Genomic DNA, 55851 nt, shown 5'->3' with positions numbered 1-55851 from the left:
CAGCGACGCGCCTTCGACCCGGCCGGCAAGCGGATCCTTGCGGCCGAACAGCGCGTCGTAACCGGCGAGCGGTTGCGCGACCGGCAGCGTGCCTTGCGTCATGCGTGCCTGGCGCATCCACGTATTGCCAGGCTGCGAGGCGCCCGGGGCGCCGAAGCTGCTGAAGCCGCTGCCGCCGCCAAGGCCGCCGCGGCTTCCCGCGCCGAAGCCCGCGCCGCTCGAAAGACCGGCGCCCGCGCCAATGCCGTCGGCTACGCCGCTCGTGACACCCGGCGGCGTCGAACCAGATGAAGCCGGTCCACCGGCCGACGGTTCCAGGTGCGCCGCATGCCCGCCCGCCGTCGTTTCAGGCGACGCGCCCGCGTGCCGGGCGAGCGCGCGCTGCACCGCATGGAACACGAACTGGTGGATCGAGCGCGAATCGCGGAAACGCACCTCGATTTTCGACGGATGTACGTTCACGTCGACGCCTTCGGGCGGCAAATCGAGGAACAGCACGTACGACGGATAACGCTCACCGTGCAGCACGTCTTCATACGCGGCGCGCACCGCGTGCGTGAGCAGCTTGTCACGCACGAAGCGGCCGTTGACGAAGAAATACTGTTGATCGGCGCGACCGCGGCTCGCGGTCGGCAGACCGGCGCAGCCGTAGATCGCAAGCGGACCGGCGGATTCGCCGAGCGGCAGATGGGCGGTCGCGAACGTCTCGCCGAGAATCTTCGCAACCCGCGCGGGCGGCTCGCTCGCGTTCCAGTGCTCGACGGCCTTGCCGTTGTGCAGCACCGAGATCGCGACGTCCGGCCGCGCGAGCGCGGCGCGGCGGATCTGTTCAAGACAGTGGCCGAGTTCGGTCTGTTCGCTTTTCAGGAATTTGCGGCGTGCCGGGGTGTTGAAGTACAGCTCGCGGACTTCGATCGTCGTGCCCTGGGTGCCGGCGGCGGGACTCAGCACGCCGGTTTCCGCGTCGATGCGCACCGCGTGCGGCACATCTGCGGTGCGGCTCGTGATGCTCATCTGCGCGACCGACGCAATCGACGCCAGCGCTTCGCCGCGGAACCCGAGCGTCGCGACCGCTTCGAGCTCGGCAAGCGAGCGGATCTTGCTGGTCGCATGGCGCGTCAGGGCGAGCACGAGTTCGTTCTCGGGGATGCCGCAGCCGTCGTCGGTGATCGAGATGCGTTTGACGCCGCCTTCGTCGAGCAGGATGCGCAGCGTCTGCGCGCCCGCGTCGAGCGCATTCTCGAGCAGCTCCTTGACTACCGACGCCGGCCGCTCGACCACTTCGCCGGCGGCGATCTGGCTGATCAATTGATCGGGGAGCGGCCGGATGGTGCGCAACGGACGCGGCACGGGCGCTGCGCGGGAGGCGTCGGAAGGTGCGGCCGCGGCCGCGGTGCCCGCAGGCGTTTCGGAGAATTCGGACATGGCGAAATTATAGCGACTCGGCGCACGCCGCCCGCGCAGACGCCCAACCAGCAGATTTTCATTCGACCCGAGGCACTTTCGGTATCATGTCGCGGTCAATTCGCAGCGGTCGGCCCGCCGCTTGCTGCGCCTGTTGCAGGGTCGCGCGGCGGCCGTTTTCCCTCTACGCATACACTGGTTTAAAAGGACGTTCCTTGGATACGCTGCTACATTTCGCCAATCTTGTCCTGCACATCGACAAGTTTCTCGGAGACTTCATTCAGGTGTACGGTGCCTGGGTCTACGCGGTGCTGTTCGCGATCGTGTTCGCCGAAACCGGGCTCGTGGTGCTGCCGTTTCTGCCGGGCGATTCGCTGCTGTTCATCGGCGGCGCGTTCTGCGCGAGCGGGCAGATGCATCTCGGACTGCTGATCCTGTTGCTGCTGGTGGCGGCGGTCTCGGGCAATACGACCAATTATCTGATCGGCCGCGCGATCGGACCGCGCGTGTTCAATACGCACATTCCGGTGCTCGAGCGCTTTCTCGATCGCGCCGCGCTGCAGAAGACGCACAACTTCTATGAGAAACACGGCGGCAAGACGATCGTGCTCGCGCGTTTCATCCCGGTCGTGCGGACGTTTGCGCCATTCGTCGCGGGCGCGTCGTCGATGACGTGGAGCCGCTTCCAGATGTTCAACGTCGTCGGCGCGCTGTTGTGGGTGCTGCTGCTGACACTGCTCGGTTATTTCTTCGGCAACATCCCGTTCATCCGTCAGTATCTGAACGTGATCGTGCTGGTCGGTATCGGCGCGGCGATCGTACCGATCGTGCTCGGCGCGCTGTGGAAGATGCTGCGCAAGAATGGCGCGAACGCGAGTACGCGTTGATGACGAGTTGTTTGCTGTATTTCGGGCCTTGAAAACACGAAAGGCGTCGTGAATCTCGCGACGCCTTTTTTCATGCCGCCATGCCGACGACCCGTGTCGGGTGCGCGCGGAGGTTCGATCAGATCAATCGCGCGTGATCGCGCGCGGTGCGAGTGGCGTTTCCGGCGTCGGATAGCCGGCTTCCTTGAAGGTCTGAACGATCGCGCGATTGGTGTCGAAGTAGACCTGCCAGTAGTTCTGGTTGGACGAGTAAGGGCGCACGCACAGCAGCGGTCCTTCTGGCGTGAAGCTCAAGACCTCGATATCCGGCGCGGGGTTTTCGGCCACGTTCGGAATCTTCGCGACGGCGGCTTTCAAGCGCGCGATCGCATCGGTCGGATCGACGCCATTGGCGATCTTCGCGGTCAGCTCGACGCGCCGGAACGGCAGCACGCTGTAGTTCGAGATCGTGTCGGAGAAGATCTTGTTGTTGCCGATGATGGTCGTCACGTTGTCCGGCGTCACGATCGTGGTGCCGAACAGGCCCAACTCCGTGACGGTGCCGGTGACGCCCGCGGCCATGACGAAATCGCCGACCTTGAACGGCCGCAGCACCTGCATGAACACGCCGGCCGCGAAATGCGCGAGCAGGCCGCCCCATGCAGTACCGATCGCGAGGCCGAGGCCGGCGAGCAACGCGGCGAACGACGTCGTCTGCACACCGAAGATTTCCAGGATCGCGAGGACGAGCAGCAGGTTCAGCAACCCGGCGAGAATCGACGCGAGGTAGTGGGCGAGTGTCGGGTCGACCCGGCCGTTGCGTGCGAGCAGCTTGCGCGACAGGTTGGAGATCAGCCCGATGATCCAGCGGCCGACGAGCCACAGCACGATTGCGCCGATGACCTTGGTGCCGATGTCGATGCCACGGGTCATGATGAATGCACGTACGGTTTCGATATCCAAGATGTTTCCTCGTTATAGGTTGCCATCAACGGATTGAACGACGGTGGTGCCATGACCCACAACGCGCGGTCTTCGGGAGTTATAGCCGACGGCGCCCGCATGCGCAAGGACCGTTCCTGCCCTGCTCGCGGCGGCAATATAGCGATGAAACATGGCGGGGCGTACGTGAAAAGCCGGTCGGGGCGTGCCGGGCTCACATGCGCAGCCGCGATTCGGAGTACGGTGACGTCTGGATGACAACCGCGTTGTCCGGGTCGCTTTTCACGCCGCGCCGGCGCCTCGATATCCGATGCCACGTGAACGCGATCACGATCGTGAGCGCATACGCGCCAGCACGCTGAAGAAACGACGTCGGCAGGGCGAATTGTCCATAGCGGTTCTGCGCGTCGGCGAACACGACAAACGTCAACAAGCCGTCGAGCACGCACGCGGCCAGCGCGATCACGACGAAAATCGCAGGGCCGCTCAGCGCGGCACCCGACCCGAACCGGTTATACAGTCGACAGGCCATCGATACGATGGCGAACAAGGCGAGGTTCGACAGCAGATCGAACAGAAAGGTGGTCATTATCGGTTCAATGAAAAAGCAATGGGCCGTGGGGTTGCCGGAACGTATGCTGGCGCAAGGTTCAGACATGCTCCGCTGATTCGGCGGCGATCATTGCATATCTTTTCATCTCGATAAATAACCAGAAAAAGCGAAGGTCGTATCGCGCTTTCTTTCGTTTGTTTTTTGGTTCATCCGACTTTCGTGTGGGTCACGACAGGCGGATATAGATCGAGGCCGCCGCAGTGGAAATAGACGGCGATCTTGAAATGGTCGGGATTGCGATAGCCGCAGGCGCGCTTTTGGACGGTAGCGATCTTGGAGTTCAGGCCTTCTGCGACGGCATTGGTGATGCGATGGGCGAAGTAGGTCAATACGTTGGGCAGGTGGCGAGCGATCAGCCTGGCAGCCGCGATCATCGGTGCCAGGCGGCTGTGTGTTGCCCAGAAGTACCAGCGCTTCCAGAACTTCGTTGCCCATGTGGCAGAAGTGTAGTTCCACAGCGCCCGCAGCGCCTCCTTGAGCGCCCAGGCCCGGCCCGTCTTCAGTTCCGCGTTCCTGAGAGCGTCAAAGCGTTGTCTGGCCTTGTCCGTCATATTCTCTGGATTGGTCAGCCACAGGTACTTGCTCTGGACCAGTGTTGCGTTGCCCGCCTTCATCAGCGCCTTGTGTTCCTGCTTGCGGACCTTGTCCACCGCGTCGAGCACATGGCGCATGATGTGAAAGCGATCGAAGACCATCTTCGCGTCTGCGTCCGGAAGCTTCTCGCGGCAGGCATTGATGAACGGCGGCCACATGTCCAGGCTGATCGCGTCCACGTTCTCACGGTACGACGGCGGGAAGGCGTCGAAGTAGGCGCCAAGGCTCGCCTCCTTGCGCTCGTCACCAATATATTCGACCGTCGATTCCTTCAGGTCGCAGACCAGTGTCATGTAACGGTGCCCCTTGGCAATCGCCTTCTCGTCGACACCCAGCAGCGTCGGCATGGTTATGCCCCTGGTTGCCCGGCCGCGCACGACCGCACGTGTCATCACGCCCCAGGCTTCATCCCAGGTGATGCGCAAAATCTCGGCTGCACGCTTGATATTGGCCGCGAGCAGCACGTCGATAGCCAGCGCCTCGAACAGATTCGTAAAGCGGCTGCCCGGCTGCGACCAGGGAAGCGTCACTTGCCGCACGCCATGCTCGGGGCACGACACGCGCGGCGGCCGTGCATGCAGGTAGGTCAGGAACTGACAGCTGTCCAGGTGGCGCCATCCCCGCTCGGCAAGGTGATCATAGACGCCCAGTTCGCGCCCGCATTCCGGGCACGCAAACCGCTCCCCCAGCCCGTGTCCGACATGGACCTCAACGTGTTGATGCGCCATGTCCAATTCGACCCGCTCCACCGTCCAGGGCGCCGTCAACCCAAGCAATTGTCGGTACAACTCCACGCTGTCCATCGCATCCTCTGCTGCCAGACCATGCGCGACAGCGTACTACCGACCCACAGAAGTGTCTGAAGAACCTGTTTTTTTATGCAATCGGAATGTGAAAAGTCCTTCGCAATTTATAGTACTGCGACGGTTTCCGTGCGCTGCGCCTCAGAAGCGATAAGAAATGCCGAGCTGCAACGTCGGATACCATCGATAAGGCGAGGCCTTATCGCGCAGTTGCTGCAATCCGGTGTCGATGATCTGCTGACTCATCTCCGGTCCCGCGGCCTGCGACAGCGCCGGCGACAGTGTGTACGAGGATTTCGGAATGCCGTAGGCGACACCGAGATCCACCACGAGCCCCCAGCCTTTGGCTCTCGGGTGCAAGCCATAGCCGATGCCAAGGTAGGGCATCGCAGTCGGGTATCGGGCGGTCGCCGTCGCGTACTCGCCAGGAAAGGCCGGTGAGGCTTTGCCCTCGAATACGTACATGCCGTTGGTCGGAACCGAGTTGCCGCTGACTTCGTTGTCGGTCAGACGCAGGCCCGCTGTCACGCGAAAGCCGGTGCCGGCCCACGGAAAGAAATCGCCGTAGAGACCGCCCTGACGCAGCCGTATGCCGTCTTCGTAGCGATTGCCGCCAACCTCGAAGTTGTGCGACAAATTGATCGCGTTGAAGTCCGCGTGCACGCCGAACCGCGACGTGACGCTCCACGCCGCGCCAACCCCGATGCCCAGCGTGCCGCCTTGCAGATAGACCTCCTGCGCATGCGACGTTTCGATCAGACACGGCAAGGCCACTACCCAGATTACCTTTCCAGCTTTCATGGGTACCCCTGAGCGGCGGGCAGCCCGATCGTTGCGGGACGCGCTCGCCGTTTTGTCGTTTCTTCTTTGTTGCTCTCTTTGTCGCGAACGCTCTAAGGCGTCGTGAAGCGATCATGCGAGCAGAGGGCGTAGACGGTCTGTGAGGTGGCGAACCATACGGTCAAATGAATGGGGTCGGAGTGCGCGACGATGTCGCCGCGTCGCCATCCAGTTCGAGCGACGGCAGATGTCAATCGCGGGGCCTTGGCGAGGAGCGCCGCCTCGCTTTGGGTGTGGCCGGTCGGTAAGGAAGCTTAGGGAACTGCGCATCGCCGATGACGCTTGCCCACGCCTTCATCCAGCAGGTGGCGAGTGTCTTTTCAGCTTCTGTCTCAGCGCGCATAAGGCGGTTCGTGGCAAGACGCAAACGAGCCAACGCATATTCCTTGCGTGTGGATTCCCGCCGCAAAAGCGAATGATTCTTCTGCATGCCGGCCACCGAAAAGTCAGCGAGAAGCGTGGCAAATTAAATCGGGCCGCATTGCATCGTACCCGACGAACGGCCGCGCGGCGCAAGCGACGGACTGCTGTCGAGTAAGGATTCGCTGGGGCGTCGCGTCGCAACACCTGCCACTGTGGTGAAAACGACAAATCAACCTTGTTTAATTTTGACAAGTCGCGCCGTGCGTTTATCCGTGCGACGATGAAATCGTCAATGTTTCTGACATGAAGATCCAGTTACGGGGGCTCCATGAGTAGCATTCCGCTTATCTGGGCAGCGGTGCCGCACAACAGCGACGGTGTTGTCTTTCAGATCCGGCTTGGCCGCGGACTTCAGCGTTTTCACGTGTCGCGGCGCGTGCTCGAGGATGTGTTCGAGCTCCAACGAAAAGCGTCCGACGCGCGCCAACTCGAATTCTTCTATGTGCACGAGCAGCGCATCCTCGCGCGCGCCAGCGCAAAGCGTGCGACGGCCTGCTCGGCCACCGTTTCACTACGGGCCGCCGATTTCGGCGTGTCGAACGACAGCGAGCGCTGGGCGGCGCCGAGCGGCGTCGCGCACGGCCTCATCTAGGCGAACCGATGTTTGACGCGCCGCCGCGATCAACGGGCGGCCGTGCGTCGATGCCACGCGTCAGCGTGCCTTGAGCTGTGCCTCGAGCACTTCGAACGTACCGGGGATGACCGTCGCGCGCGGATGAGAATTGGCAGCCGTGGCCGGGTCGGCCGCGCCGAACTTCGACGACACCAGATAGATCCGGTGCTGCTGTTCATCGAGCGCCATCGTTTTCGCGCCTTCCAGCGTTGGCATGTTCTGCGCGACCGTGTAATGGTCCGCATCGTCTTCATGCACGATCGTCAGCGTGCCGTCCGCGCCGTTCGAACTGAACGCGAGCTTCAAAACCGGATCGAAAGCCGCCGCGTCGGGGTGACCCCCTATCAGCACCTCGGCCACGCGACGGCCCGACGTCGTATCGACGATCATCATGCGGTGATTGGCGCAAACCGAAAACAGGCGCTCGCTCGCCGGATCGATCGCGAGTCCGGTCGGCGACTCGCACCGTGCGAGTGGCCAATGCGCCAGCACTGTCGCGGACCGACCGTCCATCTCGACGATCTCGGCGCGATCTTCCACATTGACGAACACGTGCCCGTGGCTGTCCGCCGCGAGCGCCTCCGGCTTGCCGCCCACGCTCATCGTGGCGACCACCTTGCGCGTCGCGACGTCGATTGCGCTGACGCTGCCGTCGTGGCCATTGCTCACGAAGACGCGCCGCAAGGCCGGCACGTAGAGGATGCCGTCCGGGTCGGGGCCCGCGGCCTTGATGCTGTCGACGACCTTGAGTGTGTCGAGATCGACGACGCTCACCGTATTGGCGCGGCCGTTGGTGACGAAGCCGAGCTTGAGGTCCTCCACGAACGCGAAGCCGTGCACGCCGTCGGTGTTGGCGATCTCGCCGACCGGTTTGCCGGTGCGCGTATCGATCACCTGCACGTGCGTGTCGCGGCTGATGAAGAGGTGCTGGCGAACAGCGTCGTACGCCACGTAATCCCAACGCTCGCCGCCTTCGAGGCCATAGCGTTTCGCGATTTCGAATTGATCGGCGTTGGCGCCCGTCGCCGCATGGACGTTCGACAGCGCGAGCAGGGAAGCGACGCCGCCGGCGATCAAGGCGGACAGGATATTTTTCAGTTTCACGTTGAGTAGATTCTTATTGGTACTGCGGATGGATTGGGAAGAGGGACGCCATTCCGGTGGGCGGATGACGTCCCTCGTGCGGTTGGGCGTTAGCGGATCATCATTCGTGGTCGTCGAGTTTGAAGTCGACCCACACTTGCTCCGAGAGCGTTTTGCCCACGAATGCGGACTCGGGTTTCGGATAAGCGGCGTCGCGCACGGCTGCGAGCGCTGCGCGGTCCAGCAGTCCGATACCGCTCGACACCACGACGCTGAGGTCGGACACGACGCCGTCGCGATACCGGAACGCGACGCGTGTGCGGCCCGTCATGCCAGCCATGCGGGCCGATTCGGGATAGCGCAGCGCGGCCTGAATCGCCGCGCGCAGCGCACCCTCGAAGCTTGGCGTAGGCGCGGCTGCAACCGGCGCCGCAGCGGTTGCGGGCGGTTGCCGCGCGGGCTGAGCTGGCGGTTGCGGCGCGGGCGCGGATGGCGGCTCGGTCGGTGTCGCCGCGGGCTGCACCGGCACCGGAGTCGGCACGCGCTTCGGCACCGCGGCCGTCACGGGCTTCGCGGGCGTGTGCGCAGCATGGCGCACGGGTACGACCGGCCGCGCGGGAGGCGGCACGGGCTTCGCAGGCGGCTGCGGCGGTTGCGGCGCGGGAGCCGGCGCCGCCAGCGTCAGCAGCGTTGGCGGCGCTTCATGCGATACGGAAGACACCCGGGTCGTATGCGTGAGCAGCGCAATCGTCGCGCCGAGCACCAGCGCTTCCGCGACGAGCGCGATGGCGGCGGCCGGCAATAGGCGCGTTCGTTCCTGCACGATCCCGGAGGCGGGTACGGTTGCCATATCAGTTCGCCACGGGCTGCGCGGCGAGCGCGATTTGCGATACACCCGCGGCGCGGCACGCGTCCATCACCGAGACGAGGTGCTGGATCTGCGCCTGCTTCGAGCCGGCAATCGTCACGACCGTATGCGCGACGTCCGTGCGGGCGGCGAGCAGGGTGGTCAATTGCGCAAGGCTCAGCGTGCGGCCGTCGACCGACAGACTGCCGTCGGTCGCGAGCGTTACCGTGACCTGCGGCGGCGGCAGCGCTTGCGCCGTGGCGCTCGACGGCAGCTGCGAGCGCAGCCCCGCGTTCGGGATCATGTGCAGCGTGATCATGATGAAGAACACCAGTAGGAAGAACATGATGTCGATCATCGGGATGATCTCGATGCGCGCCTTTCGCGCCTCGAAATACTTCATCGTCAGACTCCCTGCGAGGCGAATTTGCCGACCACCGGGCGCGGCACTTCATGCACCGGCTTGAGCGACTCATGCGTTCTGGCCGCAAGCCGGTTCACGAGCGCCGCCTTCACGGTTTCGAGCTGATGGACGACGCCTCTTACGCGGTTGTGCAGGCCGTTGAAGAACACGAGGCCGATCATCGCGACGAACAGACCCGACGCCGTAGCGATGAGTGCCTCGGCCACGCCGCCCGTGACCTGGGTCGGTGCGTTGCCCGGATTCGACAGCACCTGGAACGCGTTGAACATACCGACGATCGTGCCGAACAGACCGAGCAACGGCGCGAGCGTGACGATCGTGTCGAGCACCCACAGGAAGCGGTCGATGTTCGGTGCTTCGCGCATGATCGCTTCGTCGAGACACGCATCGAGCTCATCGCGCGACGTCTGACCGGCAAGCCGGCCGGCGACCTTCAGCAGGCTCGCCATCGGCAGCGCCTGAAACTGTTCGGCGCATGCCGTCAGCGAGGCGGCGTTCAGTTGTTCGAGGCGGTCGATCTGGTCGAGCACCGCGCGGCTGCCGCTCGATGCGCGCTGCAGGAACCACGAGCGCTCGATGATGATCGTCAGGGCAACGAACAGCATGGCGGCAATCACATACAACACGCCACCGGAATTGTTCGCGAGGTGCAGCAGGTTATCGACAGTCATGAAAGAAGCTCCGTTCAGAAATCGGTGGACAGCGTCGCGACGAACGCGCGGCCCGGGATGGTCCAGTAAAGCGGTGTGTTGTCCGCGACGGTGTAGCCGGCCAGCGCATTGATGCTGGTGCGGTTGAAAAGGTTGTCGATCTGGAAGCCGAGGCGCGTGTCATGCGTCCACGGTGCGAGTCGGGCAAACGTGTACGAGCTGGCGAAGTTGGTGATCGCATAGCCGCCGATCGGCTGGGTGTTGCCGGTATCGCCATACTGATGGCCGACGAACTTCATCAGCAACGAACCGTTGAGCGGCCCGCGTTCGTAGAGCACGCCGGCGGCGGCCGTCGATTGCGGCGCGTTCGGCATCCACGTATTGGTGCTCTTCTGTTTGGCCGAATTGAAGGTCAGATTGCCGTACAGGCTGAAGCCGTCGCCGACCGACAAGGTCGCTTCGGTTTCGACGCCCTTGTAGGTCGCACCACCCGCATTCGAGAAGATCACGTTGTTGCCGACCGTGCGGCTCGTCACCGCGTTGCGGAAGTTGATGTAGTACAGATCGGCGGCGACGGTCAGACGCCCCGTTTTGTACGTCGTGCCGATCTGGTAGTTGTCGGTCTGTTCCGGATCGGGTTGTCCCGAGACGGTCGGATCGTTGACATAGAACACGTTCAGGTTCGGCGCGAGAAAGCCCTGCGCGTACTGCGCATACGCGCTCCATTGCGGTGTGATCTGCTGGTGCAGCGTCAACGACGGCAGCACCTTGTCCCACGTGTGGCTGAAATCGAGCGGCTCACCGGTCTTCTGGTTCATCGGCGTATCGATGCTGCGGTTGAACGACACGTACTTGAGTCCCGGCGTAATCGTCAAACCGTTCTGCAGTTGCCAGGCGTATTGCAGATACGGCTGAAACGTCAGCATCGTGTCGTTCATCGTGAAGTTCTGCGAGATGAACGCGAAGTTCAGCGACGAATCGACATTGAAGTTGTCGCGGAAGTTGGACTGGTGTGCGATCCACATGCCGGTCTGCAGCTTGCCGGGACCGAGCTGCCGCTCGAGCGCGAGGACGTCGCCAAACGCGCGGTAGTTGTTGTTCATTTCCTGGCCCGGCACGTTGTTCGGGCCGAAGATCGTGCCGTTTGGCGTTTCACCGTTCGGGTCCAGACCGTTGAAGCCGTTGTGGTAGTAACCGTACGTATAGAGCTTGTTGTCGATCACCCACTCGGCGACCTTCGTTTTCACGCCGATGTATTCGAAGTCCGTGTTGATCTTGTCGAAGTTGTAGCCGGCATAGGCCTGACTCGTCGGGTCGGCGCTAAGACCGAAGTTGGGACCGAACTGCTGGATCTGCGCGGCCGTCGCGCCGAGCGGCACGTTCTGGTGGATGTTGTTGTAAGTCGCGAACAGCGTGAGCAGCGTGTTGTCGCCGATCGGCTTGTCGAGCTTGAAGTAGACGTTCTGACGGCGCTGGTCCGCGTTGGTCAGATAACCGTCGCTGCTGCTCTGCGCATAGCCGACCATTGCGCGCGCATCGCCCCATTGCTGCAGATAGCCGGTATTGAACTCGGCGCCGGCCTGCCATGTGTCGAAGCTGCCGTACGAGCCGAGCACCGAGAATGCCGGCGATGCCGACGGATCCCTCGACTGCAGGCTGATCGTTCCGCCGAAGGTGGCGAAGCCGATCTGCGAAGCGTCGCCGGGACCGCGGTCGACGACGATATTGCCGAGCACCCGGTTCGAGAAAAACGACGTCGAATGATGGGTGAAGTCGTTGGTATCGCCAAACGGGATGCCGTCGAATGTCACGTTGTACTGACCGTCCTGAAAGCCGCGAATGGACAGGCTCTGCGATTCCATCAGGCCGGAGCCGTTCGGAGAAACATTCGACACGCTCGGCGCGATCTGCACGATCTCGCTGTAGTTCGCGGTCGGAGCGGTACTGTTTTCGATGTAGTGCCGGCTGATCACCGACTGCGGTTGGCTTGCGGTGAGCGAGCCTTGCGACGGCGCCTGTGCCGGTGCCGACTGCACGTTGGTGCTGGTGGCCGTGCCGCTGTTCGATGATGAGACGGCCGTGCTTTGCACGGAGCCGAGATCGCCCGAGGTCTGGGCATGCGAGATCTGTGCGCCGGTCGCGCACAGTGTGGCAAGAACGAATTGCGTCAGCGGCTTCTTTCTAAGGGGAAAACTAACCCGTTGCATGGTGCAGCATCCTTTCGCGAGTGGGGCGATGAACTGGGAGTCGAACGAGGCGGGATGCTATCAACCGTCCGTTAATGCGAAGTGATCGGTATCTTACGAATCTAATGTTGCTATTACGGATGCCCCACAACAGCGCGATTCGCACTAACGCTACGCGACGCGCTCAGGTTTGTAAGTTTGTGGACACCGCGCATTCATACGTGCGCACTAGCATCGGCAGCACCGTTCAGGCGGTGAATCACGCCTTTTCTCCTGGCGGCGATAGCGCCGTGCCACTTCGTTGCAATCTCTCTTCATTTCTCGTACACGATGAAACGCTTTACCTCCTTGCCGCTCGCGGCTTCCCTCTTCGTCGCTGCAAGTGCGGCGAGTTACGCCGCACCGTCCGCGCAGGCAAGCTATCTCGACGCCCGTCAAATTCCGCTTGGCGTGCTGCTCGCGCCACCTGCCGCCGATGGCTCCGAGCGTCAGCAAGCCGATCTCGATGCCGTGCTGAACGCGCAGCGCAGCCGCACGCCGGAGCAGGTGGCGCGCGCGAAGGCGGACGCGACCAAGTCCGTGTTCCGTTTCGCGGATGTGCTCGGACCGGACTTCAACGAAGCCGGTCTGCCGAAAACCGCTGCGCTGTTCGAAGCCGTCGATCACGATGCCGAGCGGGTCGCAAAAGGCGGCAAGCATTTCTTTAGCCGCGCGCGGCCCTTCATCGCGAGCCGCGACGTGCAACCGATCGTGCCGAAGCGGCCCGGCGACGACTACAACTCGTACCCGAGCGGTCACGCGACCTTCGGCTATCTGTGCGCGATCCTGCTCGCGCAGATGGTCCCCGAAAAGCGCGATGCGCTATTCGCGCGTGGGCGCGAATTCGGCAAGAACCGCGTCGTCGACGGCGTCCACTATCCGAGCGATGTCGAAGCGGGTCGCATCGACGGAACGCTCGTCGCAGCGGCGCTGATGGCCAATCCGGATTTTCAGCGCGACTTTGCCGATGCGAAGGCGGAAGTGCGCGCGGCACTGAAGCTCGACTAGTTGCACGTGTGAACGGTTTTCGGCTCCGCCCGGGACGCGTCATGAAGCAGCAACATGGCCATGTCATACTCCGCGCCCGCATAGGCGGCCCCCGCTATTGACGTCGCCGTTCATGCGGCGACGCACGACCACAGGAAACGACGTCCTCTTGAAAAACAGAGCAGCGATCAACTACCCCGCGGGGCGCAGACCCCGCATTCTCGTCGTCGAAGATGACGAGCGTGTGAGGCTCGAAGTCTCCACTGCGCTCGAGGACTACGAATTCGCCGTGGAAAGCGTGCCGAGCGGCCATGCCGGCCTGCTGCGCGCGCTCAACGGCGATTTCGACGCCGTCGTGCTCGACCGGATGCTGCCCGACGTGGATGGCTTGTCGATTCTGTCCACGTTGCGCAACGTCGGCAAAGAGACCCCGGTGCTGATATTGAGCGCGCTGTCAGCGGTCGACGAACGCGTGCGCGGCCTGCGCACCGGCGGCGACGATTACCTGACCAAACCGTTCGACAGTCTGGAATTGACCGCGCGCCTCAATGCGCTGCTGCGCCGCCGCTCTTCCACGGAGCAGCCGCTCATGCTGAGCGTCGGCGATCTCGTGCTCGATATTGGCACGCGCCAGGTCAGCCGGGCGGGCGAGTCGATCGAGTTGAAGCCCCGCGAGTACCAGTTGCTCAAATACCTGATGCTGCATACGGAGCAGCCGGTGACGCGCGCGATGCTGTTCGAGTCAGTCTGGAATTACCACTTCAATGCGCAGACCAACGTGATCGACATGCATATCGGTCACCTGCGCCGCAAGATCAGTATGAACGGACGGTTTTCGCTGATGATCCACACGGTTCGAAATGTCGGCTATGTCCTCCGTGCCAGCGAATAGGCGCTGGCCGCGCCTGCCGGCCAACAACGTCACCTGGCTGCTGATGGTGTTCATCAGTTGCGCGGTCGTGCTGTTCGCGATGCTCTACTGGATGATGCACACGTATCTGCTGCACGAGGTCGATGAACGGCTGCGCGGAGAAGTGGCCGAGTTCAGCTCGATCGGCCGCGCCGAGGCGATCGCCAATATCGCGGCGCTGAGCCGGCGCGACATCGCGAGCAGCCGGCCCTATGGCGTGTTCGACGAAGAAGGCCGCTGGCTCGCCGGCAATATCCGTGCGTTGCCGGCCGAGCGCGAGCGCCGGCCGTTCTACTACACGCAAGCAATGGACGACGGGCCGCCGTCGCTGGCCAGTCATTTTCGCGGCATCATCGTGCCGACGCGTAGCGGTCTGCGGGTGGTCGTCGGTCACTCGATCGACGAGATCATTCATTTCGACCATACGCTCGTGAAGATCCTGTGCCTCGGGCTCATGCTGACGATTCTGCTTGCCGTGGGCTGCGGCGCCGCGCTTCACGCGATGTCGAACCGACGTATCCGCTCGATGAGTCTGACGGCGCGCGAGATCATGGCGGGCCAGTTGAGCCGGCGTCTGTCGAATCGCGGCACGCATCACGATCTCGATCGTCTCGCGGAAATCGTCAACCTGATGCTCGATGAAATCGAGCGGCTGGTGGCCGAAGTGCGCGGCGTGTGCGCGGGCATCGCGCACGATCTGCGCACGCCGATGACGCATCTGCGCGCGGGCCTCGAACGCACGCGGCGGCGCTCGCATACCGTCGACGACTACACGAGCGCCGTCGACACCGCGATCGCGCAATCGGACGTTGTGCTGAACCGTTTCACCGCGCTATTGAGGATCGCGGAGGTCGAAGCGGATGTCAGACGCGCGAGCTTCTGCGACGTGTCGCTGGACACCATCCTGCGCGACGTCGCGGAGTTGTACGAGCCGGTCGCGGAGAACCGTCGTTTGTCCGTCGCGGTGCTTGCGTCCAAACCAGTTTTCGCGCGCGGCGACGTGGATCTGCTGTTCGGCGCTATCGAGAATCTGCTCGATAACGCGCTGAAGTTTACGCCCGGTGGCGGCGCGGTGACGCTGCAAGCAACGCTTGAAGCGGGAAGGCCCGTCGTGCAGGTCGCGGATACTGGACCCGGTATCGAGGCAGGTGAGCGCGATGCTGTCCTGCGTCCGTTCTATCGCAGCAGAAACGGGCAGGAGGCGGCGACTTCGGGGCATGGCGTCGGCTTGAGTCTCGTGGCCGCGATCGCGCGGGTGCACGAGGCCGTCGTGGAGATTCACGACAACACGCCAGGCTGCAGGATCGTGTTGCGGTTCAATGCGGGACTGCCGGCGCGTTGAGGCGAGACGGCGATTGCTCGTGACGGATTTTACGTTGGAGCGTGCAAGAAAAAACGACCTGCCGGATGGCAGGTCGTTTCTTTTGAATCTACTAACCCGCTCAGGACTTCGGCACGAGTGCGACGCCGCGCAGCGCCTGGCCATACGGCGCGGTCTGCATCACGGTGAAACCCTGCGTCGAGCTCACCGTCGAACCGTTGATGCTCACGGTGATCTTGACGAGCTGGTTCGAGTCGGCGCCCGCATCGAACGCGGCGCCGAGGCTGTTGCCGATCGTCGAGGTCACCGCGTAGATCGTGAACGAACCGTCGCTGTTGACCTGGCCCGTGATGTTGCGCAAGCCGTCAGGCGTCGTCGTATAGCTCGCGCCCTTCGTACCGTACGCGCCGGTCGTGTCCGTCACCGTGTAGGCCGTGCCGAGGTTCAGGCCGGTCGTCAGGTTGGCGAGCGGCATCCACGTGCCGTTCTGGTTCTGATAGACCCACAGGCCGCCGCTGCCGCTCACCTGGTCGCCCGGCGTGCCGTCGCCTTCGTCGGCGACGAACATGATCGACGGATTCGACGCGGGGATCCACATCCCGAACGGATAGACCGTGCCGGTCACCTGGCTAGGCGACGTGAGCGCCGTCAGGTTGGTCGCGAGGGTCGTCGGGAAACCAGGCACGATCGTCGTCGCGGCGTTTTGCGGCAACTTGCCGCCATTGGCGAGCGCGCCGGTCGCGCCCACCTGGTACACGGTGTTCACGCCATTGCCGCCGCTGCCCTTCGAGACGTACATCGTGCCGTCCGGGCCGACGAACAGGCCGCGCAGGTTGACGTCCTTGCCGGTTTTGTCGGCGGCGGTCGCGGGCGTCGTCGGCAGGCTCGCGATCGAGAAGCCGAACTGGTCGCCGGTCGAGCTGCCGCCCGTGATCGAACCCATCGATGCCAGCGAGCACGCCGTTCCCGCCGGTGCGACCGCGTACGTGCCGGTGCCCGTGCCGGACTGGAATGCGCCGATCACTTGCGTGAACGCGCATTGGCTGCCCGGAGAGATGCTTTGCACGCCGGTGTTCATCGTCAGCATGTCGAGCTGGGCCGTCGTCGGCTTCGGATTCTTGCCCGAATTGCCGGCATTGCCGACGATGTAGTACATGCCGTTGGCGAGCACGGCCGCGCGGCTGTTGTTGCCGGCGTACGCGTTGGTGTTCGTGAACGACAGGCTGTTATCGGCGAAATTCAGCTGCGCGACGGTACGGTAGGTAGGCGTTGCGATGTCGGTGTTGGTCGTGTCGACCACGCCCGGCGTATTCGTGTTCGAGATATCGGCCTGGTCGATCGACGTGTTGTAGCCGGTGAAGGTCAGCGATTTCTGATCCAGCGAGACGTTCAGCGCGAGTTCCGACTTCGAGGCGAAGCTGGTGGCGAAATTCACGTTGCTTTTCGCGGCCTGGGCGGTGATGTCCAGCGTTTGCGACGGGCTCGTCGCGTTCGGTGCCCACTGATCCAGATACGCTTCCGACGTCACGCCGAAGTTGGCGTCGTTCGCGTCGTTGGTGAACACATTCGGAAAGGTGCCCGGCGTGACTGCGGTCACGGGGGCTGCATTGGTGGTCGTGGGCGTCGCGTTATAAGGCAGCGTGCCGCTCAGAGCGAACGCCGGGTCATAGGCTGTGCGCGAGACCAGCAGGTTGCCAGTCGCGTAGTTGCTGGCGGAAGTCGAGGGCGTCGTCGTCGTGGCCGGGGTACTGCTCGTGGTGCCTTGCGGCGCGCTCGTGCTCGACGGGTTTTGGGTGCTGCCGCCGCAGCCGTAGATGGCGGAGATCAGAACCGCGATCGGAAGCGCCTTCAGGGTGGTTTGCATTCTGTGTGTTTGGGTAGGGTGGGTGAAATTTTTTGAAAGTTGCAGCCGGTATTGCAAGTCGCGAGGCTACAAACCACCCGTGGCACAAACATGAATCGAAAATTACTAAAAAGATAAGAATGCGCTGGCGCGTTGGCGCGATGTCGTTGCGGGATGCCTGGTTTTTTGGGGCGGCGTTGGAGGGCGGAGGGCAGTGCCTGAACGGAAGGCTACGTTGAGGCGGGCGGGAAGAGGCGGCTCGTTTGCCGCGCGCGTACCTGTTTGCACACGCGGGCAAAGGAAAAAGAAAAGGGCCGACATGCTTTCGCATGTCAGCCCTCGAATCTTTTGGTAGGCCGTACGGGATTCGAACCTGTGACCAACGGATTAAAAGTCCGCTGCTCTACCAGCTGAGCTAACGACCCAAAAGAGAAGCGAAATTATATCGGCGCACCAATGCCCTGTCAACTCGGCAAGACCGTCGCCCAAAATGAAAAGCCCGGGCATCACTACCCGGGCTTTCCAGCGAGAGGCGCGCGTGGCTATCACTTCGGACACTGCGCGTTACTGCCAACTACATCAAAACGTGATCAATCCAACACCACGATCTACTTGATCTGCGACAGCTTGTTCTGCGCCGACTGCGCGACGTCCGAGCCGGCGTATTGCGCGACGATCTGCTCGAGCGTCTTTTTCGCCGCGGCCTTCTGGCCTTGTTCGAGCTGATTGTTCGCGATCGCGAGCAGCGCTTCAGGTGCACGCGGATGCTGCGGATAGTTCTTCACGACACCTTGCCAGACCGTCGTCGAACCCTTGTAGTCGCGCAGTGCATACAGCGCGTTGCCGAGCCAGTATTGCGCGGTCGGCTGATAGGGGCTGTTCGGATATTTGGAGATGAAGCTGCGGAACGATGCCGCCGCGTTCTTGAAGTCGCCGCTGCGGAATTGCTGTGAAGCCGCGTTGAACGCATCGGTTTCACCCGGCTGCACCTCGCCCTGGACGCCGTCCACCGTCTGTTGCTGCGGCTCGAATTTCTTCAGGCGCGTGTCGAGATCGGTGTAGTAGTCCTTCTGCTGCTTTTGCAGCGTCGTGAGCTGGTTCGCCATGTCCTCGTTCTGTCCGCGCAGCGTCGCGACCTGCTGGTTGAGCTGGTCGAGACGGTTGGACTGATCGAGGATCGTGCGTTGCGCCGCCGATAGCTGGCTCGACAGACTATCGGTCTTCGAGCGCAGATCGAGAATGGCCTGGCGGGCCTGATCGTCGTCGAACATGCCCGCATGGGCGGGCACGGCCGTGAGGGCCGTGCCTGCGACGCAGGCCGCTGCGGCAAACCGCAGCCAGGAGAAACGATGCGTCATTCGGCTCACCACCCGTTGACTTACTGTTGATACGCGAGGTCGGCGCGGCGGTTCTGTGCCCACGACGCTTCGTCATGACCCGTTGCCAGCGGCTTTTCCTTGCCGAGGCTCACGGCCTCCATTTGCGAATCCGACACGCCCATCAGCGACAGCGAACGACGCACGGCTTCAGCACGCTTCTGGCCGAGTGCGAGGTTGTATTCGCTGGTGCCGCGCTCGTCGGTGTTGCCCTGGATCAGCACGTGACGCTGCGGGTGGCTCTTCAGATATTGCGCGTGTTGTTGCAGCAGCGGTTGATAGTCATCCTTCACCGAGTAGCTGTCGAAGTCGAAGTAGATGCTGCGCTTCGCGAGCGGGCTGTTCGGATCGTTCAGCGGGTCGACGTTGACCGTCGCGACGTCGGTCGGGTTCGGTTGGGCCGAGCCTGCGCCCTTGTTGGCGTTTTCGTCGAGCTTGACGCCCGAGTGACATGCGGCCAGTGCACCGACCATCACGACGGCGAATGCGAAACGAAGTTTGGACATCATTTGATTACTCTCCTTGTGTTATTGCATCAACGTTATTGCATAAACGGGCCCCAGGACGGCTCGCGTACGCTGCCCCCCTGAACGGACAGGACCTGCCGAGTGCGACCGTCGGTCGATACTGCGGCCAACACGCCACGGCCGTTCACCTGAGTGGCGTAAAGAATGTACTGACCGTTCGCCGCGAAGCTCGGCGATTCGTCATGTGTCGTGTCCGTCAGGCCCGTGGCGGATCCGCCTTGCAGGTCCTGGATGTACAGCTTGAATGCACCGCCGACGCGCGAGATGTAGGCAAGCTCCTTGCCGTCAGGACTCACACGCGGGCTGGTGTTGTAGCTGCCCGTAAACGTGACGCGTTGCGCGCCGCCCGCGCTTTCACCTTGCGCCGGCATCTTGTAGATCTGCGGTGCGCCGCCGCGGTCGCTCGTGAAATAGATCCACTGACCGTCAGGAGAGTAGGTCGGCTCGGTGTCGATCGAGCTGCCTTGCGTCAGACGACGCAGACCGCTGCCGTCCGCGTTGACCGCGAAAATCTGCGTATTGCCGGTACGCGACAGCGCGACGGCGAGCGTGCGGCCATCCGGCGACCACGCCGGCGCACTGTTGTTGCCCTTCTGGTCCGATACGACGATGCGCCGGCCCGTGGGCAGGTCGTGGATATAGACGATCGGCTTCTTCTTCTCGAACGACACGTAAGCGACCTTGGTGCCGTCGGGCGACCAGGCCGGCGAGATGATCGGCTCGGGGCTCGACAGCGCGATGTGCGCGTCCTGACCGTCCGAATCCGAGATCTGCAGCTGGTAGCGGTTGCCCGACTTGATCACATACGACAGGCGCGTGGCGAACACGCCGCGACTGCCCATCAGCTTGGCGTAAATATAGTCCGCGACCTTGTGCGCGCTCATGCGCAGACCGCTTTCCGGGCTCACCAGCACGAGGCCGCCGAGGCTTTCGCCCTTGACCGTGTCGTACAGCTTGAAGCGCACTTCGTACTGGCCGTTCGGCAGGCGGTTCACGCTGCCCGCGACGAACGCGTTGGCGCCTTTCGCCTTCCATGCGCCGAGGTCGACGGAATCGGTCTCGGACACCGGCGTCGAGCCTGCGTCGATATTCGTAAATTTGCCGCTGCGTTGCAGATCCTGACGCACGATCGTGCTGACCTGCTGCGGGGAGTTCGCTTCATTGGCGAAATTCGCCGTTGCGATCGGAAACTGAGTGGATCCGACGCCCGTCACGAGGACGTTGAGTTGTGCGTTGGCGGCGCCGCCGACGGCGATCAGGCACGTTGCCACGAGGGTTCGCAGGCCTAGCTTGGTCATCAAACTCATGCTGTATGGGTTCCTCAAAAACGGTTTTACTTAATACTCGAAGACAGCAGACAGACCGGAAAACGGCTATTTCGTTCCCGCGCAACGCCGCGCCGGGTGGGGCGCGGCGTTGGCCGCCGGTCGGCTGTCAGCCTGCACATCAAGCCGCCGGACGCAGCGTGATAGTGAAGTAGTCCGGCGTCTTGCCATTGACGTCCCGAGGCATCGGATCGGAGGCTTTCACCGCCCGCAACGCGGCGGCATCCCACGCGGCGTTGCCGCTGCTGCGGGTAATGTTTGCGCTCAGCTGATTGCCGTCCGGCGAACAACGCACGGCGATCACGGTCTCGAGACCTTCCGTTTCGCCGCCCCAGTTCACATGCTGAAGCACCAGCCGTCGTACCTTGTCCGCGTAACCCGGCGATGCCGCCGTGCCGCCCGAGCCGCTACCCGTTCCGCTCTTGCCCAGGCCGTTGCTGCTCGAACTGCTGCCGCCCACGCCGCCGGCCAGACCCTGCATCTGCGCAAGCCGCGCGCGACGTTCGTTGTCGAGCTGCTTTTTCGCCTGCGCGGCCGCATCGGCTTGCGCCTTGGCCTTCGCCGCTTTCTCCGCCTCAGCCTTCTTCTGCGCTTCTGCCTGAGCCTGCTTTTGCTGCTGCTCCTGCTGTTCTTTCAGTTGCTGTTGCTTCTGCTGCTCGGCGAGCTGCTGTTGCTTGAGCTTCTCGGCCTGCTGCTGTTGCTGCTGTTGCGCCTGCTGCTGTTTGAGCTTCGCGGCCTTCTGCGCCGCGAGCTGGGCCGCCTGTTCGGCCGCCAGCTGTTGCTGCCGCTTCGCTTCCGCTTCCTGCTGCTCTTTCAGCTTCAACTGGCGCTGCTGTTCGGCCAGTTGGGCCGCGCGAGCCGCTTCCTGCTGCTGGCGCTTCTTTTCCTGCAGCGCGATGTCGGCCTGTTCGTCGCGCACGGGCGGAGCAGGGGCGACCGGCGTGGGCGGCGGCGTGACGACGGGACGCGGAATCGCCGAATCCGGCACCTCTGTCCACAGTTCCGCCTGCTCGCCCTCGGGCGTGCTGTTCTGCCATTGGATGCCGCGATACAGGAAGAATCCGAGCAGCGCATGCATCACCAGCGCGAACAGAAAAGCTCGCCCGGTGCCGCGTTCACGCGGCGGCTGAAGCGGGTATTCGGAGTTCTTGCGGATCATTGCGATTTGACGAGCAATCCGACGCGCTTGACGCCCCGAGCCTTCAGCTCGGACATCACGTTCATCACGACTTCGTATTTCACGGTTTTGTCGGCGGCGATCACGACGGGCTGATCGGGGTGCGATTGTGCCCGATCGGCGATGAAACCGTTGAGGCCAGCCTTCGTCATGTCTTCCTGCTGCTGCGTGCCGGAGTCGTCCTTGTACTTGACGCTCATATTGCCGTCCGCGCGGATGTTGACGATGACGGGCGGCGTCTGCTGTTGGGGCGCCGCGCCGCCGACGGTCGGCAGATTGACGATCGACGGCGCGACGAGCGGCGCCGTGACCATGAAGATCACTAGCAGCACGAGCATCACGTCGATGTACGGCACGACGTTGATGTCGGCCATTGCGCGACGCGAGCGCGAGCCGCGCATGCTGGAGGAACGGGAGCCTGCCATCATGGCCTCCTCAGTGTGCCTGGCGCTGCAGGATGTTCGAGAACTCTTCGATGAAGGTTTCGAAACGGATCGCCAGACGGTCGATGTCGTGCGCGTAGCGGTTGTAGGCGACCACGGCCGGAATTGCGGCGAACAGGCCGATCGCGGTGGCGGTCAGGGCCTCGGCGATGCCCGGCGCGACGTTCGCGAGCGTGGCCTGCTGCACGTTGGCGAGGCCGCGGAACGCATTCATGATCCCCCACACCGTGCCGAACAGACCGATATACGGGCTGACCGAACCGACCGACGCGAGGAACGCCAGATTCGCTTCGAGAACGTCCATTTCGCGTTGGAACGCCGCGCGCATCGCGCGCCGGGCGCCGTCGAGAATCGCGCCCGAATCGTTCAGGCGCTTCTCTTTGCCCTTCAGGAATTCCCGCATGCCGGACTCGAAAATCCGCTCGAGCGCGCCGATCCTGTGACGGTTGTTCGCGGCGCTCTGATACAGCGCCTGCAGGTCGCCGCCCGACCAGAAATCACGCTCGAAGCGTTCAGTTTGCGCGCGCGCCCGGCGAATCGCAAACCACTTGCGGAAGATGAAAGTCCAGGAGAGTAGCGACAGCAACAGCAGCAGAGCCATGACGGCCTGGGCCAGCAGGCTCGCGTTGAGTACGAGTGAAACGATCGACAGATCTTGTGTAGTGTTCATAAAGGTTCGTTTTAACGTCCCGGAAAGGGGGCGTCCGGCTGCAAGGCCGCTTCAAGCTTGCCGTGGGCAAAACGGAAGCTTCGGCGATATCGAAGCCGAACCATGCTTTGTGTTACCTGACCGGTATGAGTTCACTGGCCCCGTAACAACGAGGCTCAGGGATCGTCCGTTGACATGCCGCCGTCGTTCAGTCAGCGCTCTCGCTAGTGCCCGGCCCGTGCCGCAGCGCGGCGAGAACCGACGGCGGGATCGCGGCTGGCCGCAGCGTCGCGCGGTCCACACAGCCAATCCGGACCGAACCGGTGGCAAGCAGCGTGCCTTCGCGCCATGCTTCCTGCACGAAGTCTACCGAAGCTCGGCCAAGACGCTCGATCCGGCTGATAATTTTCACGATGTCGTCGAGTCGGGCCGGAGCCCGGTAATCGACCGCGGTACTGCGCACGATGAAAATCGCGTCGTTTTCTTCCGCAAGCCGGTGCTGGTCGACGCCGCACGCGCGCAGCCATTCGGTGCGAGCGCGTTCGAAAAACTTCAGGTAATTGGCGTAAAACACGATGCCGCCGGCGTCGGTATCTTCGTAGTACACGCGGATGGGCCACGTATAGCCGATTTCCGTGCCTGGCTGGCTGGTCGACATATTCATGCGGCGCATTCTACCGGAACGCACAACCCGGGGTCTGTTTCGAAGTGTGAGTTGCTTGTGGCGGGCGTCGGCGGCGATGGGAGCCGGCTTTGCCGGCCGGGCCGGGCCGGGACTGGCGGAGCGGGCTATCGACGTGCCGCAGAAGAAAGCCAGCACGATGATGGGCGGCGGCGCGACCAACGGTAGCGGCGGCCGCGGCCGCCCGCCTTCAAACTCAGCTGCGATGCACGGACAGACCGGCGAACGACTGCGCGACCGGCATCAGCTCGATCGTGTTGATGTTGACGTGGGCTGGGCGCGTGGCGATCCAGTAGATGGAATCGGCGATGTCTTCGGCCGTCAGCGGCTGCACGTTTTCGTAGACCTTGGCGGCCTTGTCGTCGTCGCCGCGATATCGCACGTTCGAGAATTCGGTGCCGCCGCACAGACCCGGCTCGATGTCGGTCACGCGCAGCGCCGTGCCGGCGAGGTCGGCGCGCAGGTTCAGGCTGAACTGGCGCACGAACGCCTTGGTCGCGCCGTACACGTTGCCGCCCGCGTACGGCCAGCGGCCCGCCACCGAACCCAGATTGAAGATATGCCCGCGATTGCGCTCGACCATGCCGGGCAACAGCGCATGCGTGACCTGCGCGAGGCCCGTGCAATTGGTCTCGATCATGGTGTTCCATTCATCGAGACTTGCCTTGTGAGCCGGCTCGGTGCCGAGCGCGAGGCCGGCGTTGTTGACGAGCACGTCGATCGCGGCGAAGTCCGCCGGCAGCGAGGCGGGCACGGCTTCGACGGCGGCGCGATCGCGCACGTCGAGCTCGTACGGCAGCAGCGCGTCGCCGAGCTCGTCGGCGAGTGCTTGCAGACGGTCCTTGCGGCGTGCAGTGGCGACGACGCGATGGCCGCCCTTGACGAACGAGCGGGCGATGGCGGCGCCGAATCCGGCCGACGCTCCTGTGACAAACACGATCATTGCAGTTCCCTGGTCGGTAAGAGACAAAGGCCCAAAGCCTACTTCCAATGGCACGATGCGGCAAGGATGCACGAGCCGGATCGGCGGCTGCCGCGGCGGCGCGCAACGGGTGCGCGGCGCGACCGGCGCGCTTTCCTCAGATGGTTGCGCAGCGGGGCCGCCAAACCGTCCGGAGGCCCCGCCAGCGGCCGCCGGAGCACCCGCAAGTCGGTTGCCTATTCGGGCCTCTTCCAATACACTAACGCGCTCGACCCTGCGTGACTGGCGATAGAACCGAGTCGTCCGACTCAGCCGATTCAACCAATCGGGTTCAAGGTGGAACAACCCACCGTGAAGCGCAGGGTGCCGTTTTGCCGTTCGCCTGGGCAGCCGTGAACCGCGCGCATTAATCTGCGCTGACGGTGGCTGGCTCGCCTCGCGTGTGCGGCGACTCTCCACTCGCCACGTCAGGGCAAGCCTCGCCGCCCAAAGCGCTGCGTACCCCGCTGTGTACCCTCTACGCAGGATTCGGCGCACGATCCGGTCAACCTGAAAACACTCAACGGAACCCGTATGTTTGACAGAGCCCAAAGCACCATCGCCAACGTCGATCCTGAACTCTGGAAGGTCATCGAGCAGGAAAACCGCCGTCAGGAAGAGCACATCGAACTGATCGCGTCGGAAAACTACACGAGCCCGGCCGTGATGGCCGCGCAAGGCTCGCAACTCACGAACAAGTACGCCGAAGGGTATCCGGGCAAGCGCTATTACGGCGGCTGTGAATACGTCGACGTTGCCGAGCAGCTGGCGATCGACCGCGTGAAGCAGCTGTTCGGCGCCGAAGCCGCGAACGTGCAGCCGAACTCGGGCTCGCAGGCGAACCAGGGCGTGTTCTTCGCGATGCTCAAGCCGGGCGACACGATCATGGGCATGAGCCTCGCGCACGGCGGCCACCTCACGCACGGCTCGCCGGTCAACATGTCGGGCAAGTGGTTCAACGTGGTCAGCTACGGCTTGAACGAAGCCGAAGACATCGACTACGACGCCGCCGAGAAGCTCGCGCAAGAACACAAGCCGAAGCTGATCGTAGCGGGCGCGTCCGCGTTCGCGCTGCGCATCGATTTCGAACGCATGTCGAAGATCGCGAAGTCGGTCGGCGCGTACTTCATGGTCGACATGGCGCACTACGCCGGTCTCGTCGCCGCGGGCGTTTATCCGAACCCGGTGCCGCACGCCGATTTCGTCACCACCACCACGCACAAGAGCCTGCGCGGCCCGCGCGGCGGCGTGATCCTGATGAAGGCCGAGTTCGAGAAGCCGATCAACTCGGCGATTTTCCCGGGCATCCAGGGCGGTCCGTTGATGCACGTGATCGCCGCGAAGGCCGTCGCGTTCAAGGAAGCGCTTTCGCCGGAATTCAAGGCGTATCAGCAGCAGGTCGTCGAGAACGCGCGTGTGCTTGCTGAAACGCTGGTCAAGCGCGGTCTGCGCATCGTGTCGGGTCGCACCGAAAGCCACGTGATGCTGGTCGACCTGCGCGCGAAGAAGATCACCGGCAAGGCTGCGGAAGCGGCACTCGGCGCGGCACACATCACGGTCAACAAGAACGCGATCCCGAATGATCCGGAAAAGCCGTTCGTGACCTCGGGTATCCGCCTCGGTTCTCCGGCCATGACCACGCGCGGCTTCGGCGTGAAGGAAGCCGAGCAGGTCGGCAACCTGATCGCCGACGTGCTGGACAACCCGGAAGATGCCGCGACGATCGAGCGCGTGAAGGTTCAGGTCGCCGATCTGACCAAGCGCTTTCCGGTTTACGGCTAAACCATGCATTGCCCCTTCTGCCGCCATGCCGATACGCAAGTCGTCGACTCGCGCGTATCCGAAGACGGCGCGACGATCCGCCGGCGCCGCCGCTGCCCGGCCTGCGACAAGCGTTTCACGACGTATGAGCGGGTCGAACTGGCGTTGCCGTCGGTCGTCAAGAAGGACGGTACGCGCACGGAATTCGATCGCCGCAAGATCGTCGCGAGCATGCAACTGGCGCTGCGCAAGCGCCCGGTTGCGGTGGACGCGATCGAAGCGGCTGTCGCCCGTATCGAGTATCAGCTGCTCGGCAGCGGCGAGCGCGAGGTGCGTAGCGAGCGCCTCGGCGAACTCGTGATGAACGAGTTGCGCGCGCTCGACACGATCGCTTACGTCCGTTTCGCTTCCGTGTACCGGCGCTTCGAAGACGTCTCCGAATTCGAGGACGTGATCGAGGAATTCCGCCGCGCCTCTTCCCCGCCCAAGCCTTCCCGCAAGCGCTGAGCGCACGCGTGTCGCAGCTGAGCTGCGGTCATTCGCGTCCATCGCCTCGCGCATTTCGCGCTTTTTTTCACGCATCGCTTCTCCCGCCTCCGTGATCGATCGTCACGTGCATTGTTGCGCGCGCTAACGTCTGAATGCCACCTGGCCATTCGGACGATGGTCGGCGCGCTCGCAAATCGCTAGATTGGCTGCATCCGTTCGTAACGCTCAGGGATGCAGATGAAATTCAAGGGGATTTACCGGCCATCGCGCGCCGGTTTCACACTCGTCGAAACGCTGGCGGTGATAGCGCTCGTGATGCTGATGGCCGTGATGGCGGTGCCGTCGTTCGCCGCATGGCATATGCGCGATCAGGTCGACGCGCGCTCGAAGGCGCTGCTGTCCACGTTCGCCTACGCGCGCAGCGAGGCGCTGCGGCGCGGTGCGCGCATCACGGTGTGCCGCGTCGATGCAGCGCGCGTCTGTCTCGCGTCGGGCCAAGCCTGCGCCGGCGGCATCGCCGACTGGGCCTGCGGCTGGGCCGTATTCGCCGAACGTGGCGGCAAGCCGTCGTTGTTGCGCGCGCAGCCGGCGCTCGCGGCGGTGAGCATCGCCGGCGTGCAGACGGATATGACGTTCACGCCGCCGGCTGGGCAACTGATCGGCGCGTTTCGAAGTTTTGATATCGCACCGCGAAGCCCATCGAAATCGATGCAGGGGAACTCGTGGCGGCGCTGCATCAGTGTCGCGGCAGGAGGTCGCGCGCGGATCTCGGAGGGCGCGTGCGGAGCGACGTCATGAGACAGCCCGCATTCAACACCGGTTTGCGTGTGCACGCATCGACATGTAATGGCAGCTCGTTGATCGAGGTGATGCTGGCGGTCGCGTTGGTCGCGGTGAGCGCGCTGGGTTTGATCGCGGTTCAGGTGTGGACCGCACGCGAAGCGCGCGCGATGACGCTGCGCGAGAGCGCCGCGTGGATAGCCGACTCGATTGCCGAAGCGACGCGCACGCCTTCCACGGGCGATGTCGCGCTCAATCAATGGCGCACCTGGGCGAGCGTTCTGCTGCCGCACGGCGACGCATCGATTGGCGAGAGCGGCGCGGTCGCGGCGGCGCGCGTGACGTGGGCGTCCGTGCGGGACCGGCCCGCTTTGGGCGATGCGAGCGCCCAGCCGGCGGAGCCTTGCGGCGACGTCGATGCACCGGCTGGATCGTCGTGTGTCGCGTTGGCGTTCGCGAAATGAAGCGGCCGCATTGCCCACTCGGTCATACGCTAATCGAATTCCTGATCGCGATGGCGCTCGGGTTGCTCGTGATCGCGGGCGCCGTGTCCCTTTACACGGCGCAGCGCAACGCGTTCGTGCAGGCGAGCAACGCGACCCGAATTCGCGAAGCGGGCTTGACCGCGCTGATGCTGATCGGCCAGCAATTGCAGATGGCCGGCTTCGTCCCTGCCAATGTCATTGGCTACAACGCGGCGCCTGCGCTATTCGGCTGCTCGGGCGGTCGCCCGACCGGCGCCGACGACAGCCTCGCTTGCACCACCTTGAGCACCGGCTCGGATGGCGTCGCGATCCGTTACGTCGCAGACGTCGTATCGACATGGCCATCGTCGAGCGGTCAGGTTACCGACTGTGTTGGACAGGCCGTCAAAAGCAGCGACGCGGTCCTTGGCGATGAGGGCGCGCCGGTGATGAATCGCTACTTCGCCAACGTCAGCGGCTCGACCGGCGAGCCGGAGCTTTACTGCGTGGGCAGCGGCAATGCGGGGTCCGCGCAGCCGCTGATCGAAGGCGTCGAGCGCGTGCGGTTGCGCTACTGGCTGGACGGCGCGGCGGATGCGGTGAATGCGTCGGCCGTGGCGGCGGATCAATGGGCGAACGTCGTTGCGGTCGATGTCTGCGTGCTGGTGCGCGGCGCGCCGCAAGGACAGCGTTCGAAGTACATCGACTGCGATGGCGTGAGTACACTCGGTACCGACCTGCGGCCTCGACAGGTGTTTTCCCGCCGCGTTGCGCTGCGGAATCGCGCGGAGGTGTCGTCGTGATGGATCGCGGCACAGCAACGCAACGCGGCCGTGCGTACGACATATGCGGCGGGCCAGGCGGAACAGCGAAACACTTAGGTTGGCGAAATTGTCAGGGCGGTGCCCGACGGGCACATCAACGCGGCGTCGTGCTAGCCATCGTGCTGTTGATCTCGGCCATGATGCTCGCCACGTCCGCGATATGGTTCGAAACATCGCTCGCGGCCGCTCGCGCGGCGACCAATGTGCGCGACTATCTGCAGGCTTTCCACGCGGCGGATTCGGCGCTGAGCTGGTGCGAGCGCAACGTGCTATCGGCAAGTGGCGATGCGCCCGATGCACCGCTCACATCCGGCGAGCCGACTCAATGGAGGCTTGAAACCGCGTTCGACGCAGGCGCCATCACGCCGGTGGCGCAATGGCCGGGATCATCGCGCGCGCCGCAATGCCTGATCGAGCCTTGGCGTCTCGCGAGTCGACCCAACGCCAGCGCTTATCTGCTGACCGCGCGCGGCTTCGGGCGGAGCAGCGAGTCGCAGATCTGGTTGCAGATGGAGGTCGTGACAGAAGATGGCGCGATCGAACGTCATTGGCGGCGCGTTGCAGCAAGACCATTCTGAGGAACGCACCGACTGGACACGTATGAAACGGCCGAACACATCCGCATTCACGCTGCTCGAACTCGTGATCGCGCTCGCGATTGCCGCCACGCTCGCCGCGTTTGCGATCCCTTCGTATCGCAGCCACATTGCGCGCACGCATCGCATCGATGCGGCGTCGGCGTTATATCGGGCTGCGCAATTCGTCGAGGCCGCGGCGAGCGATGGCGTGCCGGCCTTGCCAGCGGGTATCGATCAGGCGCCGCAGTTCGGCGCCCCGGTGTATCGAGTGCGCGTGCTGCCCGCGGACGACACGAACGGCGGCTATTCGATCGAAGCGGCGCCCGCGGAAGCGGGCCCGATGCGCGACGACCCGTGCGGCACGTTCACGCTGGATGCGACGGGTCAGCGAGGCAATAGAAACGATGCGAGCGGCGCGACGCCCACGAGCAGCGAATGCTGGAATACCAGTTAGCGGTGATTGAAGTCCGACACACGCAACCATGCGAGCGGGAGGTCCGATAGATTGCTGCCACTCGCAGCGGCCACGACCTCAATAGCCGCTTCGCAACGAATCGTCCTGCGCAGCCGGCGACTGCGCCGTAGCGGAAGCCGCCGCGGCCGCCCGCGCCGCCGCCGACTCGTTCTTCATCTGTTGCCAGATCCGGAACGCTTCCCACGCGCCGAGCGCAAGGCTGCCCCACTTGAGCACGGGCTTCGCGCTCGCGACGACCCTCGCGCGCAGCGGTTTGGCGAGCAACAGCGAAGCGATCGAGCTGATGAACGGGTACTGCTTGAGCAACGCGCCGATCGTGCCCGCGTTGAGCACGCTCGCCTTTGGCCCTTTACCGACGCGCACGCCGCCGAAGCCGGGGATCACGAACCTGAGCCAGCTGAAATGCGTGACGGCCTGGCGCAGTTCGAAGGTGGCCTGTGCAAGCTCGACGCGCTCGACGTCCGCGCGCACGAGCAGCAATTCCTTGCGCAGCGCCCGCAGATGCGGCGCGCTCAGATCCTTCGACGGATGGCGCTTGTTACGAAAGGCGGTATCAGGACGGGAGGGGCTCATGGCGTGTCGGCGGCAGTGAGGGTGAGGCGATGGATCGGATGCAGACGAACTTTCCCATCAGTCGCGGCTGCGAAACGCTTCGCGATCCTTTTCGAACTCCGCGATGGTCGCTTCGAATACCATCGGCGCGTTGCGCAAACCGCTGCGCGCCTTCAGCGCACAGGCGAGCCCGGCAATCGCGTAGACCGCGGTGATGCCGGCAAGCGCCTGCCATCGGTAGGTGTCCCAGAAGGCAATGGCGACGAGTGCGGTCAACGCGATCAAGGCCATCGTGGCGAGCATCATCGCGGCAAGACCGAGAAACAGCACGCCGAGCAGGCGGTCTTTTTCCTCGGCGAGTTCGATGCCCACCAGTTCGAGCCGCGTCTGCAGGATCGCAAACACGGAACTGAGAATACGGCGCAACGGGCTGCGTTCTGCGCGCTGCGAGTGTGTTTCGGTCGTCATGGCTGTGGGCGTTGCGCGTGAGGGCCTGGCCGGCGCGCGCGCGCCGGCAGAAGGGGACCGGCGAGGCTCGCGCCGGTCCGCCCGTGTCGCCGGTGCGCCGGACCTGCCTGCTCCGGCGGCCTCACCGGCCTTTACTTGCGATTGATCAGCAGACCGACCACCACGCCGATGCCCGCGGCGATGCCGATCGACGCCCACGGATGCTCGTGCACGTAGTCGTCGGTGGCGCGGGCGGCCTTCTTGCCTTTTTCGACGACCACGACCTGAACGTCGGCTGCCTTTTCTTTCGCCTGCTTCAGGCGCGTCAGCGCGGTTTCGCGCAGTTCCGACGCGCGTTCGCCGGTAGCGCTCGCGGCCTGTTTCAGCAGGTCTTCAGCGTCCGCGAGGACGGTTTTGATATCCGACATCAATCTCTCCTTGTTGACTTCCGACATTGACAGCTCCCTTTGTCTCACGCTACGCGTAAATCGTAACCAAAGAAACGGTCGCTGGCGAGCATAGTGCCGGTTGCATGCCGCCGCTGCACGATTCGTTCCCGCCAGCGCGTGGCGTCAAGACACCCGTTTGAGGGCACTCTGCTCCAGACCGGTATCTGGATTGAGTTGATCTGTCCCGCAAAGTTTCCGTCAAACGGGAAAAAATTACAAAAACACATAAAGTACTGACGCGATGTTGGTTCGCCATGTACCACCGCGGCCTTATGCTTTATCGTGACTGGCCGCCGCGGGCACACGCCCGCGACCTTATCCCGATACCTTCCGAAGACCTACAGGAGATGCACTATGAGTCTACGTCTTGGCGACATTGCGCCGGATTTCGAACAGGAGTCGAGCATTGGCCGCATCAGGTTTCACGAGTGGCTCGGCAATAGCTGGGGCGTGCTGTTCTCGCATCCGGCCGACTTCACGCCGGTCTGCACGACCGAGCTGGGCCTGAGCGCGAAGCTCGCGGGCGAGTTCGAAAAGCGCAACGTGAAGACGATCGCGTTGTCGGTCGACAGCGCGGAGTCGCACAGGGAGTGGATCAAGGACATCAACGAGACGCAGGCCGCCAACGTCAGTTTTCCGATTCTCGCGGACGGCGATCGCAAGGTCTCCGGGCTGTACGACATGATTCACCCGAACGCGAACGAAACGTTCACGGTGCGCTCGCTGTTCGTCACCGATCCGAACCGGAAGGTGCGTCTGATCATCACGTACCCGGCGAGCACCGGCCGCAACTTCGACGAAGTGCTGCGCGTGATCGATTCGCTGCAACTGACCGACAGTCACTCGGTCGCGACGCCGGGCAACTGGAAGCAGGGCGATGACGTCGTGATCGTGCCGTCGCTGAAGGACGAGGAAGTCATCAAGCAGAAATTCCCGAAGGGCTACAAGGCGTTGCGTCCGTACCTGCGCCTGACGCCGCAGCCGAACCGGTAAGGGGCGCGGCATGAACCAAAAAGCCGGTTCGAAGGAACCGGCTTTTTGGCATTATCGATACACCAGCATCGGAATCAGAAGAACGCCTGAATACCGGTCTGCGCACGGCCGAGGATCAGCGCGTGAACGTCGTGGGTGCCTTCGTAGGTGTTGACGACCTCGAGGTTCACCAGATGACGCGCGACGCCGAACTCGTCCGAAATGCCGTTGCCGCCGAGCATGTCGCGCGCGAGGCGGGCGATGTCGAGCGCTTTGCCGCACGAATTGCGCTTCATGATCGAGGTGATTTCGACCGCGGCCGTGCCTTCGTCCTTCATGCGGCCGAGGCGCAGTACGCCTTGCAGCCCGAGCGTGATCTCGGTCTGCATGTCGGCGAGCTTCTTCTGGATCAGCTGGTTCGCGGCGAGCGGCCGGCCAAATTGCTTGCGATCGAGCACGTACTGACGCGCGATGTGCCAGCACGCTTCGGCCGCGCCGAGCGCGCCCCAGGCGATGCCGTAGCGCGCCGAGTTCAGACACGTGAACGGACCGCGCAGGCCGCTGACACCCGGCATGATGTTCTCTTCCGGCACGAACGCTTCGTCGAGCACGATTTCGCCGGTGATCGACGCTCGCAGACCCACCTTGCCGTGGATCGCCGGTGCCGACAGACCCTTCCAGCCCTTCTCGAGAATGAAGCCGCGGATGTTGTCCTTGCCGTCTTCCTCGAGCTTCGCCCACACGACGAACACGTTGGCGATCGGCGAATTGGTGATCCACATTTTCGAGCCCGACAACGAGTAGCCGCCATCGACCTTCTTCGCGCGCGTGACCATGCTGCCCGGATCGGAGCCGTGGTTCGGCTCGGTCAGGCCGAAGCAGCCGATCCACTCGCCGCGCGCGAGCTTCGGCAGATATTTTTCCTTCTGCGCGTCCGAGCCGAATTCGTAGATCGGCACCATCACCAGTGACGACTGCACCGACATCATCGAGCGATAGCCGGAGTCGACGCGTTCCACTTCACGCGCGATCAGCCCGTACGCGACATAGTTCAGACCGGGGCCCCCATACTGTTCGGGAATCGTCGGACCGAGCAGGCCAAGCTCGCCCATTTCGCGAAAGATCCCGATATCGGTCTTTTCATGGCGGAACGCCTCCAGCACGCGCGGCAGCAGTTTGTCCTGCGAGTAAGCCGCAGCGGCATCGCGCACCATACGTTCGTCTTCGGTGAGCTGCTGATCCAGCAGCAACGGGTCTTCCCAGTGAAACTGCGCGGCTACGGCCATGACGTATCTCCTGATTTCTCGCTCAGAACCAGCTTGACTAGAGTTCCGCTTTGCGAAACAATGTTTTGCAAATGACGCCCGAGTGTATCACCCTATGACGCCGCCATCCACTTTCTCCGCTTCGCTCGACGAACGCAAATTCGTCGTCGCCCTTGCTCGCGGGCTGGACCTGTTGCGCGCGTTCCGGCCAGGCGAGACGATGCTCGGCAATCGGGATTTCGTCGAACGCACGGGTTTGCCGAAGGCAACCGTGAACCGGCTCGCCTACACGCTGACCGTGCTCGGCTATCTGCGGCTGGACGAGAGACACGGCAAATATGCGCTCGACGCGGGCGTGCTGTCGCTCGGTTTCGCGCTGCTGTCGGGCACCGACATGCTCGAACTGGCACGCCCGCACCTGCGCAGCCTGGCGCGCGAGGTCGGCGCGGCGGTCTCGCTCGGGTGCCGGGACGGGCTCGACATGGTGTATCTGGAGACGATTCGCAGCGAAACCGCATTGACGCTCGGCCTCGCATCCGGCTCGAAACTGTCGATGCTGACGAGCTCGATGGGCCGCGCCTATCTCGCCGTGCAGCCGCCCGACGCGCGTACCGCGTTACTCGCGGAACTGAAAAAAGCGGCTGGCAGAGTGGGGGCGATGCTCGTCGCCGAAGCCGAACAGGAGATCGCCGCGTTCGCGACCGAGCGATGCTGCTACTCGTTTCGTGCGTGGCATGACGACGTGAACGCAGTCGCGGTGCCGTTTCGCGAGCCGCGCGAAAACCGCTGGCTCGTGCTCAGCTGCAGCGGGCCGGCGTCGTCGATGGGGGAGGAAGTGTTTCGCGAGAATGTCGCGCCGCGCCTGAAGGCGCTCGCGGCGCGGCTGGGGGAGCCGGGCTGAGCTAATGCCGGGGCGCCCCGACTAACCGGGCCCACACCGTGTCACGCCGCCCGGTCGTGATAATGCGCGTTGAATAATGGCCCTTGCACGAACCGCACGTCGTACTGCTGTAGCGCGGAGAATTGCGCCTCATCCGTCACGCGATTGAAAATCAGCGGCACCCGCAGCCGGCCCGCGTAGCCGACGAGCGGCTTCACGGTCGCGTCGCGCAATGCGGCCGCCGCATCCATCTTGATGAAGTCGAGCCGCGCGGTTTCGGATACCGACAGGATCTGCCCCGCGTTCGACAGATTGCCCGCCACCTTGAACCCATAGTGCTGATAGCTGCGCGTCAGATAGCCCAGGAACGTCTTGTGTGCGACCGCCGCCGCCGGCAACTCGATCACGATGCGCGCCGGACTCAAATTGAACGAGGTCAGCACGCTCGAAAAATGCCGGCCGTGGTCGTACTTCACGCTCTTCAACAGCCTCTCGTGCACCCGCAGAAACAGCAATCCATGCCGCTGCGGGCCGAAGAAGTTGATTGCGTGCAGCGCGCGCGACATGCGGTCTAGCGCGACCAGCTGCTGATCGTCGGCGATGTTGTCGAACGGATCGAACACCTCGAATGGCGGCGCGTCGAGCCGGTGCGTGACCGCCTGAAAGCCGAGTTCATCACCGAAGCGGTCGACCCCTTCCGCGCCGCATGACAGCGACTGCGCAAGCCCATGCACGCTGATGTCGAAGATCGGCTCGTAGGCACTCGTAAGCTCGATGCCGTCGAAATGTGCGAGCGCGATGCCGGCGCGCCCGCCTTGTCCCATTGCCAGATGCTCGCCGAGAAACGGGTGATGAGCGGCGCGGGCGATCAGATCGGGGATGGTCGGCGAAATCATGAAGGCAAATGAAAGGCGACGATGAACGCGCACCGGGCGCGTGGCAGCGCGACGCGATGGCCGCATTCATTGATGGTAGCAGTACGCGCCCTGCGCAGATTAACAAAATGCTCATATCGTTATTGGTCTCACGCTTATCGGCCGGGGCTGAGCGCGGAAGGACGAGGTTCGCGGGCGTGTTTCCAAGGGTATACGTTAGTTTCACTATTCGTAATTCGTTTTACTATTCGTAAAATGCGATTTTAGCCAGCCGGAGGGGACGACTCAATGCTGATCGCGTTGAACTGGTCGAATGCCGCGCTGTTTCATGCGGCGGCGCTGCCGGTGCTGTGCTCGGCGCTGCTGGTGGTCGTGCTCGGCGGTGCGACGCGGCAACCCAACCGCGCGGCCGAAGCGGAGCCGGCCTGAGCCTGACTGCAAAGATCACCTATCAACCGGGAAAGAATCGGGCAACTCGCGGAGAACCTTGTATGGATACCCCAACACGTACGCCGGCCGACGAACGCCTGCGGCCTGAAATCGAGCCCGGCTATCAGTCGGGTTTCGCGAATGAATTCGCGACCGAGGCATTGCCGGGCGCGCTGCCGACCGGCCGCAATTCGCCGCAACGCGCGGCCTATGGTTTGTATGCCGAACAGATTTCGGGCACGGCGTTTACGGCGCCACGCGGTCACAACCGTCGCTCGTGGCTGTACCGGATTCGTCCGGCAGCCATGCACAAACCGTTCACGTCGATGCCGTCGGAGCGGCTCGTCGCGAACTTCGCCGAGGTGCCGCCGACGCCGCCGAACCAGCTGCGCTGGGACCCCCTGCCGATGCCGAGCGAACCGACCGATTTCATCGACGGCTGGGTCACGATGGCGGGCAACGGCTCGGCCGAAGCGATGAGCGGTTGCGCGATCCATCTGTACGCGGCGAACCGCTCGATGCACGATCGCTTCTTCTACAGCGCCGACGGCGAACTGCTGGTCGTGCCGCAACAGGGGCGCCTGCATATCGCGACCGAAATGGGCCGCGTCGATGTCGAGCCGTTCGAGATCGCGGTGATTCCGCGCGGCGTGCGCTTCGCGGTCAGCCTGCCGGACGGCAGTGCGCGCGGGTATATCTGCGAGAACTTCGGCGCGCTGCTGCGTCTGCCGGAACTGGGGCCGATCGGCTCCAACGGTCTCGCGAATCCGCGCGATTTCCTGACGCCGCACGCCGCATACGAAGACCGCGAAGGCGCATTCGAACTCGTCGCGAAGATGAACGGCAATCTGTGGCGCGCGGACATCGGCCATTCGCCGCTCGACGTGGTCGCATGGCACGGCAACTATGCGCCGTACAAATACGACCTGCGCCGCTTCAACACGATCGGCTCGATCAGCTTCGACCATCCGGATCCGTCGATCTTCCTCGTGCTGCAATCGCAAAGCGACACGCCGGGCGTCGATACGATCGACTTCGTGATCTTCCCGCCGCGCTGGCTCGCCGCCGAAGATACGTTCCGGCCGCCCTGGTTCCATCGCAACGTCGCGAGCGAGTTCATGGGCCTCGTGCATGGCGTCTACGACGCGAAGGCCGAGGGCTTCGTGCCCGGCGGCGCGAGCCTGCACAACTGCATGACGGGCCACGGCCCGGACGCGGACACGTTCGAGAAGGCGTCGCATCTCGATACCTCGGTGCCGAAGAAGGTCGACGACACGATGGCCTTCATGTTCGAGGCCCGCACGCTGATCAAGCCGACGCGCTTCGCGCTCGAAACCGCGCAACTGCAGGCGCGTTACTACGAGTGCTGGCAAGGCCTCAAGAAACACTTCAATCCGGAGCAACGATGAACGCGGTGAACGATCTCCAGGCGACGCTCGATGCGTCGCGCAAGAGCTGGATCGAGTCGGCCAACGACCCGGCTGGCGACTTCCCGATCCAGAACCTGCCGTTCGGCATTTTCAGCGACCGTGGCAACGACGCGCGTCGCGTGGGCGTCGCGATCGGCGATCAGATCGTCGATCTCGCCGCGTTGCAGGCCGCGGGTCTGCTGAACGTGCCGGCGCACAACGTGTTCGCGCGCGATGCGCTGAACGATTTCATCGCACTTGGCCGCGACGTGTGGCGCAGCGTGCGTATCCAGCTGAGCCAACTGCTCGCGCGCGACACCGCGACGCTGCGCGACGATGCCGCGTTGCGCGCGAAGGTGCTCGTGCGCGCGGCCGATGCGCGTCTGCATCTGCCGGTGCAGATTCCGGGCTACACGGATTTCTATTCATCGAAGGAACACGCGACCAATGTCGGCGCGATGTTCCGCGATCCGAAGAATGCGCTGCTGCCGAACTGGTCGGAGATGCCGATCGGCTACAACGGACGGGCATCGTCGGTGGTCGTGAGCGGGACGCCGGTGCGTCGTCCGAATGGTCAGCTGAAGTTGCCCGACCAGGAGCGTCCGGTGTTCGGCGCGAGCCGCAAGCTCGATATCGAACTGGAGACGGGTTTCATCATCGGCGGCGGCAATGCGCTGGGCGAGCCGATCGCGTGCGAGGACGCGGAGGCGCACATTTTCGGCATGGTGCTGCTGAACGACTGGAGCGCGCGCGACATCCAGCAATGGGAATACGTGCCGCTCGGCCCATTCAATGCGAAGACCTTCGCGACGACGATCTCACCGTGGGTCGTCACGCTCGATGCGCTCGAACCCTTCCGCGTCGCGCAGCCGGTGCAGGAGCCGGAGCCGCTCGCCTATCTGCGGCATCGAGGAAAGCATGCGTTCGACATTCACCTCGAAGTGACATTGCGCGCGCAACCCGCGCGGCAAGCGAGCACGATCGCGCGGACCAACTTCAAATACATGTACTGGACGATGGCGCAGCAGCTCGCGCATCACACGGTGGCGGGCTGCAATACGCGGGTGGGCGACCTGATGGGCTCGGGGACGATCAGCGGGCCGACCGAGGATTCGTACGGCAGCCTGCTGGAGCTGACGTGGAACGGCAAGAAGCCGCTGGCGTTGAAGGAGGGCGGCACGCGCACGTTCATCGAGGACGGCGATGAGTTGACGCTCGTCGGCTGGTGCCAGGGCGACGGGTATCGCGTGGGGTTCGGCGCGTGTGCCGCAGAGATTCTGCCGGCGCGAGGGTGAGCGCGCGGCAGTCACGATGAGCGAGGGCCGGCGCGGTATGCCGGCCCTCGTCGTTTGTGCGAGACCCTGGGCGTACCGGGTCGAAATGAATCGGCGCGTCGTCCGCTTCACCCACCCAGCAACCCGAATACGGCCACCCCATTCGTCGTGCCGACATACACCTTGCCGTTTGCGATCAATGGTGTGATGAACTTGTTGCCCGTGCCGAACTGATCGCGCGTGCCCATCTGGTTGCTGTTGTACAGCTCGTTGAGCGTGCTCGGGTCGAACGCATGCAAGGCCGCGACGGTGCCGTTTTCGGCGGCCCACACGATGCCGTTCGTGGTGCCGTTCGCCGAGATGCTCGGCGTCGTCCCGGGATAGGCGAACGTCATCGCGCTTTGCGCGGTCGGTGTGATCGACAGCTTCGCGTTGGTCACGGTGAACGCCTTCAGATGATCGCCGACCGAGCCGAAATACACGCGCCCGTTGAAATAGGCGGGCATGCCGAACTCGCCGCCGGCCAGCTGCGCGGGAATCTCCTGATAGATGTTGTCGGCCGCCGGGTTGAACTTGCCCATCGAGTCGCGATTCAGCACGTAGATGGTGCTGTCCTTGCCCGCGCCGAGCGTCAGATGCTGTACGGTGCCGTTCGCGTCGGTCAGGTCCGGCAGCACCAGTGCGCCGCCGGAGCCGAGGTCGATGTCGTCGTGGGCCTCCTGCACGACGTTCGTCATCGCGAAGTAGTCCGCCACCGACAGGCCTCCCGCCGTGCCGAGCTTCAGGAACGTATTGCCGAGATCCTTGCTGGCGGGGAAGCCGCTCGACGTCATCGTCGTGTCGAACGTGCCGTTGGCATCGAGCAGATAGATCGACGAGCCGTCCGACGCCGGTCCCGCGCCGCTCATCCAGATTGCGCCGCCGATGCCGTTAGGCGTCAGGTTGAGCACGGTGGTCTGCTGCAAGGTGTCGGCGCCGTAGCCCATGATCCAGCCCGTATAGCCGCCGTCGTCGCAGTGCGAGGTCCACGTCGTGTAGACCGTGTTGCCGAGCAATAGCAGCCCCGCGCGCTCCGCGTACAACGACGTGGTGAACGGCACGACGCCGTTCGTATTACCCGCGCCGCTGCCCGGGTAAGAGGCGGCGACTTCGGTGGGACCGTTCAGCAGCTCGGCGCCGGTCGCGAGGTCGAGCGCGTGAATGCGATGATGGTAGCCGCCGGCCGCGTCCTTCGACATCGCGACGACGTAGATCGTGCCGTGCGTGCCGCGCGAACGGTCGATCACCGGTGTCGCGGTGATGCCGATGGTGTTCACGATCTGGCTGCAGCCGAGGTCGTCGCTCGGGGTTTCGCCGGTGCCGAGTGTGCGCACCTGCCACAGGGTCGCGCCGGTGTCGGCATCGAATGCGTACACACTGTCGTTCTCGGTCGCGACGTACAGCACGTTGTGCGTGCCGCCCGCGATCGCCTGCGCAGCGACGAATAGCGGCTGCGCGTCGACCTTGCCGTCGACGCTAAAGAAGCCGACCTTGCCGAAGGTCGAAGCCGCCACGTTGGCGGGCGTCAGCGTGGTTTCGCCGAGGTTCTGGCCGGTGCGCGCGATGTCGTCGTGATAGGTGAGCACGTCGCGCACGGCTGCCGCCGATGTGCCGCCCATCGGGGCGCCCGAGCCGCTGCCCGAGCCGCCGGTGCTACCGGTGGTGGTGCCGCCGCTCGTGGTGCCACCGCTGGTGGTGCCGCCGCCGCTCGCTGCGGCCGGGGCCGATGCGCCGGACGCGCCGCTACCGCCGGCGCCGACGCTCGAGCCCGTCGGGGCACTGCTGTTTCCGCCTCCCCCGCCTCCACAGTTCGCCGCGACGATCGCGGCTACCGCGATCGCCGTGCCCAACAGGCTGGCACGGAGCAACAGGCGCATCGAGACCATGGCGGACTCCCCGTTGCTTGCGGCGGCGCCACGAAATATGGGCCGTTTGTCGAGTGTCCGCGCAACGTGGGTTGAGATTATCACCCTGCGTATAGATCGTAAAAGCCAGCAATTAGCGTCTATTCGTCAACTCGGCGCCCGCAGCGCGATCCGCCGACGCTCCCACCACGCCGCCGCCAGAAACGCGAGCGCCGCGCAGCCGGATCTGCGTGAGGCGCTTGTCCTCATCGACGCCGATCGCGAGCGCTGACGCAATACCGTACCAGTGAGACACGGTACCCCACGACAGATAAAGGGTGCCGTCGCGAGGCTCGTAAAAGACCTCTGGCGCTCCCATGTCGTGCGCATGTCCGTGCGCGTCGAATTCTGACTCGATGTGCGGAGTTTCGTCGGTTGGGTCTGCGAGTTCGGACGTGCGGACGGTCCATCGCTCGGGATTCGTGTAAAAGTCCAATCCGATCAACCGGCGATGCTGATCGACAAGCATCGACAAGGTGCCCGCCGTGAGGACACAAGAGGGCGCGCCAATGCGGAAGCGCGCATCCAGCAAGTCGCTGAGATTGTTTTGCGGTTCCGGCGGCGAAGGCAAAGGTGGATATTTGACCTCACAGGTCAGCGTGGAGCTTTGTTCATCCCACCGCACGATGGCAGAAACGCCGGTGGCAGGGGGACTCGTGTAGACGGTGGGATGCTTCATCGAAGAGGTTTATAGGCAAAGTGCAGAACGGTGTAATCGCTCTCTCGAACCATGACTTCGAGCCGGCAAGCTCACCCCGCCACCGCCACCCGCCGCTCGATCGACACCGACCACAACGTCAACAACAGCGCGCCGAGCGCGGTCGCGACGCCGACCCACGGCAGCGTCGTCAGCGGCGCGCCGGCGCCGATCGCCATGCCGCCGAGCCATGCGCCGGTCGCGTTGCCGAGGTTGAACGCCCCCTGATTCAGCGTCGACGCCAGATTCGGCGCGTGGCTCGCCCGATCGACGATCAGCATCTGCAGCGGCGGCACGATCGCGAATGCGAGCACCCCCCACACGAACACGGTCAGCATCGCCGGAGTGCGCGCGTGCATCGTGCCCGCGAACACGCACAGGATCACGACGATCGCCATCAGGAACGCGACCAGCGAGGGCATCAGCCGCCAGTCCGCGAGCTTGCCGCCGAGCGTGCTGCCGACCGTCAGGCCGAGGCCGAACAAGAGCAGCACCAGGGTGACCGCGTGCGGCGTGAAGCCGGTCACGTCTTCGAGAATCGGCGTGATGTAGGTGAAGGTCGAAAACAGGCTCGCCGACGCGAACACGCTGATACCGAGCACCATCAGCACCTGCGGGTTCTTCAGCACGCTGAATTCGCGCACGAGGCTCGCCTTGTGCATCTCGATCTTCGCGGGCAGGCACACCGCGAGCGCGGCCGCCGCCAGCACGCCGATGCCGGTCACGGCCCAGAAAGTAGCGCGCCAGCCGACCGCCTGGCCGAGCGCGGTGCCGAGCGGCACGCCGAGGACGTTGGCGAGCGTGAGGCCGGTGAACATCAGCGCGATTGCCTGCGCGCGGCGATTCGGCGCGACGAGCCCGGCCGCGACCACCGAGCCGATGCCGAAAAACGCGCCGTGGCAGAACGCGGTGACGATGCGCGCGGCCATCAGCACCGCGTAGCCGGGCGCGATCGCGCACAGCAGATTGCCGACGATGAACACGCCGATCAGGCTCATCAGGGCCTTTTTGCGCGGCATGTTGGCAACCGCGATCGCGACGATCGGCGCGCCGATCGTGACGCCGAGCGCATACGCGGACACCAGCATGCCAGCCGCCGGAATCGACACGGACAGATCGCGCGCGACATCGGGCAACAGGCCCATGATGACGAACTCGGTGGTACCGATTCCAAACGCGGCAACGGCAAGGGCAAGCAGAGGCAATGGCATGGCGATGATGGGGTGTGACGCGTGAAGCGGCGCGAACAACGGGCGCCGGGCGGGCGATTCCGAAGGCGGAAACGCTGGCGCCGGATAGGGAAAAAACAGTAGGGGATTCTACCTAAGCCAAATCTGGCTTGCAGGCTGTCCGGAAAGCTGTTGTTTTTTGTGGAACGCGGCGGCGGGAGCCCGAGGCGCCGGGCGGCGTTCAGCGCCGCGCGAGGTTGCGCCCGAGTGCCGCGCAGCCCGCATCCGTCAGCGCTTCGACCACGTTGCTGCGATCGTCGGGCTTGAAGTCGGCGATCCAGATCACGCGGCAATGTGCGGACGTGTCGGCCACGACCTGCAGCGTCGCATGATGATGCTCGAAGCGCCCGCCGCCCACCGAGTAGGCGAGCCGCATGTGGGCATCGTCGACGGCAATCACGCGTTCCTCGACCACGGTGCCGTCGGCGAAGGTGACCCAGCGCAGGTCGCCTTCCATGCGCGCCGCGATCAGCACGCCCGCGAATACGCGGGCGACCCCGGCGGGATCGCGCAGCGCGGACCACGCATCGGCCGCGGTGGTTGCCACGGCGATTTCCCGGTAGATCGTCGCCATCGCACTTCCTCCTGTTCGTTTCGGGTAACCCAGGTCTCGTGCGCGCGGGGGTGTCGCGACCGGCGATTGCAAACCTCTCACCGATCGCGCGGCGCCGTCTTATCCGCGATCCGCGTCGAACGTGTCGCCATGACGGCCCGCGCCGGACGCAAAACGCGCCGCGCCCGCCACGCCCCTCGGCGAAGACCGCCGCGTAGCCGCCCGCGCCTTCGCGGCGCAATGCCTCGGCGAGATCGTCCAGCGTGCTGTTCTCGAGCGCGGAGCGACGATCGGCGAGCAGCGCCGCCTGCGGAAACGCGGCGAGTTCCGCGGCGAGTTGCTCGGCAGCCGCGCGCGCTTCGCCCTTCGGCACCACGCGGTTGGCGAGCCCAAACGAAAGCGCCTCGCGCGCATCGACCGCGCGGCCGGTCAGGATCAGATCGAGCGCACGCGACAGACCGATCAGTCGCGGCAGCCGGATCGTGCCGCCGTCGATCAGCGGAATGCCGACACGCCGGCAGAACACGCCGAGCACCGCATCTTCCTCGACGACGCGCAGGTCGCACATCGCGGCAAGCTCGAGCCCACCCGCCACCGCATAGCCGGCGATCGCGGCGATCACCGGTTTGCTGAAATGCATGCGCGTCGGTCCCATTGGACCGGGGCCGCTGCCGTCCGCATGCAACTCGTTGCGGCGCGCGTCGTCGGCAAGCGCGCTGAGGTCTGCGCCCGCGCAAAACGTGCCGCCCGCGCCGAACAGCACGGCCGCGCGCCACGCGGGCTCCGCCTCGAAGCGGCTGAACGCGGCGCTCAACGCATCGGCCACCTGGCGATCGACCGCGTTGCGCTGCGCGGGCCTCTCCAGCACGATCGTAGCGACGCCGTTGCCGTCATTCGACTCGATTCGCACATGGTTATTGAAATATTGGTTGGCTATCATCGTTATGTACCTTGAGGGTACCTGAAGGTCGCTGCTGGCCTGTTGATCCGGCAGTGTTACAGCACGCTCATGCAGCGTAATTAATCCGGTGAGTTGTCATGTTTCCATCACATCCGGCTCGTAGCGTTAGCGCTCTATTGATGCGCTGGCGTCCTGTCGCCAGCTTGCCGAGCCTACCTTTGTCCTTGCCTTTGCCCAATTCATCGCCGGCCGCCGCGCCAGCCTGCGCCGGAACGGTGTGGGTCGTGCCGTTGCAGGCCCACTCGTGGTACGACCATGTGCGCCTGAAGCGCGTCTTCGTCACCGACGGCACACGTCACCAGGTCGTGCTCGTCGATCTGCGCAAGCTGCTCGTGTGCGCGGATCGCGACAACACCGATTACGTGCTGAAGCCGGTCGCCGAATGGCACTCGGGCAAGGTCCGCGGCATTCGCGAGTTTCTCGATCCCGACAGCCCGCGTATTCCGCAGATGCCGTACGTGACGATCTCCACGCGTCGCGCGCCGGGATTGCTCGGCTGGGTCGGCATCGAGCGCGAGGGGGTGGTGGCGTTTCGCAACGGCCAGCATCGCGCGCGCTATCTGGCCGAGGCGGGGGCGCGCTGGTGTCCGGTCGAAGTGCACGAGCGCGAGGCGGGATTGCTGCGTGAGCTGTGCGGCGCGGCCGATGATGCCCGCACCGCGATTCGCGCGACCCAGTCGGGCAGCGACAGCGACGTCTAACTTTCGCGGTCCGCGGCAATTCGCGTACGCCACGGTTATCACGGCTACCCCGCCTGCACGACGTTGCGCGGCGTGCCCGCCTGCCACGCCGCGATGTTCGCGAGCGTGGTCTGCGCGATCTCGGTCATCGCCTCGCGCGTGAAGAACGCCTGGTGCGCGGTGACGATCACGTTCGGAAACATCAACAGACGCGCGAGCACGTCGTCCTGTAGCGGCAGATTCGAATGATCCTCGAAGAAGATGCCGCCTTCTTCCTCGTAGACGTCGAGCCCGAGATGGCCGAGCTGGCCGTCCTTCAACGCGCCGATCAGTGCGTTCGCCTCGACGAGCCCGCCGCGCCCGGTGTTGATCAGCATCGCGCCGCGCTTCATCTTCGCCAGCGCGGCGCGGTCGATCAGGTGATAGGTGTCGGGCAACAGCGGGCAATGCAGACTGACGACGTCCGATTCGGCGAGCAAGGTATCGAGCGGCACGTAGCGCGCGCCGAGCGCGAGCAGTTCGTCGGCCGGCGGCCCCGGATCGTAGGCGAGCACCTGCATGCCGAAGCCCGCCATGATGCGCGCGAACACCCGGCCGATGATGCCCGCGCCGATCACGCCGACCGTCTTGCCATGCAGGTCGAAGCCGAGCAGCCCATGCAGCGAGAAGTCGCCTTCGCGCGTGCGCGCGACCGCGCGCGGCAGGCGCCGGTTCAGCGCGAGAATCAGCCCGGCCGCATGTTCGGCGACCGCGTACGGCGAGTAGGCCGGCACGCGTGCGACCGGCATGCCGAGCCGCTCGGCCGCCGCGAGGTCGACGTGATTGAAGCCCGCCGAGCGCAGCGCGATCATGCGCGTGCCGCCCGCATGAAGCCGTTCGAGCGTGGCGGCGTCGACGCTGTCGTTGACGAACGGGCAGACCACGTCGTAGCCATGCGCGAGGATCGCGGTCTCGCTGTCGAGAGGGGATTCCTGGAAATGCAGTTCATAGCGATGCGCGGCATTGGCCTCGGTGAATGTATCGACGTCGTATTGACGACTGCTGAACAGGATCGTGCGCATATCGGGCTCCGAAGAAGCGTGCTTTAGACGTGTTTCGGGAAGTCGGTTTCTCGCAAAAAATAACATTGACAGGGGTGCGGAACTGCAATATTAAATAACGAGCATTCCGAACAAAGCATGTACAAACATGCTGCAAGAAACTGGCCAAACAGCAGATTATCCTTTTCACGATGTTAGGCGACTTCGCGATGAAAGAGTAACTGTCGAGCGTTCGGGAAATCATTTCACCGCCGGTATCGCCAGGCGGTGCGTGCGTCCGGGCGTCCTGGTGCCCCGCTGTGCGGCTCTTCCGGCACCCATCGCGTGGTTCTCCTTTCATAGCTGTGTTTTTCTGCTTCCCGCTATCGGCCATTTGATGTGCCGTGCATCGCGCTTGTTGCGCGCGCGACGTCACCATCGCGTCACCTTCTGTCGGACGGGTTGATTCGGTTTTCGAGCGGTTGGTGTTCTGTTTTTCTTTAATCAACCTGTAAATCGGCGAGCCAACATGATCGGTGAATTGCTGAGATCGCAACCCGAAATCGCGCTTTTCGCGTGTCTCGCCATTGGCTATTTCATTGGCTCGTTTCATATCGGCCCGATTCAGCTCGGCGGCGTGTGCGGCACGCTGATCGTCGCGCTCGTGCTCGGGCAGAGCGGCGCGCGCATCGCGCCCGACCTGAAGAACATCGCGTTCGCACTGTTCATCTTCGCGCTCGGCTTTACCGGCGGGCCGCAGTTTTTCGCGAACATCGGGCGCGGCTGGCGCTATGGGGTGCTGTCGCTGATCGAAATCGTCTCGGTGCTGGCGCTGATCATGATCGCGGTCCGCGTGATGCGGCTCGATGTCGGCACCGCGGCCGGGCTGCTCGCCGGCGCGGCGACCGAGTCGGCGGTGATCGGCACCGCGTCCGAGGCGATCGCCAGGCTCGGTCTCGGCGACGCGGCCACGCAGCGTCTGCAGGCCAATATCGTGACCGCTTACAGCGTCAGCTACCTGTTCGGCCTGATCACGATTGTACTGTTTACGAGCCAGTTCGCACCGCTGATGCTGCGCGTCAATCTGCGCGAAGAAGCCGAGCGCGTGTGGCGCAAGCTCGGCGGCGAGGGCGCGTTCAGCGAAGGGCAGAGGGCGGCCGCGCCGGCACTCGTCGGCCGGGCGTTTCGCATCGGCGACGCCGCTGGCCTGACGGTGCGGGGGCTCGAGGAGCAATACGGCTACAACCTGACCGTCGAGCAGATCGAGCGCCACGGCGCGGACCTGCCGGTCGCCATGGAGACGCGGCTTGCGGCCGGCGATGTCGTACTAGTCGCTGGGCGGCGCGCCACGGTCGTCGCGGCGTCAGCGAGCCTCGGCGAAGAGGTGCTTGGCGCCGATTTCGGCCAGGTGTTCGCGCAACGGCTCAACGTGGTGCTGACGCGGCCCGACGTCAGCGGGATGACGGTCGCGCAGCTGCGCGCGCAGGCGAAGCCGGAAAACGCGCGCGGCGTTTATGTCGCCGCGATCACGCGGCTCGAATCGACGATTCCCGCGCTGCCCGGCACCGAGCTGCATCGCGGCGACGTGCTGACGCTGGTCGGCGCGAAAGCCGACGTCGAGCGCGGTGCGAAGCGGCTCGGCTACGTATTGCCGCCGACCGAGAAGACCGACTTCGTCTATCTCGGCCTCGGCGTGCTGGTCGGTATGGCGATCGGGCGGCTCGGCGGCACGATCGGCGGCGTGACGCTCGCGCTCGGCACGGGCGGCGGCTGTCTGCTGTCGGGGCTGCTGTTCGGCTGGGTGCGCTCGCGCCATCCGCTCGTCGGCTCGCTGCCGTCGGCGGCCGCGCAGATCATCAAGGATTTCGGACTCGCGACGTTCATCGCAGCGGTCGGGCTGTCGGCCGGGCCCGACGCGATCAAGCTCGTGCGCGAATACGGACTCGCGCTGCCGCTCGCCGGCATCCTGATGGTGCTCGTGCCGGGCCTGCTGTCGCTATGGATCGGGCATGCGCTGCTGAAGCTCGAAGCGCCGATGCTGCTTGGCGCGATCGCGGGCCAGCAGTGCAGTACGCCGGCGATCAGCGCGCTCGTTGGCGTGGCCGGCAATTCGACGCCGGTGATCGGCTACACGATCACCTACGCGCTCTCCAACATCCTGTTGCCTTTGACGGGACCCGTGGTGGTGGGCCTGGCCGGCAAGCTCGGCTAGCCGGACTTGCCGAAGCCGCATGCCGCGCAGCGCTTCGCACCGCGCGGCAAATCAGGCGCTCGCGCGGCACAGGCGCGCGCCGTACTCGTACCGGGTCTCGCCAATGAACCCGGCAACCACTCAGCGAGGGCACGATGGACTGGCTACACAACATCTTTCACAAGTCACCGGAGATGGCGCTGTTCCTGTCGCTCGCGGTCGGCTATTTCATCGGGCAGATCAACTTCGGCAAGTTCCAGCTGGGCGGCGTGGGCGGCTCGCTGCTGGCGGCAGTCGTGATCAGCCAGGCGGGCGTGACGGTCGACAACGGTGTGAAGGCGGTGATGTTCGCGGTGTTCATCTACGCGGTCGGCTACGACTCCGGGCCCGGTTTCTTCAATTCGCTGAACCGCAAGACGCTGCGTGAGATCGCGATGGCCGTGTTTCTCGCGGTCAGCGCGCTGATCACGGTGGTGGTGTGCGCGAAGCTGTTCCATCTGAACAAGGGGCTCGCGGCCGGGCTCGCGGGCGGCGCGCTCACGCAGTCGGCGATCATCGGCACGGCGGGCGACGCGATCGCGCGGCTCGGCCTGCCCGCCGATCAGGTCAAATCGCTGCAGTCGGACGTCGCGATCGCGTACGCGGTCACCTACGTGTTCGGTTCGCTCGGCGCGATCATCGTATGCGTGAACATCCTGCCGAAGTTCATGGGACAGGGCTTGCGCGAAGCGTCGATCGAGGCGGAGCGCGAGCTGTCGTCGGGTGCGCCGACGGGCGGGCCGGGGCAGGTGTCCGCGCTGCCCGAACTGATCGGGCGCGCGTACCGGATCGACTTCAGCGCCGGCAAGAGCGTGCAGGCGGTCGAGTCGCTGCACGGGGAAGGCCTGACGATCGAGCGCATCAAGCGCGGCGGCCAGCAGATCGAGCCGAAGCCCGACTTCGTGCTGCAACCCGGCGACATCGTGCTCGTCGTGGGCCGACGCGAGGCGGTCGTCGCGTTCGGCGCGAAAGGCAACGAGGTCGGCGACGCCGAGGACATCGGCGTGGTGATGCAAACGCGCGAGGGCGTGTTCACGCGCAAGGGCATGAATCACACGACGATCGCGGCCGCGCGCCAACTGATCGATCGCGACACGCGGCACGGCGTCTACGTCCAGAGCATCTCGCGCGCCGGGCAGCCGCTGCCGGTGCTGCCCGAAACCGAACTGCAGCACGGCGACGTGATCACCTTCTACGGCTCGCCGAAAGACACCAAGCGCGCGGTCGAAGCCGCCGGCTACGAACTGCCGTACAGCAACAAGACCGACTTCATTTACATGGGCGTCGGCCTCGTGATCGGTCTGCTGATCGGGCTGATCGTCGTCAAGGTGGGCGGCGTGCCGCTCACGCTCGGCTCGGGCGGCGGTTGTCTGCTGGCGGGCCTGCTGTTCGGCTGGATGCGCGGCAAGTATCCGATGTACGGCGTGATGCCGTCGGCCGCCTCGCAACTGCTGAAGGACTTCGGGCTCGCCGCGTTCGTCGCGGTGGTCGGTCTGAATTCGGGTCTGCAGGCGGTCGTCACGGTCAAGCAGAGCGGCGTGACCATCTTCCTGCTCGGCGTATTCGTCACGCTGTTCCCGCTGCTGCTGACGATGCTGTTCGGCCGCTACGTACTGCGCTACAACAACGCGGCGCTTCTGGCCGGCGCGCTGTCCGGCTCGCGCAGCGCCAACCCGGCGTTCGGCGGCGTGCTCGACAAGGCCGAAAGCGCGGTGCCGACCGTACCGTTCGCGATCACCTATGCGATCGCGAACGTCGCGCTGACGCTGCTCGGGCCGCTGGTGGTCGGGCTCGTGTAGCGGCTGATTGCACGTTTAGCGCGCGTTTGCCGCACTGTTGTCGAACGCAGTTCGGTATCGATCTCTATAGCCGGCCGCAATCGGGACCCCTCGCCACGCCGGCGTGTTTCACCTCTTCACTGGAGAACGCATCATGGCAAAAGAGAAGGGCGACAAGAAACGCTCGAGCGTGGACGCGGGTCTTGCCGCGCTGAGCCCGTTCGAACTGAAGGACGAACTGATCAAGGCCGCCGGCGGCGGCGCGGTCGAGCGGGCCGCCAACCTCGCGATGCTGAACGCGGGCCGCGGCAACCCGAACTTTCTCGCGACGATCCCCCGCCACGGCTTCTGGCAACTCGGCCTGTTCGCGATGCGCGAGTCCGAGCGCTCGTTCGCGTACATGCCGGAAGGCGTCGGCGGTTTTCCGCGCCGCGACGGACTCGCAGAGCGCTTCGACCTGTTTCTGCGCGAGAACCGGGGCGTCCCCGGCATCGACTTTCTGCGCGGCGCGGTGTCGTACGTGCGCGATCAGCTCGGGCTGTCCGGGACCGACTTTCTGTATGAGATGTGCGAGGGCATTCTCGCGTCGAATTACCCGGTGCCGGACCGGATGCTGAAGCTGTCGGAAATCATCGTCGGCCAGTATCTGCGCCGCGAGATGATCGGCAGGCATCCGTTCATCGGCGAGTTCGACGTCTTCGCGGTCGAAGGCGGCACCGCGGCGATGACCTACATCTTCAACACGATGCGCGAGAATCACCTGATCAAGGCGGGCGACACGATCGCGCTCGGCATGCCGATCTTCACGCCGTACATTGAGATTCCGCGGCTCAACGACTATCAGCTGAACGTGGTCAATCTCGAAGCCGACGTCGCGAGCGGCTGGCAATACTCGAAGAAGGAGCTCGACAAGCTGCGTGATCCGAAAGTGAAGGCGTTCTTCCTCGTCAATCCGAGCAACCCGCCGTCGGTGAAGATCGACGACGCGAGCCTCGAGCACATCGCCAGCATCGTCAAGGATCGGCCCGATCTGATCCTGCTGACCGACGACGTATACGGCACGTTCGCCGACAACTTCGTTTCGCTGTTCGCGCTCGCGCCAAAGAATACGATCCTCGTCTACTCGTACTCGAAGTATTTCGGCGCGACCGGCTGGCGTCTCGGCGCGGTCGCGACGCATCGCGACAACGTGCTCGACAAGCTGATCGGCGAACTGCCGGCGGACGTGAAGAAGGAGTTGCACCATCGTTACGAGTCGATCACGACCGAGCCGGACAAGCTGAAGTTCATCGACCGGCTCGTGGCCGATAGCCGCACAGTCGCGCTCAATCACACGGCCGGGCTGTCGACACCCCAGCAGGTGCAGATGGTGCTGTTCTCGCTGTTCTCGCTGATGGACACGCCCGACGCGTACAAGAACGCGCTGAAGCGCCTGATCCGTAAGCGCAAGCAGGCTCTGTACGAGGAAGTGGGCATCGCGTTCGAGGACGACGATCCGAACAAGGTCGACTACTACACGATCGTGGACATCGAATTCCTCGGTGAAAGAGCCTTCGGGCGCGAGTTCGTCGACTGGCTGCTGAAGAACACCGAGCCGTCCGAGCTGCTGTTCCGGCTCGCGCGCGAGGCGCGCGTGGTGCTGCTGCCGGGCCGCGGCTTCGGCACGCAGCATCCGTCGGGGCGTGTGTCGCTCGCCAACCTGAACGAGTCGGACTATCGCAAGATCGGTCGCGCGATGCGCAGGCTGATCGAGGACTATGTCGAGCGCTACAACGCGGCAACCGGCAGCAAGCTCGACAAGACAAAGGTGATGAAGTGACTCACGCGCGACCGGCCACGGGCGCCGGTCGCGCTTAGCGGCCTGCTACGCTGGCCAAAAAACTTGCGCGATCGCGCGGTTCGGTGAATGATCGGACGAACGGCCTCGAGCGGCGTGCCTGCCGCGAGGCCGTTCGTTCCTTTGCGCTTCACATTCATATACCGATCATGCCGACTTCAACCTCCACTACCGTTGCTTCGTCCGTCCCCTGTCCGATTGTCGAATCGCTCGACGCCATCCTTCCCGAAGAACCGCTGCTGATGATGGGCGCCGGCCCCGTGCCGATTCCCGCCGCGGTCGCGAAGGCCAATGCGATCGTGATCAACCATCTGGGCGGCACGATGGCGAAGGTGGTGAACCAGGTGAAAACGATGGCGCGCTACGTGTTCCAGACGCAGTCGAAGTGGGTGCTCGGCGTCGCGGGACCGGGATCGGGCGCGATGGAGATGGCGATTTCCAATCTCGCGTGGGAAGGCACGCGCATGCTGTGCATCAAGAACGGCTTCTTCAGCGACCGCATGGGCGAAATGGGCCGGCGCGTCGGCGCGCGCGTGAGCATGCTCGAAGTTGCGGACCGCACGGTCGCGAGTCTCGACCAGATCGCCGACGCGCTGCGCCGCGAGCGCCCCGAGGTCGTCACGGTCGTGCAGGGCGAGACCTCGAACACCGTGTGGAATCATCATCTGAAAGACATCGCCGCGCTTGCGAAGGAAGCGGGCGCGCTCGTGATCGTCGACGCCGTCTGCACGCTGAGCACGATGCCGCTCGACATGGATACCTGGGGCATCGACGCGGTGATCACCGGCGGCCAGAAGGGCTTGTCATCGATTCCGGGCGTGTCGCTGATTGCGTTTTCAGACGCGGCCTGGGCGCGCGTCAAAGGCCGCACGATGCCCAATACGCACTGGTGCCTCGATGCGTCGCTGGCGGAAAACTTCTGGCACAACGCCGGGTATCACTACACGGCGCCGGTGTCGGGCGTGCTCGCGCTGCACGAGGCGCTGCGGCTCGTCTGCGCGGAGACGCTGGAGAAGCGCTTCGCGCGCCATCTGAAATGCTCGCTCGCGTTGCAACAAGGCGTCACCGCGATGGGCCTGCAACTGTATGCGCCGGAGAATTGCCGCCTGAATTCGGTGGTCGGCATCGAAGTGCCGGACGGCCTCAGTCCCACCGACGTCTGCGCGCATATCTCGCGGCAGCATCAGGTGGAAATCTCCGGCTCGTTCGGTCTGCCGATCGTGCGTATCGGCCAGATGGGCGAACAGTGCCGCGAGCACAACCTGTTTCGCACCGTGCATGCGCTGGGCCGCACGATGGTCGATCTCGGCGTCAACGTCGATCTGCCGGCGGGTGTCGCGGCGCTCGAGCGCGGCTTGAGCGAAGGTAAATAAGCATTTTTCCGATGCGCTACGAATAGCATTCGCAGCGCGTATCTTTTGTGCGATCCAGCACTTTATAGTCCCATTAGAAAGTTTTTTCCCGCCATTATTGCGTTGCAATAAATTAATGCTTCGCAACCTTTTTACATAACAATGGAGAAATCTCCGAAACCCTTACGGAATAAGGCTCTGCGCCTTTCTAAAGGGTTTTCTTCCTTTCTTACTTTCTATTGTTCTCTGTGCGCCGGCGCACGTATCGGGATCAGGCCGAAACGTAAAGTAGGTCAAGGCAAGAGCAGCGCAATGCTCATGCTGCGGTAAATCGCAAGACCATGATTCGACACACGGCGCGTGCCAGGACGTGCCTGCCGCGCTCATGCATGCATGCCGCCGGAACCAAGCTTTAACGCCAAAGCGCCCCCGCGAGGCGACAAAAAAGGATTTCTATCCGATTCGATAATTCGATCGCGTGGAGTCTCGAAGCCTGTCTTCGAGGGTCCGCGCACGTACGAAGCAAGGATATCAACACTATGTCGAGCGCATACGACTCAGGTCAATCGGCAGGGGTTATCGTTGGAGCAGAGTTGAACGGACTGGGGGTGGCGCGGTCGCTCGCGCAGGCCCGCGTTCCGGTTATCGCAGTCGATACGAGGACCCGCGCGGCGACGTGGTGCCGACACGTTCATGCGCATCAGGTAAAGAGTTTTGTCGGGAAAATATTCGTTGATGAAATGATCGAACTCGGCAAGCGGTTCGATCGTCTGCCAGTTCTGATTCTGACCGACGAAGACGCGGTGCATGCGGTGTCGGAAAATCGGGCGGCTTTGTCGCACTGGTATCGGTTCCGCTTGCCGGCCGACGACACCGTCAAGATGTTGTCGAGCAAGGCGCGCTTTCACGAATTCGCGCAGCGGCATGGCTTTCCGGTGCCGCGCTCGGTCGTGCTCGACAAGCTTGCCGACATGGAAAGGCTGGCCGAATTGCGCTACCCGTGCGTGCTGAAACCGGACGACAAGCGCAACGTGCTGCGCGGCGAGAAAGAACGCGCGGTGCGCGTCGACACGCTGCAGCATGCACGCGATCGCGCTATCGCGATGCTCGCGACGCCGGGCGGCATCATCGCGCAGGAGTGGATCGAGGGGCCTGACAGCAACATCCACTTCACGCTGTTCTATCGCGGCGCCGACGGCAACATGGTCAGCATGTTCACCGGCCGCAAGGTGTTGAGCTCGCCGCCGGGTGTCGGCAATACCGCGATCTGCGTGGCCGCGCCCGAAGCGCGCGGGACGCTCGAACCGCTGACGCGGCGCTTCGCCGAGCTGGCCGGTTTCGACGGCATGGGCAGCATCGAGTACAAGTGGGACGACAACTACAACGAGTTCGTGATGGTCGAGCCCACGGTCGGCCGCACGGACTGGCAGGAGGAAATCGCGACGCTGTGCGGCGTCAACATTCCGCTTGCCGCGTACCGCCATGAACTCGGCCTGCCATTGCCCGTCGAGCGCCTGAGCCGGCAACCGGTCGCGTGGCGCGCGACGTTTTCCGACCGGCCGCCGCCCGAATTGCTGAGCGAGCGCACGAAAATTTTCGATGGCTATTTCCGCTGGAACGATCCGCTCCCGGCGTTGCAGCACTATGTCGTGATGAATCCGCTGCGACGCATGAAGCGCAGCTGGAAAAAAGCGATCAGGGCGCCCGAGTCGCGTCAGGCCAAAGCCTGACGCTGGCAACGAAAGCCGTTCCCCTGGAGACCAGCATGTCTTTGACCGATACCATCATCATTGGCGCGGGGCCCTACGGGTCATCTCTTGCCGCGCATCTGAAGGCCGCCGGCGTGGATCACCAGATCCTCGGGGAACCGATGGGAGCGTGGCGCAACTACATGCCGCCCGGCATGCTGCTGCGCTCCGAGGCTTTCGCGTCGAGCCTGCACGCGCCGCGCAGCGGCTTTACCGTCGAAGACTACTGCCGCCTGACAGGGCTGCCTTACCAACCGCTCGGCATGGCGCTGACGCTCGAAACCTTCGTCGAGTACGGGCTGTGGTTCCAGGCGAATCTGGTCGGCGAAATCCAGCCGGTCGACGTGCTCGCATTGCGCCGCGTCGGCGATCAGTTCCAGCTGTCGCTCAGCGACGGCCGCTCGCTTGCCGCGCGCAGAGTCGTGATCGCGCTCGGCCTGAAGGCCTTCGCGCAAACCCCGCCGGCGCTGCGGGACTTGCCGGCGCAATATGCGTCGCATTCGGAGCTGTATGGGAACCTCGAGTGGGCGCGCGGCAAGGACATTGCGATCGTCGGCGGCGGGCAGTCGGCGCTCGGGCTGTCCGCGCTGCTCAACGAACTCGGCGCGCGCGCGCACGTGCTGATGCGCGAGAGCAGCGTGGTGTGGCACGAGCGGCCGCAGGGCGGCCGCAACATCCTGTCGCGCATCAAGGGGCCCGACGCGGGACTGGGGCGCGGCTGGCGCTCGCTGTTCCTGTCCGAGTTTCCCGGCGTGTTCCACATGCTCGACCCGCGACGCCGCAAGCAGATCATGGAGCACACGTACGGCGCGTCCGGCGCGTGGTGGCTGCACGATCGCGTGGTCGGCAAGGTGCAGATCTCGCATCGCACCGTGGTGCGCTCCGCGGCGATCGAAAACGACCGCGTCGTACTGAACGTGCTGAGCGATGGCAAGCAAGCGCGGGTGAGCGCCGATCACGTGATCGCCGCGACCGGTTTCAAAACCGACATGCGGCAGCACGCGTTCCTGTCCAAAGATCTGGCCGACGCGATTTCGAATCAGGGCGGCATGCCCGACCTGACGTCGCACTACGAAACGCGCGTGCGCGGCCTCTATGTGATCGGACCCGCGTGCGCGCACAGCTTCGGGCCCGTGATGCGCTTCGTCTATGGAACCAAGCACGCGTCGCCGACCGTGGCGCGGCACATTATCGGTTCGTTGAAAGCGGGTGCACGGCAACGCACGTGGCCCGTCGCCCATGCACCCATGCCGGAGCGCTCAGGTGAATAAAACCCAGGCAACGGGCGCGCCTGCGCGCTCGCACTTGTCCGACAGCTACCGCGGGCGCCGCATGAAGCGCTACAAGATGCTCGTGAAGGAGATGCTCGCGGG

The 55851-nt window shown here is 64.2% G+C and carries 54 protein-coding genes, 1 tRNA gene, 1 pseudogene and 1 riboswitch (2 of these 57 cut by a window edge); of the genes and pseudogenes, 25 read left to right on the top strand and 31 right to left on the bottom strand.

Features of this window, described 5'->3' with window-relative positions:
* Positions 1-1425 carry the 5' portion of a DNA mismatch repair endonuclease MutL gene (gene mutL, locus OKW30_RS15570; protein ID WP_429347056.1) on the bottom strand. It extends 681 nt beyond the left edge of the window, so only the first 1425 of its 2106 coding nucleotides appear in the window; the start codon lies at positions 1423-1425; its stop codon lies off the left edge, out of view.
* A 194-nt stretch (positions 1426-1619) separates the two neighbouring features.
* On the opposite strand from mutL, the gene OKW30_RS15565 reads away from it, so the two are divergent.
* Complete coding sequence (locus tag OKW30_RS15565) at positions 1620-2291, top strand: VTT domain-containing protein (RefSeq protein WP_184067335.1); 672 nt, start codon at positions 1620-1622, stop codon at positions 2289-2291.
* 123 nt (positions 2292-2414) lie between these two features.
* Here OKW30_RS15565 and OKW30_RS15560 read toward each other — a convergent pair whose 3' ends face one another.
* The 4 genes from OKW30_RS15560 to OKW30_RS15545 form a co-directional block, all read right to left on the bottom strand.
* A complete protein-coding gene (locus OKW30_RS15560) occupies positions 2415-3233 on the bottom strand; it encodes a mechanosensitive ion channel family protein (RefSeq protein WP_184067338.1) in 819 nt (272 codons plus the stop codon).
* A gap of 193 nt (positions 3234-3426) precedes the next feature.
* Complete coding sequence (locus OKW30_RS15555; RefSeq protein WP_429347055.1) at positions 3427-3801, bottom strand: hypothetical protein; 375 nt, start codon at positions 3799-3801, stop codon at positions 3427-3429.
* 170 nt (positions 3802-3971) lie between these two features.
* Positions 3972-5222 carry an ISL3 family transposase gene (locus OKW30_RS15550; RefSeq protein WP_429347054.1) on the bottom strand — a complete coding sequence of 417 codons (1251 nt, stop codon included), beginning with the start codon at positions 5220-5222 and terminating at the stop codon, positions 3972-3974.
* Positions 5223-5363: 141 nt separating this feature from the next.
* Complete coding sequence (locus tag OKW30_RS15545; RefSeq protein WP_184067344.1) at positions 5364-6023, bottom strand: hypothetical protein; 660 nt, start codon at positions 6021-6023, stop codon at positions 5364-5366.
* Between the two features lie 730 nt (positions 6024-6753).
* Between OKW30_RS15545 and OKW30_RS15540 the strand changes: the two genes are divergently transcribed.
* A complete protein-coding gene (locus OKW30_RS15540; RefSeq protein WP_429294532.1) occupies positions 6754-7077 on the top strand; it encodes a hypothetical protein in 324 nt (107 codons plus the stop codon).
* Positions 7078-7137: 60 nt separating this feature from the next.
* Here the strand turns inward: OKW30_RS15540 and OKW30_RS15535 are convergent, their stop codons facing one another.
* From OKW30_RS15535 to OKW30_RS15515, 5 genes are all read right to left on the bottom strand, one after another.
* Positions 7138-8202: a hypothetical protein gene (locus OKW30_RS15535; RefSeq protein ID WP_429347053.1), complete on the bottom strand. Its 1065-nt coding sequence runs from the start codon at positions 8200-8202 to the stop codon at positions 7138-7140.
* Positions 8203-8302: 100 nt separating this feature from the next.
* Entirely contained in the window at positions 8303-9031 is a 729-nt protein-coding gene (locus OKW30_RS15530) for a TonB family protein (protein WP_429347052.1), read from the bottom strand.
* Between the two features lies 1 nt (position 9032).
* Positions 9033-9431 (bottom strand): ExbD/TolR family protein, encoded by a 399-nt coding sequence (locus tag OKW30_RS15525; RefSeq protein WP_090803146.1) that lies wholly within the window; start codon positions 9429-9431, stop codon positions 9033-9035.
* 2 nt (positions 9432-9433) lie between these two features.
* Positions 9434-10123 carry a MotA/TolQ/ExbB proton channel family protein gene (locus OKW30_RS15520; RefSeq protein ID WP_184067356.1) on the bottom strand — a complete coding sequence of 230 codons (690 nt, stop codon included), beginning with the start codon at positions 10121-10123 and terminating at the stop codon, positions 9434-9436.
* Between the two features lie 14 nt (positions 10124-10137).
* The gene (locus tag OKW30_RS15515) at positions 10138-12309 is read right to left on the bottom strand and encodes a TonB-dependent receptor (RefSeq protein ID WP_429347051.1); all 2172 of its coding nucleotides are present in this window, start codon (positions 12307-12309) and stop codon (positions 10138-10140) included.
* 309 nt (positions 12310-12618) lie between these two features.
* Between OKW30_RS15515 and OKW30_RS15510 the strand changes: the two genes are divergently transcribed.
* The 3 genes from OKW30_RS15510 (at position 12619) to OKW30_RS15500 (ending at position 15566) form a co-directional block, all read left to right on the top strand.
* On the top strand, positions 12619-13335 hold the full coding sequence (locus OKW30_RS15510; protein WP_184067362.1) for an acid phosphatase: 717 nt from the start codon (positions 12619-12621) through the stop codon (positions 13333-13335).
* 148 nt (positions 13336-13483) lie between these two features.
* Positions 13484-14206, top strand: coding sequence for a response regulator transcription factor (locus OKW30_RS15505; RefSeq protein WP_184067365.1), 723 nt, complete (start codon positions 13484-13486; stop codon positions 14204-14206).
* Positions 14184-15566, top strand: a complete 1383-nt coding sequence (locus tag OKW30_RS15500) for a sensor histidine kinase (RefSeq protein WP_429347050.1) — start codon at positions 14184-14186, stop codon at positions 15564-15566. Before OKW30_RS15505 ends, OKW30_RS15500 begins: the two co-directional genes overlap by 23 nt.
* Before the next feature lie 100 nt (positions 15567-15666).
* Here the strand turns inward: OKW30_RS15500 and OKW30_RS15495 are convergent, their stop codons facing one another.
* The 10 genes from OKW30_RS15495 to ydfG form a co-directional block, all read right to left on the bottom strand.
* Positions 15667-17409, bottom strand: coding sequence for a hypothetical protein (locus OKW30_RS15495; protein WP_429347049.1), 1743 nt, complete (start codon positions 17407-17409; stop codon positions 15667-15669).
* A gap of 328 nt (positions 17410-17737) precedes the next feature.
* Positions 17738-17813: transfer RNA gene (locus OKW30_RS15490), tRNA-Lys, on the bottom strand.
* 183 nt (positions 17814-17996) lie between these two features.
* Positions 17997-18746 (bottom strand): tol-pal system protein YbgF, encoded by a 750-nt coding sequence (gene ybgF / locus OKW30_RS15485; RefSeq protein WP_184034372.1) that lies wholly within the window; start codon positions 18744-18746, stop codon positions 17997-17999.
* A gap of 20 nt (positions 18747-18766) precedes the next feature.
* A complete protein-coding gene (pal, locus tag OKW30_RS15480) occupies positions 18767-19273 on the bottom strand; it encodes a peptidoglycan-associated lipoprotein Pal (RefSeq protein WP_184067373.1) in 507 nt (168 codons plus the stop codon).
* A 32-nt stretch (positions 19274-19305) separates the two neighbouring features.
* A complete protein-coding gene (gene tolB, locus OKW30_RS15475; protein ID WP_184067376.1) occupies positions 19306-20598 on the bottom strand; it encodes a Tol-Pal system beta propeller repeat protein TolB in 1293 nt (430 codons plus the stop codon).
* Positions 20599-20737: 139 nt separating this feature from the next.
* A complete protein-coding gene (gene tolA, locus OKW30_RS15470) occupies positions 20738-21775 on the bottom strand; it encodes a cell envelope integrity protein TolA (RefSeq protein ID WP_429347048.1) in 1038 nt (345 codons plus the stop codon).
* The gene (gene tolR, locus OKW30_RS15465; protein WP_026225609.1) at positions 21772-22218 is read right to left on the bottom strand and encodes a protein TolR; all 447 of its coding nucleotides are present in this window, start codon (positions 22216-22218) and stop codon (positions 21772-21774) included. The genes tolA and tolR overlap by 4 nt, the downstream gene beginning before the upstream one ends.
* A 10-nt stretch (positions 22219-22228) precedes the next feature.
* Positions 22229-22906, bottom strand: a complete 678-nt coding sequence (gene tolQ, locus OKW30_RS15460) for a protein TolQ (protein WP_090803171.1) — start codon at positions 22904-22906, stop codon at positions 22229-22231.
* A gap of 187 nt (positions 22907-23093) precedes the next feature.
* A complete protein-coding gene (gene ybgC / locus OKW30_RS15455; protein WP_184055415.1) occupies positions 23094-23558 on the bottom strand; it encodes a tol-pal system-associated acyl-CoA thioesterase in 465 nt (154 codons plus the stop codon).
* Positions 23559-23763: 205 nt separating this feature from the next.
* The gene (gene ydfG / locus OKW30_RS15450; protein ID WP_184067382.1) at positions 23764-24510 is read right to left on the bottom strand and encodes a bifunctional NADP-dependent 3-hydroxy acid dehydrogenase/3-hydroxypropionate dehydrogenase YdfG; all 747 of its coding nucleotides are present in this window, start codon (positions 24508-24510) and stop codon (positions 23764-23766) included.
* Between the two features lie 247 nt (positions 24511-24757).
* Positions 24758-24884, top strand: a riboswitch (ZMP/ZTP riboswitch).
* Positions 24885-25062: 178 nt separating this feature from the next.
* Here ydfG and glyA point away from each other — a divergent pair.
* The 7 genes from glyA (at position 25063) to OKW30_RS15415 (ending at position 29878) form a co-directional block, all read left to right on the top strand.
* Positions 25063-26310 carry a serine hydroxymethyltransferase gene (glyA, locus tag OKW30_RS15445; RefSeq protein WP_090803175.1) on the top strand — a complete coding sequence of 416 codons (1248 nt, stop codon included), beginning with the start codon at positions 25063-25065 and terminating at the stop codon, positions 26308-26310.
* Between the two features lie 3 nt (positions 26311-26313).
* Complete coding sequence (gene nrdR, locus OKW30_RS15440) at positions 26314-26796, top strand: transcriptional regulator NrdR (protein WP_008919734.1); 483 nt, start codon at positions 26314-26316, stop codon at positions 26794-26796.
* 213 nt (positions 26797-27009) lie between these two features.
* On the top strand, positions 27010-27576 hold the full coding sequence (locus OKW30_RS15435) for a GspH/FimT family pseudopilin (RefSeq protein WP_184067385.1): 567 nt from the start codon (positions 27010-27012) through the stop codon (positions 27574-27576).
* Positions 27573-28022, top strand: a complete 450-nt coding sequence (locus tag OKW30_RS15430; RefSeq protein ID WP_184067388.1) for a type IV pilus modification PilV family protein — start codon at positions 27573-27575, stop codon at positions 28020-28022. Before OKW30_RS15435 ends, OKW30_RS15430 begins: the two co-directional genes overlap by 4 nt.
* Positions 28019-28825: a PilW family protein gene (locus OKW30_RS15425; protein WP_429347047.1), complete on the top strand. Its 807-nt coding sequence runs from the start codon at positions 28019-28021 to the stop codon at positions 28823-28825. The genes OKW30_RS15430 and OKW30_RS15425 overlap by 4 nt, the downstream gene beginning before the upstream one ends.
* 128 nt (positions 28826-28953) lie before the next feature.
* Entirely contained in the window at positions 28954-29424 is a 471-nt protein-coding gene (locus OKW30_RS15420; RefSeq protein ID WP_184067394.1) for a pilus assembly PilX family protein, read from the top strand.
* Positions 29425-29446: 22 nt separating this feature from the next.
* A complete protein-coding gene (locus OKW30_RS15415) occupies positions 29447-29878 on the top strand; it encodes a type IV pilin protein (RefSeq protein ID WP_184034346.1) in 432 nt (143 codons plus the stop codon).
* Between the two features lie 78 nt (positions 29879-29956).
* On the opposite strand, the gene OKW30_RS15410 is transcribed toward OKW30_RS15415, so the two are convergent.
* The 3 genes from OKW30_RS15410 to OKW30_RS15400 all read right to left on the bottom strand — a co-directional run bounded on the left by OKW30_RS15410 (position 29957) and on the right by OKW30_RS15400 (position 31353).
* Positions 29957-30472 (bottom strand): DUF3318 domain-containing protein, encoded by a 516-nt coding sequence (locus OKW30_RS15410; RefSeq protein WP_184067397.1) that lies wholly within the window; start codon positions 30470-30472, stop codon positions 29957-29959.
* A gap of 57 nt (positions 30473-30529) precedes the next feature.
* Positions 30530-30919, bottom strand: coding sequence for a phage holin family protein (locus OKW30_RS15405; protein WP_018419515.1), 390 nt, complete (start codon positions 30917-30919; stop codon positions 30530-30532).
* 131 nt (positions 30920-31050) lie between these two features.
* Positions 31051-31353, bottom strand: a complete 303-nt coding sequence (locus tag OKW30_RS15400) for a DUF883 family protein (RefSeq protein WP_026225611.1) — start codon at positions 31351-31353, stop codon at positions 31051-31053.
* A 348-nt stretch (positions 31354-31701) separates the two neighbouring features.
* Between OKW30_RS15400 and OKW30_RS15395 the strand changes: the two genes are divergently transcribed.
* The gene (locus tag OKW30_RS15395; RefSeq protein ID WP_429347046.1) at positions 31702-32340 is read left to right on the top strand and encodes a peroxiredoxin; all 639 of its coding nucleotides are present in this window, start codon (positions 31702-31704) and stop codon (positions 32338-32340) included.
* A gap of 74 nt (positions 32341-32414) precedes the next feature.
* On the opposite strand, the gene OKW30_RS15390 is transcribed toward OKW30_RS15395, so the two are convergent.
* Positions 32415-33605: an acyl-CoA dehydrogenase gene (locus tag OKW30_RS15390; RefSeq protein ID WP_429347045.1), complete on the bottom strand. Its 1191-nt coding sequence runs from the start codon at positions 33603-33605 to the stop codon at positions 32415-32417.
* A 94-nt stretch (positions 33606-33699) separates the two neighbouring features.
* Between OKW30_RS15390 and OKW30_RS15385 the strand changes: the two genes are divergently transcribed.
* Positions 33700-34485, top strand: coding sequence for an IclR family transcriptional regulator (locus tag OKW30_RS15385; RefSeq protein WP_184062238.1), 786 nt, complete (start codon positions 33700-33702; stop codon positions 34483-34485).
* Positions 34486-34526: 41 nt separating this feature from the next.
* On the opposite strand, the gene OKW30_RS15380 is transcribed toward OKW30_RS15385, so the two are convergent.
* A complete protein-coding gene (locus tag OKW30_RS15380; RefSeq protein ID WP_184067403.1) occupies positions 34527-35360 on the bottom strand; it encodes an EAL domain-containing protein in 834 nt (277 codons plus the stop codon).
* A gap of 267 nt (positions 35361-35627) precedes the next feature.
* Here OKW30_RS15380 and OKW30_RS15375 point away from each other — a divergent pair, with 267 nt between their 5' ends.
* From OKW30_RS15375 to fahA, 3 genes are all read left to right on the top strand, one after another.
* Positions 35628-35768: a hypothetical protein gene (locus tag OKW30_RS15375; RefSeq protein WP_184067457.1), complete on the top strand. Its 141-nt coding sequence runs from the start codon at positions 35628-35630 to the stop codon at positions 35766-35768.
* Positions 35769-35830: 62 nt separating this feature from the next.
* The gene (hmgA, locus tag OKW30_RS15370) at positions 35831-37177 is read left to right on the top strand and encodes a homogentisate 1,2-dioxygenase (RefSeq protein WP_429347044.1); all 1347 of its coding nucleotides are present in this window, start codon (positions 35831-35833) and stop codon (positions 37175-37177) included.
* Positions 37174-38472, top strand: a complete 1299-nt coding sequence (gene fahA, locus OKW30_RS15365) for a fumarylacetoacetase (protein WP_429347043.1) — start codon at positions 37174-37176, stop codon at positions 38470-38472. The genes hmgA and fahA overlap by 4 nt, the downstream gene beginning before the upstream one ends.
* Positions 38473-38579: 107 nt before the next feature.
* Here the strand turns inward: fahA and OKW30_RS15360 are convergent, their stop codons facing one another.
* The 5 genes and pseudogenes from OKW30_RS15360 to OKW30_RS15340 form a co-directional block, all read right to left on the bottom strand.
* The gene (locus OKW30_RS15360) at positions 38580-40376 is read right to left on the bottom strand and encodes a PQQ-binding-like beta-propeller repeat protein (protein WP_429347042.1); all 1797 of its coding nucleotides are present in this window, start codon (positions 40374-40376) and stop codon (positions 38580-38582) included.
* Positions 40377-40488: 112 nt separating this feature from the next.
* A complete protein-coding gene (locus tag OKW30_RS15355; RefSeq protein WP_429347041.1) occupies positions 40489-41073 on the bottom strand; it encodes a hypothetical protein in 585 nt (194 codons plus the stop codon).
* A 71-nt stretch (positions 41074-41144) separates the two neighbouring features.
* Positions 41145-42302 carry an MFS transporter gene (locus OKW30_RS15350; protein ID WP_090805596.1) on the bottom strand — a complete coding sequence of 386 codons (1158 nt, stop codon included), beginning with the start codon at positions 42300-42302 and terminating at the stop codon, positions 41145-41147.
* Between the two features lie 199 nt (positions 42303-42501).
* Complete coding sequence (locus tag OKW30_RS15345) at positions 42502-42894, bottom strand: SRPBCC family protein (RefSeq protein ID WP_187627345.1); 393 nt, start codon at positions 42892-42894, stop codon at positions 42502-42504.
* 99 nt (positions 42895-42993) lie between these two features.
* Positions 42994-43813 (bottom strand): annotated as a pseudogene (locus tag OKW30_RS15340) (crotonase/enoyl-CoA hydratase family protein).
* A 140-nt stretch (positions 43814-43953) separates the two neighbouring features.
* On the opposite strand from OKW30_RS15340, the gene OKW30_RS15335 reads away from it, so the two are divergent.
* Positions 43954-44535 (top strand): plasmid fertility inhibition factor family protein, encoded by a 582-nt coding sequence (locus OKW30_RS15335; RefSeq protein WP_187627347.1) that lies wholly within the window; start codon positions 43954-43956, stop codon positions 44533-44535.
* A 44-nt stretch (positions 44536-44579) separates the two neighbouring features.
* On the opposite strand, the gene OKW30_RS15330 is transcribed toward OKW30_RS15335, so the two are convergent.
* Entirely contained in the window at positions 44580-45575 is a 996-nt protein-coding gene (locus OKW30_RS15330) for a 2-hydroxyacid dehydrogenase (RefSeq protein ID WP_429347040.1), read from the bottom strand.
* 487 nt (positions 45576-46062) lie between these two features.
* On the opposite strand from OKW30_RS15330, the gene aspT (OKW30_RS15325) reads away from it, so the two are divergent.
* From aspT (OKW30_RS15325) to OKW30_RS15295, 7 genes are all read left to right on the top strand, one after another.
* Complete coding sequence (aspT, locus tag OKW30_RS15325) at positions 46063-47745, top strand: aspartate-alanine antiporter (RefSeq protein WP_429347039.1); 1683 nt, start codon at positions 46063-46065, stop codon at positions 47743-47745.
* A 134-nt stretch (positions 47746-47879) separates the two neighbouring features.
* Positions 47880-49562, top strand: a complete 1683-nt coding sequence (gene aspT, locus OKW30_RS15320) for an aspartate-alanine antiporter (RefSeq protein WP_429347038.1) — start codon at positions 47880-47882, stop codon at positions 49560-49562.
* A 133-nt stretch (positions 49563-49695) separates the two neighbouring features.
* Positions 49696-51360: a bifunctional aspartate transaminase/aspartate 4-decarboxylase gene (locus tag OKW30_RS15315; RefSeq protein ID WP_429347037.1), complete on the top strand. Its 1665-nt coding sequence runs from the start codon at positions 49696-49698 to the stop codon at positions 51358-51360.
* 167 nt (positions 51361-51527) lie between these two features.
* On the top strand, positions 51528-52751 hold the full coding sequence (locus OKW30_RS15310; protein ID WP_429347036.1) for a pyridoxal-phosphate-dependent aminotransferase family protein: 1224 nt from the start codon (positions 51528-51530) through the stop codon (positions 52749-52751).
* A gap of 719 nt (positions 52752-53470) precedes the next feature.
* Positions 53471-54460, top strand: coding sequence for a carboxylate--amine ligase (locus OKW30_RS15305; RefSeq protein WP_429347035.1), 990 nt, complete (start codon positions 53471-53473; stop codon positions 54458-54460).
* A gap of 35 nt (positions 54461-54495) precedes the next feature.
* Positions 54496-55749 carry an FAD-dependent oxidoreductase gene (locus OKW30_RS15300; protein ID WP_429347034.1) on the top strand — a complete coding sequence of 418 codons (1254 nt, stop codon included), beginning with the start codon at positions 54496-54498 and terminating at the stop codon, positions 55747-55749.
* Positions 55750-55810: 61 nt separating this feature from the next.
* On the top strand, positions 55811-55851 hold the start of the coding sequence (locus OKW30_RS15295) for a polysaccharide deacetylase family protein (protein WP_184034642.1). It continues 844 nt past the right edge of the window; 41 of the gene's 885 nt are visible here — the first part of the coding sequence; its start codon is at positions 55811-55813; its stop codon lies beyond the right edge, outside the window.

The sequence above is a fragment of the Paraburkholderia sp. Clong3 genome (assembly GCF_050436485.1).
Classification (GTDB): domain Bacteria; phylum Pseudomonadota; class Gammaproteobacteria; order Burkholderiales; family Burkholderiaceae; genus Paraburkholderia; species Paraburkholderia tuberum.
This window is presented reverse-complemented; position numbering and strand designations above follow the sequence as displayed.

Coding starts and splice junctions, on each gene's coding strand:
- OKW30_RS15555 (WP_429347055.1), bottom strand. CDS start 3,801: ATGACCACCTTTCTGTTCGATCTGCTGTCGAACCTCGCCTTGTTCGCC.
- OKW30_RS15550 (WP_429347054.1), bottom strand. CDS start 5,222: ATGGACAGCGTGGAGTTGTACCGACAATTGCTTGGGTTGACGGCGCCC.
- OKW30_RS15545 (WP_184067344.1), bottom strand. CDS start 6,023: ATGAAAGCTGGAAAGGTAATCTGGGTAGTGGCCTTGCCGTGTCTGATC.
- OKW30_RS15540 (WP_429294532.1), top strand. CDS start 6,754: ATGAGTAGCATTCCGCTTATCTGGGCAGCGGTGCCGCACAACAGCGAC.
- OKW30_RS15530 (WP_429347052.1), bottom strand. CDS start 9,031: ATGGCAACCGTACCCGCCTCCGGGATCGTGCAGGAACGAACGCGCCTA.
- OKW30_RS15525 (WP_090803146.1), bottom strand. CDS start 9,431: ATGAAGTATTTCGAGGCGCGAAAGGCGCGCATCGAGATCATCCCGATG.
- OKW30_RS15520 (WP_184067356.1), bottom strand. CDS start 10,123: ATGACTGTCGATAACCTGCTGCACCTCGCGAACAATTCCGGTGGCGTG.
- OKW30_RS15515 (WP_429347051.1), bottom strand. CDS start 12,309: ATGCAACGGGTTAGTTTTCCCCTTAGAAAGAAGCCGCTGACGCAATTC.
- OKW30_RS15510 (WP_184067362.1), top strand. CDS start 12,619: ATGAAACGCTTTACCTCCTTGCCGCTCGCGGCTTCCCTCTTCGTCGCT.
- OKW30_RS15500 (WP_429347050.1), top strand. CDS start 14,184: ATGTCCTCCGTGCCAGCGAATAGGCGCTGGCCGCGCCTGCCGGCCAAC.
- OKW30_RS15495 (WP_429347049.1), bottom strand. CDS start 17,409: ATGCAAACCACCCTGAAGGCGCTTCCGATCGCGGTTCTGATCTCCGCC.
- ybgF (WP_184034372.1), bottom strand. CDS start 18,746: ATGACGCATCGTTTCTCCTGGCTGCGGTTTGCCGCAGCGGCCTGCGTC.
- pal (WP_184067373.1), bottom strand. CDS start 19,273: ATGATGTCCAAACTTCGTTTCGCATTCGCCGTCGTGATGGTCGGTGCA.
- tolB (WP_184067376.1), bottom strand. CDS start 20,598: ATGAGTTTGATGACCAAGCTAGGCCTGCGAACCCTCGTGGCAACGTGC.
- tolA (WP_429347048.1), bottom strand. CDS start 21,775: ATGATCCGCAAGAACTCCGAATACCCGCTTCAGCCGCCGCGTGAACGC.
- tolR (WP_026225609.1), bottom strand. CDS start 22,218: ATGGCAGGCTCCCGTTCCTCCAGCATGCGCGGCTCGCGCTCGCGTCGC.
- tolQ (WP_090803171.1), bottom strand. CDS start 22,906: ATGAACACTACACAAGATCTGTCGATCGTTTCACTCGTACTCAACGCG.
- ybgC (WP_184055415.1), bottom strand. CDS start 23,558: ATGCGCCGCATGAATATGTCGACCAGCCAGCCAGGCACGGAAATCGGC.
- ydfG (WP_184067382.1), bottom strand. CDS start 24,510: ATGATCGTGTTTGTCACAGGAGCGTCGGCCGGATTCGGCGCCGCCATC.
- glyA (WP_090803175.1), top strand. CDS start 25,063: ATGTTTGACAGAGCCCAAAGCACCATCGCCAACGTCGATCCTGAACTC.
- nrdR (WP_008919734.1), top strand. CDS start 26,314: ATGCATTGCCCCTTCTGCCGCCATGCCGATACGCAAGTCGTCGACTCG.
- OKW30_RS15435 (WP_184067385.1), top strand. CDS start 27,010: ATGCAGATGAAATTCAAGGGGATTTACCGGCCATCGCGCGCCGGTTTC.
- OKW30_RS15430 (WP_184067388.1), top strand. CDS start 27,573: ATGAGACAGCCCGCATTCAACACCGGTTTGCGTGTGCACGCATCGACA.
- OKW30_RS15425 (WP_429347047.1), top strand. CDS start 28,019: ATGAAGCGGCCGCATTGCCCACTCGGTCATACGCTAATCGAATTCCTG.
- OKW30_RS15415 (WP_184034346.1), top strand. CDS start 29,447: ATGAAACGGCCGAACACATCCGCATTCACGCTGCTCGAACTCGTGATC.
- OKW30_RS15410 (WP_184067397.1), bottom strand. CDS start 30,472: ATGAGCCCCTCCCGTCCTGATACCGCCTTTCGTAACAAGCGCCATCCG.
- OKW30_RS15405 (WP_018419515.1), bottom strand. CDS start 30,919: ATGACGACCGAAACACACTCGCAGCGCGCAGAACGCAGCCCGTTGCGC.
- OKW30_RS15400 (WP_026225611.1), bottom strand. CDS start 31,353: ATGTCGGAAGTCAACAAGGAGAGATTGATGTCGGATATCAAAACCGTC.
- OKW30_RS15395 (WP_429347046.1), top strand. CDS start 31,702: ATGAGTCTACGTCTTGGCGACATTGCGCCGGATTTCGAACAGGAGTCG.
- OKW30_RS15390 (WP_429347045.1), bottom strand. CDS start 33,605: ATGGCCGTAGCCGCGCAGTTTCACTGGGAAGACCCGTTGCTGCTGGAT.
- OKW30_RS15385 (WP_184062238.1), top strand. CDS start 33,700: ATGACGCCGCCATCCACTTTCTCCGCTTCGCTCGACGAACGCAAATTC.
- OKW30_RS15380 (WP_184067403.1), bottom strand. CDS start 35,360: ATGATTTCGCCGACCATCCCCGATCTGATCGCCCGCGCCGCTCATCAC.
- OKW30_RS15375 (WP_184067457.1), top strand. CDS start 35,628: ATGCTGATCGCGTTGAACTGGTCGAATGCCGCGCTGTTTCATGCGGCG.
- hmgA (WP_429347044.1), top strand. CDS start 35,831: ATGGATACCCCAACACGTACGCCGGCCGACGAACGCCTGCGGCCTGAA.
- fahA (WP_429347043.1), top strand. CDS start 37,174: ATGAACGCGGTGAACGATCTCCAGGCGACGCTCGATGCGTCGCGCAAG.
- OKW30_RS15360 (WP_429347042.1), bottom strand. CDS start 40,376: ATGGTCTCGATGCGCCTGTTGCTCCGTGCCAGCCTGTTGGGCACGGCG.
- OKW30_RS15355 (WP_429347041.1), bottom strand. CDS start 41,073: ATGAAGCATCCCACCGTCTACACGAGTCCCCCTGCCACCGGCGTTTCT.
- OKW30_RS15350 (WP_090805596.1), bottom strand. CDS start 42,302: ATGCCATTGCCTCTGCTTGCCCTTGCCGTTGCCGCGTTTGGAATCGGT.
- OKW30_RS15345 (WP_187627345.1), bottom strand. CDS start 42,894: ATGGCGACGATCTACCGGGAAATCGCCGTGGCAACCACCGCGGCCGAT.
- OKW30_RS15335 (WP_187627347.1), top strand. CDS start 43,954: ATGCGCTGGCGTCCTGTCGCCAGCTTGCCGAGCCTACCTTTGTCCTTG.
- OKW30_RS15330 (WP_429347040.1), bottom strand. CDS start 45,575: ATGCGCACGATCCTGTTCAGCAGTCGTCAATACGACGTCGATACATTC.
- aspT (WP_429347039.1), top strand. CDS start 46,063: ATGATCGGTGAATTGCTGAGATCGCAACCCGAAATCGCGCTTTTCGCG.
- aspT (WP_429347038.1), top strand. CDS start 47,880: ATGGACTGGCTACACAACATCTTTCACAAGTCACCGGAGATGGCGCTG.
- OKW30_RS15315 (WP_429347037.1), top strand. CDS start 49,696: ATGGCAAAAGAGAAGGGCGACAAGAAACGCTCGAGCGTGGACGCGGGT.
- OKW30_RS15310 (WP_429347036.1), top strand. CDS start 51,528: ATGCCGACTTCAACCTCCACTACCGTTGCTTCGTCCGTCCCCTGTCCG.
- OKW30_RS15305 (WP_429347035.1), top strand. CDS start 53,471: ATGATCGAACTCGGCAAGCGGTTCGATCGTCTGCCAGTTCTGATTCTG.
- OKW30_RS15300 (WP_429347034.1), top strand. CDS start 54,496: ATGTCTTTGACCGATACCATCATCATTGGCGCGGGGCCCTACGGGTCA.